This window comes from Lentzea californiensis (genome assembly GCF_024648825.1).
In the GTDB taxonomy this organism is placed as follows: domain Bacteria; phylum Actinomycetota; class Actinomycetes; order Mycobacteriales; family Pseudonocardiaceae; genus Lentzea; species Lentzea californiensis.
Genome location: NZ_JANBBE010000010.1, coordinates 1 through 57,671 on the forward strand (window position 1 = coordinate 1; position 57,671 = coordinate 57,671).

Annotated in this window: 52 protein-coding genes and 2 pseudogenes (1 of these 54 running past the window's edge); 34 read left to right on the top strand and 20 right to left on the bottom strand. The window is 70.1% G+C overall.

Annotated elements, in window-relative coordinates; genetic code table 11:
* From LX88_RS30490 to LX88_RS30500, 3 genes and pseudogenes are all read right to left on the bottom strand, one after another.
* Positions 1–251: pseudogene (locus LX88_RS30490) on the bottom strand (IS982 family transposase); the annotation flags it as partial.
* A gap of 61 nt (positions 252–312) precedes the next feature.
* A complete protein-coding gene (locus LX88_RS30495; protein ID WP_258951224.1) occupies positions 313–738 on the bottom strand; it encodes a peptidase inhibitor family I36 protein in 426 nt (141 codons plus the stop codon).
* A 212-nt stretch (positions 739–950) separates the two neighbouring features.
* On the bottom strand, positions 951–1,280 hold the full coding sequence (locus LX88_RS30500; RefSeq protein WP_258951225.1) for a hypothetical protein: 330 nt from the start codon (positions 1,278–1,280) through the stop codon (positions 951–953).
* Positions 1,281–1,511: 231 nt separating this feature from the next.
* On the opposite strand from LX88_RS30500, the gene LX88_RS30505 reads away from it, so the two are divergent.
* Both LX88_RS30505 and LX88_RS30510 read left to right on the top strand, forming a co-directional pair.
* Positions 1,512–2,246, top strand: a complete 735-nt coding sequence (locus LX88_RS30505) for a ThuA domain-containing protein (protein WP_258951226.1) — start codon at positions 1,512–1,514, stop codon at positions 2,244–2,246.
* On the top strand, positions 2,216–3,322 hold the full coding sequence (locus LX88_RS30510; RefSeq protein ID WP_258951227.1) for a Gfo/Idh/MocA family protein: 1,107 nt from the start codon (positions 2,216–2,218) through the stop codon (positions 3,320–3,322). Before LX88_RS30505 ends, LX88_RS30510 begins: the two co-directional genes overlap by 31 nt.
* Before the next feature lie 18 nt (positions 3,323–3,340).
* Here the strand turns inward: LX88_RS30510 and LX88_RS30515 are convergent, their stop codons facing one another.
* Positions 3,341–3,949: a TetR/AcrR family transcriptional regulator gene (locus LX88_RS30515; RefSeq protein WP_258951228.1), complete on the bottom strand. Its 609-nt coding sequence runs from the start codon at positions 3,947–3,949 to the stop codon at positions 3,341–3,343.
* A 92-nt stretch (positions 3,950–4,041) separates the two neighbouring features.
* Between LX88_RS30515 and LX88_RS30520 the strand changes: the two genes are divergently transcribed.
* Genes LX88_RS30520 through LX88_RS30530 form a run of 3 tightly spaced genes read left to right on the top strand, consistent with a single transcriptional unit; the run spans position 4,042 to position 6,831 of the window.
* A complete protein-coding gene (locus LX88_RS30520; RefSeq protein ID WP_258951229.1) occupies positions 4,042–5,049 on the top strand; it encodes an alcohol dehydrogenase catalytic domain-containing protein in 1,008 nt (335 codons plus the stop codon).
* Between the two features lie 20 nt (positions 5,050–5,069).
* Positions 5,070–5,672 (top strand): NADPH-dependent F420 reductase, encoded by a 603-nt coding sequence (locus LX88_RS30525; RefSeq protein ID WP_258951230.1) that lies wholly within the window; start codon positions 5,070–5,072, stop codon positions 5,670–5,672.
* Between the two features lie 43 nt (positions 5,673–5,715).
* Complete coding sequence (locus LX88_RS30530) at positions 5,716–6,831, top strand: alkene reductase (RefSeq protein ID WP_258951231.1); 1,116 nt, start codon at positions 5,716–5,718, stop codon at positions 6,829–6,831.
* Positions 6,832–6,874: 43 nt separating this feature from the next.
* Here LX88_RS30530 and LX88_RS30535 read toward each other — a convergent pair whose 3' ends face one another.
* Positions 6,875–7,813: a putative sugar O-methyltransferase gene (locus LX88_RS30535; RefSeq protein ID WP_258951232.1), complete on the bottom strand. Its 939-nt coding sequence runs from the start codon at positions 7,811–7,813 to the stop codon at positions 6,875–6,877.
* Positions 7,814–8,112: 299 nt separating this feature from the next.
* Here LX88_RS30535 and LX88_RS30540 point away from each other — a divergent pair, with 299 nt between their 5' ends.
* Positions 8,113–9,030 carry a ParB/RepB/Spo0J family partition protein gene (locus tag LX88_RS30540; protein ID WP_258951233.1) on the top strand — a complete coding sequence of 306 codons (918 nt, stop codon included), beginning with the start codon at positions 8,113–8,115 and terminating at the stop codon, positions 9,028–9,030.
* A gap of 46 nt (positions 9,031–9,076) precedes the next feature.
* Here LX88_RS30540 and LX88_RS30545 read toward each other — a convergent pair whose 3' ends face one another.
* Entirely contained in the window at positions 9,077–10,108 is a 1,032-nt protein-coding gene (locus LX88_RS30545) for a beta-ketoacyl-[acyl-carrier-protein] synthase family protein (RefSeq protein ID WP_258951234.1), read from the bottom strand.
* Positions 10,109–10,243: 135 nt separating this feature from the next.
* On the opposite strand from LX88_RS30545, the gene LX88_RS30550 reads away from it, so the two are divergent.
* From LX88_RS30550 to LX88_RS30675, 26 genes are all read left to right on the top strand, one after another.
* Complete coding sequence (locus LX88_RS30550) at positions 10,244–11,707, top strand: arylsulfotransferase family protein (RefSeq protein ID WP_258951235.1); 1,464 nt, start codon at positions 10,244–10,246, stop codon at positions 11,705–11,707.
* On the top strand, positions 11,704–12,339 hold the full coding sequence (locus LX88_RS30555) for a sulfotransferase family protein (RefSeq protein WP_258951236.1): 636 nt from the start codon (positions 11,704–11,706) through the stop codon (positions 12,337–12,339). The genes LX88_RS30550 and LX88_RS30555 overlap by 4 nt, the downstream gene beginning before the upstream one ends.
* A complete protein-coding gene (locus LX88_RS30560) occupies positions 12,308–13,771 on the top strand; it encodes an ArnT family glycosyltransferase (protein ID WP_258951237.1) in 1,464 nt (487 codons plus the stop codon). Before LX88_RS30555 ends, LX88_RS30560 begins: the two co-directional genes overlap by 32 nt.
* Complete coding sequence (gene cysC / locus LX88_RS30565; protein WP_372511445.1) at positions 13,768–14,307, top strand: adenylyl-sulfate kinase; 540 nt, start codon at positions 13,768–13,770, stop codon at positions 14,305–14,307. Before LX88_RS30560 ends, cysC begins: the two co-directional genes overlap by 4 nt.
* A complete protein-coding gene (locus tag LX88_RS30570; protein WP_258951238.1) occupies positions 14,300–15,253 on the top strand; it encodes an LLM class flavin-dependent oxidoreductase in 954 nt (317 codons plus the stop codon). The genes cysC and LX88_RS30570 overlap by 8 nt, the downstream gene beginning before the upstream one ends.
* Positions 15,243–15,995 carry a 3'(2'),5'-bisphosphate nucleotidase CysQ gene (locus LX88_RS30575; protein ID WP_258951239.1) on the top strand — a complete coding sequence of 251 codons (753 nt, stop codon included), beginning with the start codon at positions 15,243–15,245 and terminating at the stop codon, positions 15,993–15,995. Before LX88_RS30570 ends, LX88_RS30575 begins: the two co-directional genes overlap by 11 nt.
* Before the next feature lie 164 nt (positions 15,996–16,159).
* Positions 16,160–16,759, top strand: a complete 600-nt coding sequence (locus LX88_RS30580; protein WP_258951240.1) for a hypothetical protein — start codon at positions 16,160–16,162, stop codon at positions 16,757–16,759.
* 17 nt (positions 16,760–16,776) lie between these two features.
* Positions 16,777–17,682, top strand: coding sequence for an ABC transporter ATP-binding protein (locus LX88_RS30585; RefSeq protein WP_258951241.1), 906 nt, complete (start codon positions 16,777–16,779; stop codon positions 17,680–17,682).
* Positions 17,672–18,430 (top strand): ABC transporter permease, encoded by a 759-nt coding sequence (locus LX88_RS30590; protein ID WP_258951242.1) that lies wholly within the window; start codon positions 17,672–17,674, stop codon positions 18,428–18,430. Before LX88_RS30585 ends, LX88_RS30590 begins: the two co-directional genes overlap by 11 nt.
* Positions 18,431–18,466: 36 nt before the next feature.
* Positions 18,467–20,092: a KR domain-containing protein gene (locus tag LX88_RS30595; RefSeq protein WP_258951243.1), complete on the top strand. Its 1,626-nt coding sequence runs from the start codon at positions 18,467–18,469 to the stop codon at positions 20,090–20,092.
* A 78-nt stretch (positions 20,093–20,170) separates the two neighbouring features.
* On the top strand, positions 20,171–21,715 hold the full coding sequence (locus tag LX88_RS30600) for a Gfo/Idh/MocA family oxidoreductase (RefSeq protein WP_258951244.1): 1,545 nt from the start codon (positions 20,171–20,173) through the stop codon (positions 21,713–21,715).
* Position 21,716: 1 nt separating this feature from the next.
* Positions 21,717–22,640 carry a phosphotransferase gene (locus LX88_RS30605; RefSeq protein ID WP_258951245.1) on the top strand — a complete coding sequence of 308 codons (924 nt, stop codon included), beginning with the start codon at positions 21,717–21,719 and terminating at the stop codon, positions 22,638–22,640.
* 1 nt (position 22,641) lies between these two features.
* Positions 22,642–23,622, top strand: a complete 981-nt coding sequence (locus LX88_RS30610; protein ID WP_258951246.1) for an Ldh family oxidoreductase — start codon at positions 22,642–22,644, stop codon at positions 23,620–23,622.
* On the top strand, positions 23,619–24,896 hold the full coding sequence (locus LX88_RS30615) for a phosphodiester glycosidase family protein (protein WP_258951247.1): 1,278 nt from the start codon (positions 23,619–23,621) through the stop codon (positions 24,894–24,896). The genes LX88_RS30610 and LX88_RS30615 overlap by 4 nt, the downstream gene beginning before the upstream one ends.
* A complete protein-coding gene (locus LX88_RS30620) occupies positions 24,896–25,702 on the top strand; it encodes a WbqC family protein (protein WP_258951248.1) in 807 nt (268 codons plus the stop codon). The genes LX88_RS30615 and LX88_RS30620 overlap by 1 nt, the downstream gene beginning before the upstream one ends.
* On the top strand, positions 25,695–26,300 hold the full coding sequence (locus LX88_RS30625; protein WP_258951249.1) for a PIG-L deacetylase family protein: 606 nt from the start codon (positions 25,695–25,697) through the stop codon (positions 26,298–26,300). Before LX88_RS30620 ends, LX88_RS30625 begins: the two co-directional genes overlap by 8 nt.
* Entirely contained in the window at positions 26,297–27,439 is a 1,143-nt protein-coding gene (locus LX88_RS30630) for an LLM class flavin-dependent oxidoreductase (protein ID WP_258951250.1), read from the top strand. The genes LX88_RS30625 and LX88_RS30630 overlap by 4 nt, the downstream gene beginning before the upstream one ends.
* A 22-nt stretch (positions 27,440–27,461) precedes the next feature.
* A complete protein-coding gene (locus tag LX88_RS30635) occupies positions 27,462–28,340 on the top strand; it encodes an AraC family transcriptional regulator (protein ID WP_258951251.1) in 879 nt (292 codons plus the stop codon).
* A 144-nt stretch (positions 28,341–28,484) separates the two neighbouring features.
* Entirely contained in the window at positions 28,485–29,117 is a 633-nt protein-coding gene (locus LX88_RS30640; RefSeq protein WP_258951252.1) for an acyl carrier protein, read from the top strand.
* On the top strand, positions 29,117–29,926 hold the full coding sequence (locus tag LX88_RS30645; RefSeq protein WP_258951253.1) for an SDR family NAD(P)-dependent oxidoreductase: 810 nt from the start codon (positions 29,117–29,119) through the stop codon (positions 29,924–29,926). Before LX88_RS30640 ends, LX88_RS30645 begins: the two co-directional genes overlap by 1 nt.
* Positions 29,927–29,929: 3 nt before the next feature.
* Positions 29,930–36,232, top strand: a complete 6,303-nt coding sequence (locus LX88_RS30650; protein WP_258951254.1) for a type I polyketide synthase — start codon at positions 29,930–29,932, stop codon at positions 36,230–36,232.
* Positions 36,229–36,879, top strand: a complete 651-nt coding sequence (locus LX88_RS30655) for a PIG-L deacetylase family protein (RefSeq protein WP_258951255.1) — start codon at positions 36,229–36,231, stop codon at positions 36,877–36,879. Before LX88_RS30650 ends, LX88_RS30655 begins: the two co-directional genes overlap by 4 nt.
* Before the next feature lie 30 nt (positions 36,880–36,909).
* Positions 36,910–37,884, top strand: a complete 975-nt coding sequence (locus LX88_RS30660; RefSeq protein WP_258951256.1) for a glycosyltransferase family 2 protein — start codon at positions 36,910–36,912, stop codon at positions 37,882–37,884.
* Positions 37,884–38,582 (top strand): class I SAM-dependent methyltransferase, encoded by a 699-nt coding sequence (locus tag LX88_RS30665; protein ID WP_258951257.1) that lies wholly within the window; start codon positions 37,884–37,886, stop codon positions 38,580–38,582. Before LX88_RS30660 ends, LX88_RS30665 begins: the two co-directional genes overlap by 1 nt.
* A 6-nt stretch (positions 38,583–38,588) precedes the next feature.
* Positions 38,589–40,112, top strand: coding sequence for an ArnT family glycosyltransferase (locus LX88_RS30670; protein WP_258951258.1), 1,524 nt, complete (start codon positions 38,589–38,591; stop codon positions 40,110–40,112).
* Positions 40,109–42,469: a galactose oxidase family protein gene (locus LX88_RS30675; protein WP_258951259.1), complete on the top strand. Its 2,361-nt coding sequence runs from the start codon at positions 40,109–40,111 to the stop codon at positions 42,467–42,469. Before LX88_RS30670 ends, LX88_RS30675 begins: the two co-directional genes overlap by 4 nt.
* On the opposite strand, the gene LX88_RS30680 is transcribed toward LX88_RS30675, so the two are convergent.
* Entirely contained in the window at positions 42,466–42,891 is a 426-nt protein-coding gene (locus LX88_RS30680; RefSeq protein WP_308203472.1) for a GtrA family protein, read from the bottom strand. The two genes, LX88_RS30675 and LX88_RS30680, sit on opposite strands and share 4 nt — an antisense overlap.
* Positions 42,892–43,092: 201 nt before the next feature.
* Here LX88_RS30680 and LX88_RS30685 point away from each other — a divergent pair, with 201 nt between their 5' ends.
* Together LX88_RS30685 and LX88_RS30690 are read left to right on the top strand one after the other, a co-directional pair.
* Positions 43,093–44,364, top strand: coding sequence for a DUF1963 domain-containing protein (locus tag LX88_RS30685; protein ID WP_258951260.1), 1,272 nt, complete (start codon positions 43,093–43,095; stop codon positions 44,362–44,364).
* A 212-nt stretch (positions 44,365–44,576) separates the two neighbouring features.
* Positions 44,577–44,798, top strand: a pseudogene (locus tag LX88_RS30690) (transposase); the annotation flags it as partial.
* Between the two features lie 34 nt (positions 44,799–44,832).
* Here the strand turns inward: LX88_RS30690 and LX88_RS30695 are convergent.
* The 13 genes from LX88_RS30695 to LX88_RS30755 form a co-directional block, all read right to left on the bottom strand.
* Positions 44,833–45,369: a hypothetical protein gene (locus LX88_RS30695; RefSeq protein WP_258951498.1), complete on the bottom strand. Its 537-nt coding sequence runs from the start codon at positions 45,367–45,369 to the stop codon at positions 44,833–44,835.
* Entirely contained in the window at positions 45,366–46,898 is a 1,533-nt protein-coding gene (locus tag LX88_RS30700; protein ID WP_258951261.1) for an MFS transporter, read from the bottom strand. The genes LX88_RS30695 and LX88_RS30700 overlap by 4 nt, the downstream gene beginning before the upstream one ends.
* 309 nt (positions 46,899–47,207) lie before the next feature.
* Complete coding sequence (locus LX88_RS30705) at positions 47,208–49,421, bottom strand: molybdopterin-dependent oxidoreductase (protein ID WP_258951262.1); 2,214 nt, start codon at positions 49,419–49,421, stop codon at positions 47,208–47,210.
* A gap of 4 nt (positions 49,422–49,425) precedes the next feature.
* The gene (locus tag LX88_RS30710) at positions 49,426–50,133 is read right to left on the bottom strand and encodes an SGNH/GDSL hydrolase family protein (protein ID WP_258951263.1); all 708 of its coding nucleotides are present in this window, start codon (positions 50,131–50,133) and stop codon (positions 49,426–49,428) included.
* A gap of 9 nt (positions 50,134–50,142) precedes the next feature.
* Positions 50,143–51,399, bottom strand: coding sequence for an aspartate aminotransferase family protein (locus LX88_RS30715; RefSeq protein WP_258951264.1), 1,257 nt, complete (start codon positions 51,397–51,399; stop codon positions 50,143–50,145).
* Positions 51,392–52,909 carry a GMC family oxidoreductase gene (locus tag LX88_RS30720; protein ID WP_258951265.1) on the bottom strand — a complete coding sequence of 506 codons (1,518 nt, stop codon included), beginning with the start codon at positions 52,907–52,909 and terminating at the stop codon, positions 51,392–51,394. Before LX88_RS30720 ends, LX88_RS30715 begins: the two co-directional genes overlap by 8 nt.
* The gene (locus tag LX88_RS30725; protein WP_258951266.1) at positions 52,906–53,760 is read right to left on the bottom strand and encodes an aminoacyl--tRNA ligase-related protein; all 855 of its coding nucleotides are present in this window, start codon (positions 53,758–53,760) and stop codon (positions 52,906–52,908) included. Before LX88_RS30725 ends, LX88_RS30720 begins: the two co-directional genes overlap by 4 nt.
* The gene (locus tag LX88_RS30730) at positions 53,757–54,002 is read right to left on the bottom strand and encodes an acyl carrier protein (protein ID WP_258951267.1); all 246 of its coding nucleotides are present in this window, start codon (positions 54,000–54,002) and stop codon (positions 53,757–53,759) included. Before LX88_RS30730 ends, LX88_RS30725 begins: the two co-directional genes overlap by 4 nt.
* Positions 53,999–54,889: a diiron oxygenase gene (locus tag LX88_RS30735; RefSeq protein WP_258951268.1), complete on the bottom strand. Its 891-nt coding sequence runs from the start codon at positions 54,887–54,889 to the stop codon at positions 53,999–54,001. The genes LX88_RS30730 and LX88_RS30735 overlap by 4 nt, the downstream gene beginning before the upstream one ends.
* Positions 54,886–55,947 (bottom strand): transglutaminase-like domain-containing protein, encoded by a 1,062-nt coding sequence (locus LX88_RS30740; RefSeq protein ID WP_258951269.1) that lies wholly within the window; start codon positions 55,945–55,947, stop codon positions 54,886–54,888. The genes LX88_RS30735 and LX88_RS30740 overlap by 4 nt, the downstream gene beginning before the upstream one ends.
* On the bottom strand, positions 55,944–56,195 hold the full coding sequence (locus LX88_RS30745) for a phosphopantetheine-binding protein (RefSeq protein ID WP_258951270.1): 252 nt from the start codon (positions 56,193–56,195) through the stop codon (positions 55,944–55,946). The genes LX88_RS30740 and LX88_RS30745 overlap by 4 nt, the downstream gene beginning before the upstream one ends.
* Positions 56,196–56,212: 17 nt before the next feature.
* A complete protein-coding gene (locus LX88_RS30750) occupies positions 56,213–57,196 on the bottom strand; it encodes a ribonucleotide-diphosphate reductase subunit beta (protein WP_258951271.1) in 984 nt (327 codons plus the stop codon).
* Positions 57,193–57,671 carry the final stretch of an AMP-binding protein gene (locus LX88_RS30755; RefSeq protein WP_258951272.1) on the bottom strand. Its footprint extends 1,261 nt past the window's final position, so the window shows 479 of its 1,740 coding nt (coding positions 1,262–1,740); its start codon lies off the right edge, out of view; the stop codon is at positions 57,193–57,195. Before LX88_RS30755 ends, LX88_RS30750 begins: the two co-directional genes overlap by 4 nt.

The window sequence follows — 57,671 nt, forward strand, 5'->3', positions numbered from 1 at the left end:
TTGTAACCCGACTGCTGAGGCAGGTACCGAAACAGGTGCCCCAGATGAGCGTGGGCGTAGCGCAGCCAGCGGGCTTCGGAGGTGTGGCCCAGCAGTGCCTGCATCACCGCGAGGGTGACCAGTTCGGCATCGGTCAGGCTGGGCACGATGCCGACCTTCGGCCGCCACGGCGCTAATCGAGGTTGCGCCCTGAGCAAGTCGTCGGTTCTGACGTAAAGTGCGGTCGCGAGGGTGTCAATGTCGGTCGTCACAACCCGTACATCGACACCCTCGCTTCGCGTCTCTAGACGCCTACCCCTTGGACTTACTCATCTAGGAGTTCCAGCACTCGTTGTTGGAACTCACCCAGCGGTGTGACCTGACGACGTACTGAGGACCGGGCACGAACTGCTGGCCCTGAGGTACGTAGTACAGCGCGTGGCTGTAGTTCGCGTTGGCGTACAGGCAGACACCGCTGAAGCTGGAGCTGGTGCCCCTGTTGTAGATGGCCTTCACCGTCTGACTGGACGACCAGCTGCACACGACGGGCGTGTTCCACCAGTCGTTGTCCCTGTTCAGCCAACTGCAGCGGTTGCGGCTGCCATCGGTGACGGGCCAGACGCAGAGGTTGCCCGAGGAACAGGTCAGAGCCTGCGGCGTGACACCCGGATCGGGCGTCTGCACCCATCCCGTCGTGGCGGGCCGAGCCGCGGCGGTGTCAGCGGTGTCGGCGGTGGCGGTGCCCACCAGGCTGGCCAAGGCTCCGAGAACAACTAACAGCACACACAATGTCTTTCTCATCTTGCCCCCTGAGAGATTGACGTGCGGGACGCGGAGTATGCCGAGACCGCCGCGCGCGGGGAGGGTCCTTCGAACGTGGTCGAAGCCCTTCCACCCCACAGGGACTTACTGCACCGACAGGGAGACTTCTCGCAACTCGAGGGCGTCATGGTCCTGCGGAACTCACGCACTCAGGCGTCGCGATGCTCCAGGCCGTCCAGGCCGTCCAGGCCGTCCAGGCCGTCCTGCCAACGCTGTCGCCGTTGGCTCGCAGTCTGTTCCCACCACGGGGTGCCGCGCTCGCCGAGGGCGATCTTCGCGAGGTGGACTCGTGCCCGGGCGTCACGCTCCGCCTCGGCGTCTTCGGCGCGGCGGGCGGCGCTGATGTCCCGGCGAGCAGCCATCAACAGGCTGCGCAGCCGTGCCGCCGGCTCGGGCGGGATCTCGGGATCAGTGGCCCGCCACCGCCGTCCGTCGATGATCACGAAGTGCCCGTCTGGCGTGTGCTCCGGCTCGGCCATCACATCAGGATTGCACCGGTTGGGCCGTTGGGCGTGGTCAGAGGAGGCGGGGTTCGTCATGACCCGCGAGCGGCAGACAAGCCGCTAGTACCGCGAGGCGGTCCCTGGAAGCGCTTTCCTGGGACCACCGCTCATGTCAGGGCAGTTCGAGCCCGATCTTGACCAGCGGTGGCGCGCGCGGCAATGTGCAGTACGCAGTGCCGATCGAGCTGTTCCGAGACCGGACGTGCGGTGAGCGGTTCCCAGGGGGTGGGCGTGGCGCAGCCGAAGGCCTTGGTGGTCCGCGGTGGGTGGGAAGGCCACCAGCCGGTGCAGGCCACCGAGTTGTTCATCCCGTTCCTGGAGCAGAGCGGTTACGCCGTGCGGGTCGAGGAGTCGACCGAGGTGTACGCCGACGACGCCGAGATGGCGCGCACCGACCTGGTCGTGCAGTGCGTGTCGATGTCGCAGATCACCACCGGGGAGCTGGCGGGGCTGCGCGCGGCGGTCGAGGCCGGCACCGGTTTCACCGGCTGGCACGGTGGTATCGCGGACTCGTTCCGCGCGTCTTCGGACTACCTGCACCTGGTGGGCGGCCAGTTCGTCACGCATCCCGGCAAGGAGCCGTGCGAGCGCCAGGGCGGGCAGGAGGACAACTACTTGCCGCACACGGTGAACATCACCGCGCTCGGCCGGGAGCATCCGATCACCGCGGGCATCGAGGACTTCGAACTGGTCACCGAGCAGTACTGGGTGCTGCACGACGACCTGGTCGACGTGCTGGCCACCACGACCCACCCGGTCCGGCCGTGGAACCCGTGGCACCGGCCGGTCACCTGCCCGGCGATCTGGACCCGCCGGTGGGGCGCCGGGAGGATCGTGGTGACGACGCCGGGGCACAGCCTGGACGTGCTGGAGCACCCCAGCGTCCGCGCCATCATCACGAGGGGGATGTCTTGGGCGACCCGCACCGCGTCGGCATCGTAGGTCTCGGGTTCATCTCCCGCGCATACCTGGACACGCTCGGCAGCCACCCCGCGGTGCGCGTCACCGCGGTCGCCGACCTCGACCCCGCCCGCTCGGCCGCGGTCGCCGCCGAACTCCCGGGCGCCGAGGCGGTCAGCGTCGAGCGCCTGCTCGGTGGGGTGGACGTCGACACGGTGCTCAACCTGACCGTTCCCGCGGCCCATGCCGAGATCGCGTTCCGCGCGATCGACGCGGGCAAGAACGTCTACGGCGAGAAACCGCTCGCCGTCACGTTCCCGGACGGCCGGGCGATCATCGACCGGGCCGCCGCGGCCGGTGTCCTGGTCGGGTGCGCACCGGACACCGTTCTCGGCACGGGGACGCAGACCGCGCGGGCGGCGGTCGACAGCGGGCTCATCGGACTCCCGCTCTCCGCATCGGCCGTGATGGTCACGCCGGGGCACGAACGCTGGCACCCCAACCCCGACTTCTACTACACCGCGGGCGGCGGCCCACTGCTGGACATGGGGCCGTACTACATCACCGCTCTGATCCACCTGCTCGGCCCGGTGCGCACGGTGCTCGGCGCGGCCAGTCGCCTGCGCGCCGAGCGCGTCATCGGCTCCGGCGCGCGGATGGGCCACCGAATCCCGGTCGAGGTAGACAGCCACGTCTCCGGCGTGTTCGAACACGCCAACGGCGCGCTTTCCACCATCACGACCAGTTTCGACGGGGTGGCCACCACCGCCGCGCCGATCGAGGTGCACGGCGAGCTCGGCACGCTCGCGGTGCCGGACCCGAACCACTTCGACGGCGAGACCCGTCTCTTCCCGCTCGGCGGCACCGGATGGCGAACCCTTCCCCCCAGTGCGGGGTACACGGGCGCAGGGCGGGGAATCGGCCTCATCGACCTTGTCACCGCCGGCGGGCAGCGGGCCCCGCGCGCCGGCGGTGAGCTCGCGCTGCACGTGCTCGAGACGATGACCGCCCTGCTCCGGGCGGCGGACGAGGGGCGGCGGATCGAGCTGACGACCACGGTGGAGCGGCCACTGCCGGTGCCGCTCACAGCCGTGGACGAGTGGTCCCTCAGCCGTTGACGGAGCTGTCACGTCACCTCAGTCGAGGGCGTGGTCGCGGCCGGCTTGCAGGATCTCGTCGGACAGCGATGGCTGGACGTGGCGCACCGCGCGGGCGAGCACCATCGTCCCGACCAGTTCGCCGAGCAGGCGCATGGCCCTGCGGCGCGCATGGTCCGGGTCGGGCGTCTGCCCCTTCGCCTCGGCTTCGCGCAGGAACTCGGCGGTGAAGCCGGCGAGGTAGCCCTCGACGCCCTCGGCGTACGCGCGTTGCACCGCTTCGCTCTGCCGACCGGCATCGGTGACCAAGGCGCTGGAGGGACAGCCGCCGTCCTCGGCATCCCGGTGGGCGGCGGAGAGATAGCGGGCGACGACCCGCTCCAACGGGGAGCCGGTCTCGTTGTGACCGTCTTCGATCGCCCGTGCCAACACCCCGAGTGACGCGGCGAACGACGTACCGCACACCTCCACGGCCAGGTCGTTCTTGGACGCGAAGTGGTTGTAGAAGCCGCCGTGGGTCAGGCCCGCTTCCTTCATGAGCTCCGCGATGCCGACCGCGTCGATGCCCTGGGAGCGGAACATCCGGCCTGCGGCGTCGACGATGTTCTGCCGGTTGCGGACTTTGTCTTCCTTGGTGATCCGCGGCATGGCCGGCTCCCCAGCTCTTGACTATTTCAATGATGGCTCTCATCATAACAGGGGCTTACGATGATGACCGTCATCATTGCTGGGGAGGGCTCATGCGCACCATCACCTACGAACAGCAGGGACACGCCGCACAAGTGCTGCACCTGCAGGAGCGGCCGGCACCGGCGGCACCCGCCGCCGGGCAGGTGCTGGTGCGGGTACTGGCCCGGCCGATCCACCCAGGGGACCTGGCCGGCGTGGAGGGCTTTCCGGGTCTGCCGCAGCAGTGGTTCGCCACGCCTCAGGTACCTGGTCTGGAGGGAACGGGAGTCGTCGAGGCGGTCGGTGAGGACGTGCCCGGACTGGCGTCCGGCCAGCGCGTCGCGTTCTTCCCGGTACCCGGCGCCTGGAGCGAGTTCGTCACGGTGCCCGCCGAACTGGTCGTGCCCGTGCCCGAGGGGCTCAGTGCGGAGACAGCGGCGGTGCTGCTGGTCAACCCGATCACGCTGCTCACCTTGCTGCGGGCGGTCGAGGACGCTCGGAAAGGCCGGCCGGGACCGGTCCTCCAGACGGCCGCCGGTTCGTCGATCGGCAAGCTCGTCGGCGCCGCCGCGCTGCGACACGGCTTCCCGCTGGTCAACCTGGTCCGCAGCGCCGCAGGGGCACGGGAGTTGCGGCAACGCTTCCCCGGACTGCCGGCGATCTCGACCAGCGACGCGGACTGGCGCACCCAGGTGCGGGACGCGGTCGGCGGCAGCGGGGCGCAGGTCGTCCTCGACGCGGTGGGTGGATCACTCACCGGCGAACTGACCGCGCTGCTGGCCGACGGCGGCACGCTGATCTCCTACGGCGCCCTCGGTTCCGGGAGCACCCCGCTGGAGTCGCTGGCGCTGGTCCCGCGAGAACTGACGGTGCGAGGCGTGTCGGTGGGCCGGTGGCTGACCCGCACGCCCGCGGAGCGGGCCGAGGACGTCGCCTTCGCCATCAGCCTGACCGAGACCTCCCCGGAACTGTTCGAGGTCGCCGGCCGCTACGACCTGGCCGACTTCGCCGAGGCCGTCGACCACGTCCGCCGCCCCGGCAAGAGCGGAACCGTCCTGCTGACCAGCCCCGCCTCCTGAACCCGAGGAAGGACATCACCGTGAAGATCGGTTCCATCGGCGCCGGGAAGGTCGCCCAGGCCATCGCCCGGCACGCGGCGGGCCAGGGCCACCAGGTCGTGCTGAGCAACAGCCGCGGCCCCGCCTCGCTGACCGCCCTCGCAGAACGACTCGGGCCGCACGTCACCGCCGGTACACGCGAGGAAGCGGCCTCGGCGGAGCTCGTCGTGCTCGCGGTGGGCTGGCCGCAGGTGCCGGACGCGGTGGCCGGACTGCCGCCGTTCGGCGGACGCGTCGTCATCGACACCACCAACCAGTTCCTCTCCCCGTTCCCACGCGCCGAGATCGCCGACCTCGGCCCGCTGACCGGCAGCGAGCACGTCGCCTCACTGCTGCCGGAAGCCCGCGTGGTGAAGGCGTTCAACAGCCTCTACGGCCAGTACATCGCCGCCGATCCGCGTCATGACGCCGGACGCCAGGTGCTGTTCCTGGCCGGTGACGACGCCGATGCCAAGACCACCGTCATCGAGCTGACCACGAGTTTCGGGTTCGCTCCCGTCGACCTCGGCTCGCTGCGCGAGGGCGGACGCCTCATGCAGCTCGGCGGCCCGCTCTCGGGCCTCCACGTCCTCAAGCAGGACTGAACAGGGCCCACGCCCACCCTCGTTCCCGACAAGGAAGATCCTGATGACCAGCCAGCCGCGCACCTCCACCGCCCAGCCCCTGCTGAGGCCGATCCGCCTCGGCGCGCTCGAACTGCCCAACCGCGTGATCATGGCCCCGATGACCAGGGCCCGCGCCCGCAACGCCGACCTGGCCCCCACCGACCTGCACGCCAACTACTACGCGCAGCGCGCGGGCGCCGGCGTGATCATCACCGAGGGCACCTGGGTCAACGCCGACGCGATCGGCTTCATCGACGTTCCCGGCATCTACACCGAGGAACAGACCGCCGGCTGGAGGAAGGTGACCGACGCCGTTCACCGAGCGGGCGGGCGGATCATCTCCCAGCTCGGCCACCTCGGCGCGATGTCCCATCCCGACCACCTCGGCGGCCGCATGCCCGCGGGCCCGTCCGCGATCAACCCCGGTGAGCAGTCCTTCACCCCGGACGGACCGAAGGACACCGTGACCCCGCGAGCGTTCACCGCCGCCGAGATCGCAGGCACCATCAGCGCCTACCGCCAGGCCGCCGGGAACGCCCGTCGCGCCGGGTTCGACGGCCTGGAGATCCACGCCCAGGGCCAGCACCTCATCCCCCAGTTCCTCAACCCCCGCCTCAACCAGCGCACCGACGCCTACGGCGGCAGCAGCGAGAAGCGAGCGCGGTTCCTGCTGGACGTCCTGGACGCCGTGAGCGACGTGTGGGGCAGCGACCGCGTCGGCGTGAAGCTCTCTCCGCACTGGGCCAGCGGAACCGCGTTCACCGGGGACGAGGACACGCTCGCCGACTACGACCGGCTGCTCACCAGGCTCAACGACAACGACCTCGCCTACCTCCACCTCGTGGGCTCACCCGGCACGACAGAGGAACGCATCAGCCAGTTCGCCCGCTTCCGCACCCACTACCGGGGCAACGTCATCGCCAACCTCGGCTTCACCCAGGCCCTGGCCAACGACGTCCTGGACGAGGGGATCGCCGACGCCGTTTCCTTCGGTGCCCCCTTCATCGCCAACCCCGACCTGGTCGAACGATTCGCCAACGGGCACCCGCTGGCCGAGAGCGACCCCGCCACCTACTACGGCGGTCACGCCGAGGGCTACACGGACTACCCCGCCCTCACTCCCGCCGGCCGCTCCTGAGGCATCGGCGTGACCGTGCGGGCCGGACCGCGAGGTGGCTGCTCTACGCACGCAGCTCGTAGAGCTGGAAGTGGTCGTCCACGCCCAGATCGAGGCGCAGCGGTTCGTCGCGGATGATGATCTCGGACCTGATCCGGTGGTAGCCGTGCTCGGCGAGCAACGGCGTCGCGTCCCGCCAGACGCCGCCGCCCTCCCTGCTGTTGAGCGTGTCCTGGGTGTTGGTGATGAGGAAGAGGTGCCCGACGTCGTGGCGGGACAGCCATCCGAGCCACGCGTCGACGGCTGTGCGCGGCATCTCCGCGAAGCTGTGGATGTTGACGGCGAGGTCGATGCGCGTGTCGTCGAGCTCGTCGAGCCGGTCCAGCGGGATGGTGGGCGCCTTCTTCCCGACGCCGCGGTGCTCAAGGTAGTAGGAGCAGACGAACGTCGAGGTGGGCACCGCGTCGACGCAGTAGTAGCGGTCGAGGTCGTCCACCGCCACGGCCATGCGGTGCGCGAGCCGTCCGTAGCCGGCGCCGACGTCGATCACCGTGCAGCCGGGACGGTCGAAGAGCTGCCATTCGCGGTCGAGGAAGCAGATCTCGTTGACCGAGTCGAGCAGGTCGCGGCTGATCGGTGTGCCGGAGGGGCCCGCGGCCGTCCAGCAGCCGAACCGGCCGTCCTCCGTCAGCCGCTCCATCAGTTTCCGGTGGTCGAATTCCGCCAGATAGCGGGCATAGCGCACCATGCTCGATTCCAGATCGGCGGAATAGTTGGACAGCTGGCGCACGTAGCAGTTGTCGCCGCGGAAGTAACGCAGATCGAGGTCGGAACGGTACACATCAGCCCAGTGCGAGTGCGTGTTGAGCGGTGAGACGACCTCGTCGTACCGGCGAACCAGATCGAGTAGCTTCGGGTTTTCCCAGATCAGCTGTTCTGCGGCGCCTGGGGGCAGTGGAGTGGTCGGGTCGTGTTCACCACGACCGCACGAGTGTTCCAGCACATTCTCCCCTGAATGATCGGCCTCTTCCAGACCATACCGCCGACGATCAGTCCAGGCGGCTGAGAATTCCGCAATGGGCAACCGTTCTCGTTGAACAGGTTGACATATCGGAGGTCAATCGTTCACTGGCGAGAGAGCGGAAATGAGGGCTAGCATCGAGCGAGTGCGTGGTCGGAGTTTGAGGAACTCCAGTCGGGTCGAACGGGCGGTGATCGCCGCGCACTGACGTTCGGGGGAACGGTTTGTCTCAGCCTGGGGGTAGAGCGGAAACCGAGGAAACAGCCGTTGCGGAATCACCTGTGGTGCGAGTGCCGGTGGAGTCGGTCAGCACCGGGGTGTCGCCTCGGCTCGGTGGAGAGGACCTGGAGCACGTGCGGGCGCTGGCGGCCCTCGAGGAGGGGCTGCCGCCGATCACGGTGCTGCGGTCGAGCATGGAGGTGATCGACGGGGCGCACCGGCTGATGGCCGCGCGCTTGAAAGGCGACCGGCACATCGCGGCGCGGTTCTTCGACGGCACGGCGGAGGAAGCTTTCGTGCTGGCGGTGCGGCTGAACATCACGCACGGACTGCCGCTGTCGCAACGGGATCGGCTCATCGCGGCACGGCGCATCGTGGCGTCGCACCCCGGCTGGTCCGACCGGAAGGTGGCCGCGGCGAGCGGGTTGTCGGCGAAGACCGTGGCGTCGCTGCGTGTCAGAGCGGGCAAGGCCGTGGACACGAGGCTCGGGCTGGACGGCCGGGCACGGCCCACGGATCCGGTGCGGCGCAGGGAACGGGCAGCGGAGCTGATCGAGGAACGGCCGGCCGCGTCGTTGCGGCAGATCGCGGCTGAGGCGGGGATAGGGCTCGGCACCGCCAAGGACGTGCGGGATCGGCTGAAGCGCGGGCAGGACGTGGTGCCGCCCAAGCTGCGCGGCGTCCGCGAGGCCACATCGGCCCGGCGTGAGGAGCGGACCGAGGTGGCGGGGCAGGGGTTCCACGAGGTGTTCGAGGTGCTGCGCAAGGATCCGGCACTGCGGTTGAACGAGGTGGGGCGGACGGTGCTGCGCATGCTGGCCGCGCACCGGGTCGAACAGGACCAGCTGGCCAGGCTCGCTGCCGGGATCCCCGTGCACGCCACGGGAAAGCTCGTCCGCGCCGCGCGGTTGTGCGCACAGATGTGGACGAGGCTCGGTGACGAGCTGGAGAACCGCGACAGCCGGGACGAGGCGTCCTGATGGTCAGCGTCCGTTCAACTACTGACGTTCCACAGTTGAACCTGTGTCAACGCCACGTTCCACGCGCACAGGCGACCGCGAATCCCGGGCCGAACGCGACGATCAGGCCTTCCGCCCCCGTGGCCGGCGGCGCCTCGTGGGTGCGGCGGAGCACGTCGAGCACCGCGTTGCCGCCGAGGTTTCCGTTCTCCCGCAACGAGTCGAACGAGTGCCGGGCGTCCTCCTGACGCAGTCCGAGCGCGGCGGCGGCCTGGGCGATGATATGCGGGCCACCGGGGTGGATCACGCCGAACGACGGGCGCCGATCGCCAAGCCACCCCAGCACGCCGGGCAGTGCGTCACCGGCCGCCGCGACGGCCTTCTTGGTGGATTTGAAGTGCAGCCCGGCGGCGTCGAACTCGCCCCAGTAGCGGTCGGACGAGTCCGGCAGCAGGAACTCCAGCGTCTCCTCGATCGTGAACCCGTTCTCCCGCTGCTCACCGGTGACGACGCAGGCGCCCGCCGAGTCGCCGAAGAGAGCCTTGTAGATCATGCTCTCGATCGTGTCCTCATCGCGGTGGTACACAGTCGACAGTGCCTCGGACACGACCACGAGAATCCTGCCGCCGGGCCGGGAGCGCACCAGGTCGGTGGCGCGGACCAGTGCCTGCCCGCCACCCGCGCAGCCGAGCACGGTGATCGGAACGCGCGCGACGTCCGGCCGCAGCCCCAGCTCCTCGACCAGCCGGACGTCGAGGTTCGGGGCGGCGAACGACGTGGTGTGGCTCGTGACCAGGCCGTCGACCTGGTCCGCCCGCAGCCCGGTGGTCTCCAGCGCGCGCCGGGCGGCGTCGACCGCCATCTCGACCGCGTCGGCGAACGCGAACCGGTTGCGCTTCTCGATCCCGGTGGTGCCGACGACGTCGGCGAACGGCCTGCTGAAGTAGCGCTCGGACACCCCGCACCCGGTGATCACGCGCGTGATCGCGTTCAGTCGCGGGTGGTTCGAATGCCTTTCCCGGACATCGGCCAGGATTTCCTCGGTCGTCACTTTGTTAGCGGGCAGCACGACGACGGGTTTGCTGATGTGCGCGGTCAATTTCTTCTCCCCCTGAAGGATTGACGAAGATTTCAGCCTAGCCGTTCGAGATGCGTTCGATAAGCGCTGTTGCGAACGCGAAAGTGTTCCGACAGGCTGCCGGAAGTCATCTCACACGGGGGAGTCGAGTTGATCTTGCGCAGGAGAGTCGTGGCCGCGGTCACGCTGCTGATCGCACTGGCAGGAAGCACATTCGCGCCTGTTGCGGTGGCTCAGAGCGAACCTGATCAGCTGCTGCACTTCGTCACCAGACCGGATCTGAGAACGCCGCGGATAAATGTCCGCACAAGCGCGGACGGTATCGCGCCGGGATATGTTTTCCTGGGTCCGAAGTCGGACACCTTCGTGCTGCCGCCGGCCTCGGTCCTCGGCGGCCCGGAAATCGTCGACAACACCGGTCAGCCGGTGTGGTTCCTGCCTCGCGGTGACGGAAACCTGATTCGCACCGCCGCCTTCGAGGCACAGCGGTACCGAGGCCGGCCCGTGCTGACGTGGTGGGAGGGCCTGCCCGTGCCGATCCACGAGATCGGTGCGCCGGTGTTCGGCAACTGGGTGGTCATGGACGAGTCGTACCGCCTGATCGACAGGATCAAGCCGGGCAACGGCATGGAATTCGCCGACATGCACGACATGCGGATCACGCCGTGGGGAACCGCCCTGGTCCTGGTCTACCGGATGGTGCCGCACAAGGACGGCGACACCATCCGGGTGGTGCACGACAACGTCATCCAGGAAGTGCGCATCGGCACCCGCGAGGTGCTGTTCGAGTGGTCGGCGCTTGACCACATCGGGCTCGACGAGTCCAATCTGCCGAGGCCGGGCAACCCGCTCACGCCCTACGGTGCGGTGCACCTCAACTCGCTCTCGCTCGACACCGACGGCAACATCATCACGAGCGGCAGGCACACGGGCGCGGTCTACAAGATCGACCGGAGCAGCGGCGAGATCATCTGGCGGCTGGGCGGCAAGCGCAGCGACTTCACCTTCGGGCCCGGTGCCGCGTTCGCCTGGCAGCACGACGCGGCACGGGAACGGGACGGCACGCTGTCGGTGTTCGACAACGCCTCCACCGGCAACGGCCCCCAGATCTCCCGCGGGCTCGTGCTGAACCTCGACGAGACGCGCCGGACGGCGACGCTCGCGCGGTCGTACCCGAGCCCGGACGCGCTGATGTCCGGCACCCAGGGCGGCGTGCAGGAGCTCGGCAACGGAAACGTCTTCGTCGGCTGGGGATCACACGGCACCTTCACCGAGTTCTCGCGCGGCGGCGAGGTCGTGTTCAACGCCTCCTTCGCCAAGCCGCACCTGAACTCCTACCGGGCCTTCCGGTTGCCGTGGGTGGGCAGGCCCGCCGATCTCCCGATCGCGGCCGGGCGCGGCGGCACCGCGTACGCGAGCTGGAACGGCGCCACGGAGGTCGCCTCCTGGCGGGTGCTCGCCGGCGGCAGCGAGCAGTCGCTGTCGCCGGTCGCCACGGCGCCGAGACAGGGCTTCGAGACATCGGTCCCGCTGCCGGAGCCCGCGGCCTACGTGGCCGTGCAGGCGTTGGACCGCAACGGTTCGGTGCTGGGCACGTCCCGGCCCGCGAAGGTGGGGTGAGGACAGTGCTGGTCATCGGTGCCGGTTTCGGCAGGACGGGCACGCTGTCGGTCAAGGCCGCGCTGGAACGGCTCGGGTCCGGGCCCTGCTACCACATGCTCACGGCGTTCGAGAAGCCCGAGCACCTGCGCTTCTGGAACGCGGCCCAGCGCGGTGAACCGGTGGAGTGGTCCTCGGTCTTCGACGGCTACCAGTCCACTGTGGACTGGCCTGGCTGCGCGCACTGGCAGGATCTGCTCTCGCGGTACCCGGACGCCAAGGTGGTGCTGACGGTGCGGGACCCGGAGCCCTGGTACGAGAGCTTCCGCGAGACCCTCGCGCCGCTGTGGTCGGCGGACGGTGGTTCCGAGGACCCCGGCTACCGCGCGTACCTGGAGCTCGTGCACCGCATCTCGTCGCACACGTTCGGCGGGCGGCTCGACGACAAGGCCCACGTCATCTCGGTGTTCCAGCGGCACAACGACTCGGTGGCCGCGGCCGTGCCCGCGGACAGGTTGCTGGTCCACGAGGTGAAGCAGGGCTGGGCGCCGTTGTGCGAGTTCCTCGGCGTGCCCGTGCCGGAGGAGGAGTTCCCGCATCTCAACGACAGGGTGAGTTTCCGTGAGATGGTCCGTCGCCGCCTCGCCACCTGAGTCACCGGAGCGCGCGGTCTTCGCACGCCGGCCGGTGCTCGGGCTCGCCGCGGCGTTCGGCCTGCTGCTGCTGGTGACCAGCGGCGGGTACGGGTTCGCCGGTGACGAGCTGTACTTCATCGTCGCCGGTGCCCACCCGGCCTGGGGCTATGCCGATCAGCCGCCGCTGGTGCCGGTGCTCGCGCGGGCGTTGAGCCTCGTGAGCGACTCGCCGGTGGTGCTGCGATTGCCGGTCACGGTGTTGATGCCGGTGGCGCTGGTGGTCACGGGACTGATCGCGTGGGAGCTCGGTGGTGGCCGGCGGGCGCAGTTGCTGGCCGCGTGGACGTTCGTACTGGCGCCGCACGTGCTGGGCGACAGCCACAACCTCACAAAGGCACCGATCGGGCTGGGGTTGTGCACCGTGGTGGTGTGGCTGCTGATCCGGTGGCTGCGGGTGCGGGACGACCGGCACTGGCCGGCCATCGGTGCGGTGACCGCGCTGGCGTTGCAGACCAACCACGTGTTCGCTGTCTTCTGGGTGGTCGCGGGTCTGGTCGCGTTGGGGTCGCGCGGTGCTGCGCTGCTGAGGTCCCGGTGGTTCTGGGCGGGTGCCGCGATTCCGGTCGTGGCCACGATTCCCGGTCTGCTCTGGCAGGCGCGCAACGGCTGGCCCCAGGCGGCGATGGTCGGCGAGATCAGTGCCGCGACCTCCTCGGTCAGCGGCGGTCCGCGGTTCGTGCCGATGGTGCTCCTGACAGCGGGGCTGCTCGGCGGGGCGTTGCTCTGCTCGGGCCTCTGGTGGCTGCTGAGGTTCCCGCAGCACCGGGTTCTCGGCGTGACGTTGCTGGTCGTCGCGGTGCTCGTGTGGGTCGCGGGTGGAAGGCGGGACTACTTCGCCGACGTCGCGTTCCCGTTGTGCTGGGCGGCCGGCGCGGTCGCGGTGGAACAGGGGCTGACCGCCCGGTGGTGGCGCTGGGTGCCGACCTGGCCGGTGATGGCGGTGTCGGCGGTCGTGCTGATGCGCGGTTTCGTGCCGCTGCCTGTCGAGTGGCTGGGTGGCTACGATCGTGCGTTCGTCGTCGTGCACGACGAGGACTGGCGCGGCCTGGCCGAGACGGTTTCCGTGGCACACCAACGGGTACCGCCCGGCACGGTCATCATCGCGGGTGACTACTGGCACGCTGCCGCCCTCGACCGGTACGGGCTGCCGTCGGTGTACGGCGACATGCGCGGCTACTGGTGGTTCGGCACACCACCCGACAGCCGGAACGTGCTGTACGTCGGTGCGCTGCCCCGCGTGCTCGAAGCCCACTGCGGCACGACCGAAGAGCTCGCGTCCCATCTCGACACACCTGTCCACCTGTGTTCGAACCTCGACAAGTCGTTACCCGATCTGTGGCCACAGCTCAAGCACGTGGACCGCAGGCAGGAGTGGAAGGAGCGAGAGTGAGAGGAACGACGGTCTGGATCACCGGGCTTCCCGCGTCCGGGAAGTCCACGGTCGCAGGCGCTCTGGCCGAAGACCTGGCCGCGCACGACCGGCACGCCGTCCTGCTGGACGGGGACGAGCTGCGCCGGGGACTGAACGCCGACCTCGGGTTCGGGAAGGCCGACCGGGCGGAGAACGTGCGCAGGGTCGGTGAGGTCGCGAAGCTCTTCGCTCTGGCCGGAGTGGTCGCGATCGTCGCGGCCATCAGCCCCTACCGCGCCGGACGGGAAGGTGCGCGGTCGGCGCACGCGGCGGCGGGCGCAGGATTCCTGGAGGTCTTCATGGACACGCCCGCCCGGCTCTGCGAGACGCGAGACCCGAAGGGGCTGTACGCACGGGCTCGCGCGGGCGAACTGCCCGGCTTCACCGGCGTCGACGATCCCTATGAACGTCCGGAGAACCCGGATCTCGTGCTGACACCGGCGATGGGCGGCAGCGCGGAGCTGGCGCGCCTGATCTCGGCATTGCTCGACCGCGCGGAGGCGGCCTGTGCCTGACATCGAGGTCGCCGTCAACATCAACCCGCGCTCGATCGACGAGGCGATCCGCTGGGGCCGCCTGTTCGAGGGCCACGGCGTGGCCAGGCTCGGCGTGTGGGACTCGCCGGTCGGGGTGCCCGAGTGCTGGACGACCCTCGGCGCGCTGTCCCAGTGCGTGACCCGCGTGCCGCTCGGGGTGAGCGTCACCAATCCGAGGACCAGGCATCCAGCCGTGACCGCGAGCGCGCTGGCCGGACTGTCCGGGGAGACGGCCGCCGGGGTGTTCCTCGGGATCGGCACCGGCGACAGCGGTGTCTACAACCTCGGCGGGCGAGCCGCGACACTGCGCGACCTGCGTGCGTACGTCCAAGCCGTGCGGGAGTTCCTGGCCCGGCGCGCGACGGCCGCCAAAGTCCTCGTGGCGGCGCACGGGATGCGGTCGCTGGAGGTCGCGGCCGAGATCGGCGACGGCGTGATCGTCGGGCTGGGGCACAGCGAGGAGGTGGTCGCGGCGGTCACCGCGGTGACCGGCCACGACGTCGAGGTGTGGTGGAACACCGGCACGATCACCATCGACCTCGACGGTGACAGGGCCGAGGCGACCGGCGGCTGGGTGCTCGCGTCGCTCGCGCACCACTTCACCCGGTTCGGCCTCGAGTCGAAGCTCGTGCCCGCCGGGCTGCGGTCCGGCGTCGAGCAGCTGGGCGCGCTGTACGACCTGTCCCGGCACGGCGTCCAGACCGAGGAGGACAAGCGGCGTTACGTCGAGGCCGCGAAGATGCTCGGCGTGTGGGACCACCTCGCGGACCGGTTCCTGATCGCGGGCACCGAGAGCGAGGTGGTCAAGCGGCTCGACGAGCTGAGCGCGCGGGGCGTGCGGCGGCTGGAGATGGGCACTGCGAACGGCCAGGACGCGGCAGCGGCGGCGCTGAGCCTGATCTCGAGGAGGGCGCGTGAGCGCTGACGACCACGCCTTCGCGGCCCGGCTCGCCGGGGAGTGCGGCCGGCTGCTCCGAGTTCTGCGCCGGGACACGGGCTTCGCCGATCCCGAGCGGTTGCGGCGGCTCGGTGACCGGCGCTCGCACGAGGCGTTGATGGAAGGGTTCCGCACGCATCGGCCCGAGGATGCCGTGCTCTCGGAGGAAGGTGCCGACGACCCGAAGCGCCTTGTCAGCCAACGGGTCTGGATCGTCGACCCGCTCGACGGCACCCGCGAGTTCGCCGAGGAGGGCCGTACCGACTGGGCCGTCCACGTGGCGTTGTGGGAACGCGGCGAGCTCACCGCGGGCGCGGTGGCCATCCCGGCACGGGACGTCGTGGTCACCACCGCACAGCCGCCGGCGCCTCCCTCGGGTGCGGAACGGCTGCGCATCGCGGTCAGTCGCACGAGACCGCCGGCGCTCGTGCACACGTTGACGCGGCTGCTGGACGCCGAGCTGGTGCCGCTGGGGTCGGCCGGTGTCAAGACGTCAGCCGTGGTGCTGGGCGAGGTCGACGCCTACGTGCACGCGGGCGGCCAGTACGAATGGGACTCCGCGGCGCCGGTGGCGGTCGCGTTGGCGGCAGGGTGCCACGCGTCCAGGCTGGACGGCTCACCGCTGCGCTACAACCGCGAGGATCCGTGGCTCCCAGACCTGGTCGTCTGCGGTGCCCGCCACCGCGACCGGCTGCTGTCCGCGATCAGATCGGTCATCGGCGAGAGCTGAAGGCCGAACGGCGGTTGTTCCTGATTTCCTGGAACCGAGTCGTGGTACGCCGGTTGTCAATGATTCCGGCGCGTGCGGTCAATGACCGGGTGAATCGGGGGTGGCAGACTCAGCGGGAGTTGCACCACTCAGGGGGGAACTTGTCGATGAAGCAGGATACTTGTGTGCTCCTGCCGATGTTCTGCGGCTCTCAGCTGGACGTGGCGCTGGCCGTGGTCGATTTCGTGCACGATTCGGTCAGAAAGACCGTGTGGGACGCCGACAGGATCAGGGAATCATACCTGCGGCGATCGGTCAGCGAGATTCTCGCCGACGGTGACACGATGGTGTTCGGCCCGTGCCCTGACCGGACGTTCGTCGCGTCCTGCCTGCTGGGCACCCACGGCGTCGATCACGTGCTGGTCTACCACGAGCGCAGGGTGCCGGGCTACGGGCCGTCGACCGCGCATCTCGCGCTGGAGATGACTCTGAACGGCACCGGGTTCATGATGGATTTCGGCACCAGGGAATCGCGGTTGATACCTGGTGGATACCACTTCACCGAAGAGCTCGAGGAGACCATCGCGCTCAAGCGAATTCCACTCCGGTCGTTCGACCCGGACGGGGTGGCCCCCTATCAGCTGTTGCAGCACGTGGTGTCCGACAAGATCGATCCGGAGCTCAAACTCGATTGGTACGTGAAACAGTCGCGTAATTTTCGTCCGGACGCACTTCGGGACAGAGTTGCGCTGGATCAGCGCTACAGTGTCTACCACGAGCTATAGCGCGGAGGATACGTGCGGTGACGGTCGCGTACAGAGTCGAGAACCTGGTGAAGCGATATCCGCGACAGGACGTTCTCGCGGTCGACGGAATGAGCTTCGAGATCGCAGAAGGGGAGATATTCGGGCTGCTGGGGGACAACGGCGCGGGAAAGACGACGCTGGTGCGTCAGCTGGTCGGGTTGCTGCGGCCGACTTCGGGCCGCATCGAGCTGTTCGGCAGGGACGTGGTCGAGAACACGAGTTTTGTCTCCACGATGATCGGCTACATGCCGCAGAGCACGTCGGCGCTCAACCGGCTGACCGTCGGCGAGGCCGTGTACTTCTCGGCGCACCTGCGGGGCATGTCCCGCGCGGACGCCCGCCGTGAACGGGACGAGCTGCTCGAACTCTGGCGCATCGCGGAGATCAGGGACAAGGTCTCCACGAACCTGTCCGGCGGCCAGCGCAGGCTGTTGCAGCTGGCGGTGGCGACGGCGGGCAGGGCGCCGGTGCTGATCCTGGACGAGCCGACCAACGACCTCGATCCCATCAACAAGAAGCACGTCTGGGAGGTCCTGCGGGGCTTCAACCAGCGGCGCGGGACGACGATCGTGCTCGTGACGCACGACGCGGTGGAGGCGGAGAAAGCCATCCAGCGAGTGGGCATCGTGCAGCGCGGAAGATTCACCGCGCTCGGCACGCCGGCCCAGCTGAAGGCGGAGATCGCGCAGAAGCTCAAGGTGCGTCTGGTGTTCCCGCCCGACGAGCCACCGGCGCTGCCGTTCGGCGTTGTGCCGCAGGAGGAGTCAGACGGCTCCTGGCTGCTGATGCTCGACGGGGACGAGGCCGCCGAGCTCCTCGGCAAGCTCGACCTGCGCAAGATCACCGACATCCGGATGACGTCGACGACTCTCGAGGACCTGTACCTCCACTATGCCTCCTAGCCTTCAGCGGCCGAGACCGCACATCCAGTTCACCGACCTGTTCCTGATCCAGCTCTCCAACTTCCGCTGGTCGTGGCGCGGCCAGGTGGTGACCGGCATGCTGGCGCCGGTGCTCGCCACCGCAGCGCTGGGCGCGTTCGCCGGCCGGGACCAGCAGAGCCTGACGTACGTGCTGTGCGGCAGCATCGTGCTGTCGCTGATGTTCCAGAACCAGAACAACGTCGCGGCCAACTTCGCCTACATGAAGGCCATGGGAACGCTGGACTTCTTCGCGACGCTGCCCGTGTACAGGTCGCTGGTCATCCTGGCCACGGTGCTTGCGTTCTTCGTGCTCTCGATCCCGTCGCTGGTCGCCACGGCCTTGCTGGGAACCGTGATCCTCGGCGTGCCTCTGAGCATCAGCCCGCTCGTGCTGCTGGTCGTGCCGCTGTGCGTGCTGCCGATGGCCGGGATCGGCGCGTTGATCGGCATCACGGTCCGCTCGCCGGCCGAGGCCGGTTCGATCAGCATGCTGATCACACTGCTGTTGCTGTTCATGGGCCCGGTGGTCCTGCCGCCCGACCGGTTGCCGGACTGGATGATCGGCGTGAGCCACTTCAGCCCGACGAGCTACGCGGCGTCCGCGATCCGGCAGGTCGTGATCGGCCCGGTGACCGGGCAGGTGTGGCTGGACATGGCCGTCCTCGCGCTGGTCAGCGCCGTGACGCTGTGGGGAGTCGGGCACAAGCTGCCGTGGCACCAGAAGTAGGAACGTTGCCGAACCGTCGATTCGGGGGAACGACGCATGATCATCGAAAAGGGGAGCACGCGGACACGCCTGGCTCTGGGGGTGCTGTTCGGGCCTGAACTCGCCGAGAGCGCCGATCCCGCGCTGCTCGAGTGGATCGAGCAGCGGCCGCACCAGTGGCGGCAGGCGGTGCGGGTGCTCTGGCACGCGTCAGGCCGTCCCGGTCCGGAAGCCGGCCTTCCCGCCGCCCCGCCGCATCCGCAACGGCCGCCGGAACGGGAACCGGCGCTGCTCGGCCGGGTCCTCGTCGCGGCGCGACCTCCTGAGACCACTGTGGACTGGCGCGGCCGGACGGTGCTGGTGCTGGGCGACGGAGCCGACCTGGCGGTCGCTGTCGGCAACGCGCTGCGGGCCGCGGGCGCGCGCACGGAATGCGTGACGTTGCGTGAGACCGCGCGGCTGCGCGTGAACGAGCGGGCGGGGCAGGTGATGACCGCGGCTGAGCTCGCCAAGCGTCTGCGCGACGAACCGCAGCCTGACTGGTTGTTCCTGCTCACCAGCCCTGTCACGCCGAGGTCGACGAACATCGGTCCGGTCGATGCCGTCCACGTGCGGGCGGCCATGGGTGCGCTGCGCGACGTCCTCGCCGCCAGGCGGGACGGCCGCACCGCCGCCGTGACCGCGCTGGACGGCAGGTTCGGCGAGACGGGTGCGGTGCCGCTGGACCCCGTCGCCGGCGCGATGACCGGTCTGCTGCGCGGGCACGCGCAGAGCCGGGTGCTCGACGTCGCGCCCTCGGTCGGAGTCGACGAGGTGGCCCGTCAGCTGCTCACGTTCGCCGAAGGGACGCCGGACCACCGTGAACTCGGCTTCGACGGCACGGCCTGGGTGACGCCGGCGTTCACACCCGCCCGGCTCGGCGGGGAGACGGGTCTTCCGCTCGAACCGGGATCGACGGTGATCGCCGCCGGTGGTGCGCGAGGCAGGGCCGCCGAGGTGCTCGTCGCCATGGCGGCAGAGGTGCCGTGCCGGTACGTGCTGCTCGGCCGGACGCCGCTGGTCAACATCTACGCCACGCTCGGCGTCGGCGACCGCGACTACGTGCTGTCGATGGGGGCGCAGGAGTTCGAAGAACATCGCATCCGTCAGCGCGAGTCGCTCAAGGCGCACTCCCCGGACTTCTCGGAGGAGGAGTTCGACGCGTACTGGGCGCGGTTGTCCCGCAGTCTCGACGTGATGCGCACGATCGGCCGGATGCGCGACGCGGGCGCACAGGTCGAGTACTTGCAGCAGGACGTCACCGACTCGCACGCCGTCCGGCGGCTCGGGCAGGAGCTCAGATCGCGCGGACTGCAGATCCACGGGCTGGTGCACGCCGCCGCGCACGGCGACGAGTCGGACGCCGAGGCGTGGGACCGCACGATCGCCACGCGGATCAACGGCTTCTACCACCTGGTCCCGCTGCTGGACGACCAGGTGCGGCTCGTCGCGCTGCTCGGTTCTTCCGGAGGTAGCGCGGAGTCCGCGGGCAGCGGGTTCCTCGTACCGCTGGCGGACCGGCTCGCCGCCGAGTTCCCACAGGCGCGGGTCCGTTCCGTGCACTCCGCCGCGGCGTCCGTGATCTTGGCGGCGCTGCGGTCACCTCAGGCCCCGCGAACGCTGGTGGAGCGGGCAGGCCGTTGAAAGACCGGAGACACGCGGTGCGGCGCGAGGCCGCACCGCGGACCGGCCGTGTCCACATCAGACAGGGGGACAGCTGACATGACTGGGGGGAACGGTCCCGAGTGGCGATCGCCGAACGTCTTGGTGATCGGCGTGGGACCACACGCGAGACGCAACCACCTGCCGGTGCTGCTCGACGAGCAACGCGCGGGGCGGCTCGGCACGATCATCGGTGTCGACCTCGTGGAGACGCAGGAGATCAACGACGAGTACGTGCGATCGACCGGCTCGTCCGCGTTCTCGATGGTGTACCTGAAGAAGTCCGACACCGGCAGGGTGACGCTGCCGCCGCCCACTGAGCGCCTGCTCGACGGGTTCGTCGCGCGACACGGCATCCGTGGCGTGGTCGTCGCGACCGAGCCGAGCTTCCACCTGGCCTACGCGAAGTGGGCGCTGGGTCGCGGGCTGAGCGTCCTGATGGACAAGCCGGTCTCCGCGCGGGTCAACGCGTCGCTGGACGAGGGCCAGGCCGGGCTGCTCCTCGACGACTACGACGAGCTGATGCGGTGCTACGCGGACGCGAAACTCCGCAACCCCGGCGTGGTCGTGAGCATGATGTCGCAGCGCCGGTACCACCCGGCGTTTCGCACGATGCGTTCCCTGGTCAACGAGGTGGCCGAGGCGACCAACTGCCCGATCACGTCCATCCAGTCGTTCCACAGCGACGGGCAGTGGCGGATGCCGGCCGAGCTGGTGGACATCGGGTACCACTCGTACGACCAGGGCTACGGCAAGGCCTCGCACTCCGGCTACCACTTCCTCGACATCGTGCCGTGGCTGCTGGAGGCGGCCGAGGCGCCGGGCAAGGAGCTCGACGAGGTCGAGGTGTTCTCCAACGTCGTACGGCCCAGGGACCTTCTGCGGCAGCTGGACTTCGACGACTACCGCAAGATCTTCGCCGACTTCGACGAACACAACCGCTACAGCGCTTCGGACCTGTGGCGCCGAGTGCGCCACCACGGCGAGGTCGACGTGTTCGTCTCACTCGCCTTCCGCAGCGCGGGGCGCACGATGACGCTGGGCTCGGTCAACCTGGTGCACAACGGGTTCTCGCAGCGCGGCAGCGTGCTGCCCAACCAGCTCGACCTGTACAAGGGCAACGGCCGGGTGCGCCACGAGAGTCACGTCATCGAGCAGGGCCCGTTCCAGGCGATCTACTTCCAGAGCTACCAGGCCCGTGACGGCGCGGCCGGTGCCGACCCGGCGGGCGTGGGCGGGGATCGGCACGTGGACGTGCACGTCTTCCGCAACCGGGCACTGTTCCCGGCGTGGGAGAGCCACCAGCACCTGCGGCTCGACGACATGGACGGCGGACTGTCACCCGCGCGTGGTCACCAGGAGAACGCGCGCAGGCACTCGATGCAGGAGTTCCTTTCGCACCTGCGTGGCGACGGCCTTCCCGTGACGTCCGATCTGGCAGAGCATCGCCGTGGCTGCGTGCTCATGACGGGTGCGTACCTGTCGGCCGCGCGCCGGCGCCGCGGTGCGGATCCGGTGGTGCGCCTGGACTTTCGTCGCGGGAGCGAGATCCGGCTGGTGCGCAACGGCGCGGTCCGCCCCCTGCCAGAACGCGTGGAGGGCTGAGATGACCGGGGTGACGCCCGCGCTGCTCGACCTGTGCGCGCCGCACGTCGGCGGTGTGCGGGACGTCGAGGAGCTGGTGGGCGGCAACGTGAGCCACGTGTACCGGGTGCGGGGACCGCGCGGGGTGGTGATCCTCAAGGTGCGCGGCTCGTGGTTCGCCCGGATCCCGGACGTGCCGACCGATCCCGCACTGATTGGGGTGGAACGCGCCGCGCTGGCCGTGTTCGGTGCGGCCGCGCCGGACGTGTTCCCCGAGGTGCTGGAGTTCGACGAGGAGCTGCACGCGTTGGTGCTGAGCGAGATCTTCCCCGCGGGAGGGTCGTTCGAGGACGCGTTGAGCCTCGGCCCCGCCACGCCGGCGCAGACGCGGCGGCTGGGCGAGGTGCTGGGCGACGTGCACGCGGCCACCAGGTCGATCACGACGCAGATCCGCCCGGACGGCGATCTCGCGTTCCGCGACCACCAACTGCGGTACTGCCTGGAGAGCACCGGTCATCCGGCACTGCTGGAATGCAGCGCGCACCTGAAGTCCCTGCCGGACGACGTCCTGGTGCTCGGCGACGTGGCGCCGAAGAACATGAGCGTCAGTGCGGACCGGGTGGTGATCTGCGACCTGGACACCGTCCACCGCGGCAGCCATTGGTACGACGTCACGTTCGTGCTGGCGCACCTGTTGCTGCACCACCTCATGGCACCGGAGGCGATCCGCCCCCTGTCCGCGGAGTTCCTCGCCGGCTACCGGTCGCGCAACTCGCTGCCAGCACTCGCCCCGTCGATCCAGACCAGGCTGGTCATCGGGTTCTGCCTGTACCGACTGGTGAACGAGCTGGTGCCGTACCGGCTCGAGCTGAGCGCCGCACAACGGGCCGCCTGGTCCAAGCGGTTCCTCGTGGCGTTGGACCGGTCGAACCCGGAGGTGAGCTGAGGTGCACGTCCCGATTGACGAGGTCAGGCAACTTATGACGGCGGTGTGCACCGGCGCCGGACTGTCCGAAGTGGAATCAAGCCGGGTGGTGGACCACTTCCTGGACGGCGAGCTGCGGGGCAAGACCTCCCACGGCGTGGCCAAGTTCTGCTTCGAGAGCCAGTTCTTCGCGACGAGGGCCGGCGAGCCGTTCGTGGCGGAGGACTTCGGCGCGGTCGCGGTGGTCGACGGCAACCGCGAGGTGGGGCCGTTGAGCGTCGGGTTCGCGGTCGACGTCGTGATCGAGAAGGCGCGGCGGTACGGGATCGGCCTGGTGGGGATGAACAACACCCAGCGCCACGGGGCGTTGGGGTACTGGACGCGCCGCATCGCAGAGCAGGGACAGCTGGGCGTCGTGATGAACACCTCGACCGCGGACAGCACGGTCGTCGGCGCGACGCGGTCGTTCCTCGGGGTCAACCCGCTGAGTTTCGCGTTCCCCGCCGAGGGCGGCACCATCGTCGCGGACCTGTCGACCACGGTGGCGCCGATGGGGCGGCTGTGGGAGGCCAGGCGCGGCAACGGCGGACTGGAGGACGGGCAGTTCGTCGACGCGAGCGGCAGCTTCACCACGGACCCGGACGAGGCCGCCGCCGCGGTGATTTTCGGCGGGCACAAGGGGTTCGCACTGTCGTTGCTGGTCCAGCTGCTGACCGGGTCGGTGTTCGGGTTCCCGATGGGCGAGCGTATCGAGTCCCTGCTCGACACCGGGTACGCGTTCATCGCGGTGGACCCGTCGTTCGGTGGTGAGCGGAAGACGTTCGCCGACGAGAACTCCGCGCTCGTGCGGGCGCTGGCCTCCGTGCCGATGCGGGATGGAGGCACCCTGCGGTTGTTCGGCAGGGAGAGCGACGCGGTGAAGGCCGCGGCGCTCGCGGAGGGCCGGGTCTGCCTGGGGACCGGCGTCTTCGAACGGTTGCGCTCCTGTGCGGGCCGGTCATGAGGCGAGCCGACGGGGTGGGCGACGCGACGGCGCGGAAGATCCTGATGCGCCACGGCTTCGCCGTGCCGGACGTCCAGGAGCTGGCGGTGGACCAGAGTCCGTTCGCACGCCGGATTCCCGCTCGGCGCGCGGCGTTGCGCCGGGGCGTGACCCTGGAAGCCCGCACGATCGAGCTGGGTGGCGGGCACTTCACCAACTCGTACACCCTGCGCGCGGAGCAGGACGCCGGGTACGTCCTGGACGCCGTGAGCGACAGCGGGGGTTTCCACCTGCGCGACGCCCTGGTGGATCCAGCGGTCGTGGGGGCGGTCAACGGCTCGTTCACCTTCATCTCGGACGACCCCGACTACCAGCCCGCTGAGCCGCACTTCGACCTGTGCGTGCGTCACGGTGTGGTCGCCGGGCTGCCTTCGGCGACGAAACCGGCGTTGCTGGTCCGCGGCTCCTCGTCGGTCGCGCGGACGGTCAGGGCCGAGGGCGTGATCCGGGTGGGTTCCGGCGTGCTGCCGTGGGCGGGCGCGAAGGAGCCGGGCGGGCGGGTGCTCGTGTTCAACGCCGCGAACTGCCGGGTCAAGTACCTGGATTCCGACGTCACCGCGTTCCAGCGGATCGTCGAGCCCGCCACGAACACGACGCCGGGTGCCGCATCCGCGGTGGACGCGGTGGTGGAGGTGCGGCCGGACGGTCGCGCGGTGGTCATCGCGCTGGTGCCGGGCGGAGGCGCTGACCTGTTCACCGGCGGCTACGTCCTCCGGGCGCACGAGCAGGACGCGCGGGACTGGCGGGTCGGCGACCGTGTCGTGCCGCTGACCGTCGACGGCACGGATCTCCGTGCGCTCACCTCGGCGACCTCGCTCGGGCCGTCCGTCGCGGACGCCGTCGTGCCGCAGCGAATCGCGAACGCCTACGACGACTCGCTCGGCGTGTCGCCGTTCCGCGGCGTCCGGTACCCGAGGTCGCTCGTCTACGGCACCGGCGACGGTGCGGTGCACCTCCGGATCTTCGACGGCGCACCGCTGACGTCGCACTTCCAGGGCCTGACACCTGGTGAGGTCGTCGACGTGCTCGCGGAGGAGGGCCACGACCTGCGCTGGGCGTTCCACCTCGACGGCGGGCAGTCCTCGAAGCTCGCGTACCGGCACGACGGCAGGGCCGAGGTGGCGGGGAGCCTGCACTACCTGGTGTGGCCGCAGAAGGACGAGACGCGATTCCGGTGGAACGGGCTCGACGGCCGGGTACTGGCGTCCTGCCTGGTGCTGAGGGAGGCGGGCTGATGCTCGAAGAGGCGAAGGCGGTGGTGGACCGGCTGCGGGGCGAACCCGTCCGGGTGGCTGTCCACCAGCCCGCGTACCACCCGAACATCTACTACTTCCGCAAGATGCTCGCGAGCGACGTGTTCGTGTCGCTCGACACCGTGCAGTTCGCGGACCGCGACTGGCAACACCGCCAGGAGTTCTTCTACGAGGGGCGGCGCCGGTGGCTGACCGTGCCGGTCAACAACGGCAGGGAGCCCATCAACCGCAAGCGGATCGTGGATCCCGGCCGGTTGGAGGCGCATTGGCGGGTGATCGCGCAGGCGTACGCGAATGCGCCGTACTTCGAGGTGTACCGCGAGGAGCTGGCCCGCGTGTACCGGCAGCCGTGGACGTCGTTGCGGGATCTGTGTGAGGAGATCGTGGCGTTCGCGCGGCGGGCATTGGGGGTGGAGACGCCGGTCGTGCGGGCGAGCGACTGCTTCGACGGCTCGGCGAGCAAGGGAGAGCTGCTGGCCGAGCTCGTGTCGGCGGTGGCCGGGCTCGGTGAGCCGTCGCGGGCCGTCTACCTGGTCTGTGCGCACCCGATCCGGCCGGACCACTACATCAACCAGCGGCACCGCGGGAACGCGTTGTCGGAGCGGGAGAAGCTGGAGGCGCGTGGTGTCGAGGTCGGTGCCTTCCACTACCGGCATCCGGTTTATCCGCAGGCGACCCCGCCCGCGGAGGCGGGGTTCCAGCGCGAGCTGTCGATCGTCGACCTGATCTTCAACGTCGGTCCGGAGGCGCGGGCCGTGCTGGACCGGTCTGGGATGCACGATGACTGACCTGACGGTGCTCGCCGTCGCGGCACGGGCCGGTGACGCCGAGCTGGGCATGGGCATGCGGCTGCGGTGGTACGCCGACCGGGGCGCCGCAGTGCACGTGCATTGCCTGGCCGGTGAGCCGGACGCCGACTGGCGGGCCGCGATCGTCCACCTCGGGCTGGAGGACTACACGTTCTCCGGAGTCACGCGGGGATTCGCCGGGCACCGAGGCCTGATCAACGCGGAGTTGTTCCGGGTGGTTCCGCAGTTGCGGCCCGACGTGGTGTACGGCGTGTTCCCCGGAGACCACGACCCGGACCGCCGGATCGCGGGCGACGAGACGGAAGTGGTGGCGTTGCGGGAGGCCAGGGACATCAGGTCCTTTCGCTGCGGGCCTTCGGACGGATTCCGGCCCACCCTGTTCTTCCTCGGTGACGACGAGCTGATGGAGGCGAGGCGGACCGCGCTCACCGCGTTGGGGCGCGGTGCCGACGAGGAGCTGGCCCGGCTCGCGTACCGCGAGCACGTCCACCACCGGGTGATCGAACGCATGGCCGCGCAGAACGCTTTCGCCGAGATGTTCACGGTCTCGCGCGCAATCGAGGGGAGAAGACGATGACGCTCAGGTTCCACTGGTTCCTGCCGACCGCCAGTGACGGGAGGTCTCTGCTCTCCGGCACGCACCGGACGCACGGGCGGGACGCCGACAGCATGGACGTGGCCGGCGCGGACCGCTACCGCGAACCGGACATCGAGTACCTCGCGCAGATCGCACGGTCCGCCGAGCAGATGGGGTTCGAGGCGATCCTCACGCCCACCGGGACGTGGTGCGAGGACGCGTGGCTGGTCACCGCCGCGCTCACCAGGGAGACCGAGCGCCTCAAGTTCCTGGTGGCGTTCCGGCCCGGGTTCGTCTCGCCGACGCTCGCGGCCCAGATGGCGGCCACCTACCAGCGCCTGTCCCGTGGCCGGCTGGTGCTCAACGTGGTGACCGGCGGCGAGTCCGACGAGCAGGCCAGGTTCGGCGACCACCTGTCGAAGGACGAGCGCTACGCGAGGGCGGGGGAGTTCCTGGCGATCATGCGCGGTGCTTGGACAGGCGAGCCGTTCGACTACACGGGCAGCTATTACGACGTGCGGGGGGCTACGGTGTCGCGGCCGCCGTCTCCGGTGCCGGAGCTGTACTTCGGCGGGTCGTCCAGCGCGGCGGGCGTGGTGGCGGCCGAGCACGTGGACACCTACCTCACCTGGGGAGAGCCGCCCGGCCAGGTGGCGGCGAAGCTCGATTGGATCCGTGAGCTCGCCGAGGAGCGCGGCCGCAAACTGCGGTTCGGGATCCGGTTCCACGTCGTCACGCGCGACACGTCCGAGGCGGCCTGGGCCGAGGCGGAACGGCTGATCGCGGGGCTCGAGACGGAGAAGGTCGCGAGCGTGCAGCAGATCCTCATGGCCAGCGAGTCGACCGGCCAGGCACGGATGCGGTCGCTGCACGAAGGGTTCCGCGGCAGCGGCGACCAGCGCGACCTGGAGATCTATCCGAACGTGTGGGCCGGAGTGGGGCTGTTGCGCGGGGGAGCGGGCACGGCGCTGGTCGGTAGTCACCGCGAGGTGGCCGACCGGATCGCCGAGTACGCGGAGCTGGGCATCGACGAGTTCATCCTGTCCGGCTTCCCGCACCTGGAGGAGACGTACTGGGTCGGCGAGGGCGTGCTGCCGGAGCTGCGCCGGCGCGGTCTGGCCGCCGAGGTGGGCCACTGACTGAGGGTTCTACGGGGGAGAGATGTCTGCAACAAGTTGGGGGACTTGTGTTCCACTGGCACGGGCCGGTCGTGGCGAACCACTCGCCCGCACGACCGAGCTGGGCAGCATCACCGTGCACCAGGTGGTGTTCGCGTCCCAGCCGCACGTGGTGTCCGCACGACCTGGGCATCACGCGTTGGTGCTGAGCGCTTCCGGCGTCGTCGTCGTGGAACGCGGGGGTCACGAGATCCTGGTGAGCGACGAGGGGCTCGCGCTGTCCGACGTGCGGCGCTCGTTGACCATCCGCCCGTGCACGCCCGGAGCCGAGACGTTGGTGATGGTGTTCCCGAACTCGGCCGCGCCGCTGCTGCCGCCACCTGCTCCTGTCGCGCGGCACGAGATCTGTGATCTGACCGGTCCGGGAGCGTTGCTGTGCGACCTGCTGGCGGGGGCGACGGTCGCGGCCTCGGAGCTGCACGCGTCGGAGGCCGCGCGGATCGGGGATGCCGCGCTGCACCTCGCGACCGGTGTGCTGGAGCGGCACTTCTCCGGACCCGGAGACGGTGTCGTCACGCACCAGCACGAACTGCTGACGCGGATCCGCGGCTACGTCGACCGGCATCTCGGCGACCACACGCTGACACCGAGCAGAGTGGCTGCCGCACATCACATCTCCGTGCGGTATCTGCAGCGGCTGTTCAAAATCGACGGTTGCACGCCGTCGGGGTGGATCCGTGCGCGTCGGCTGGAGATCTGCCGGCGAGAGCTGTCCGACCAGGCTTTGCGAGGTCTGTCGATCCGGGAAATCGGGCTGCGCAACGGTTTCCCGCAGGCATCGGACTTCAGCAGGGCGTTCCGCGCCGAGTACGGCAGGCCGCCCGGCCAGTTCCGCGACGAGCTGCTCTCGACCGGGACGTGAGTCGGCAACCAAGCGGTCGCCTCAGGCCAATGACAGTGCCTGGTGCCTTGGGAAGAATCGTCTGAGTCGGTCAGTTCCCCCGGCCCGCGGGAGTCATCACTCCACTGTGGACTCGCCGGGCCGGGACGAGGGGGAGGAAGGTCAATGCCGGAAAGCACTTCAACGCTCGATCCCGCGAGCGAGTTGGCGGCGCGGATTCTGTTCGGTGACGAGCTCCTGGCCGCGCTCGGGCCGGGTTTCGTGCGTTCGTTGACGGAGCAGCCCGCAGCCTGGGCCTCGGCGCTGACGTCGATCTGGACGATTTCGCGGGGTGCCGGGCATGACGGGAACGGTGCGGCGCCCGCGCCGGCACCTGTCGCGGTGGCACCTGTCGCTGCCGCGCCGGCCCCACCTCCCGCGATCGCCACCGCACCACGGCTCGCTGATCCTCCTGCCGAGCTCGACTTCTTCGACCCGTCGGCCGGCGGCGAAGCCGAACCCGCTGTCGAGAAACGCAGCACGCCGTGGGAGTACGAGGAGGTTCGTGCCGAGTTCGTGAAGTTGCTGGAGGAGGCCACCGGGTACCCGGCGGAGGTCCTCGACGACGACGCCGACCTCGAGGCCGACCTCGCGATCGACTCGGTCAAGCAGGTCGAGGCGCTGGGCAAGCTGCGTGAGCACTACCAGCTCCTCTTCGAGGAGGACTTCTCGATCGTCGACCACCGCACGATCCGCAGTCTCGCCGGCCACCTTACCGATCGCCTGAACCGCGAACGGCTCGCCGCGGTGTCCGCGTGATGAGCCGGTTCGCGGGAAAGGTCGCGCTCGTCACCGGCAGCAGCCGCGGGTACGGGCGCCAGGTGGCGGTGGGGCTGGCCGGTGGTGGCGCGAAGGTGGTGCTGAACTCGCGCGGCAGCGCGGCCGACGGCCGGATCCTCGCCAGAGACATCGCGGCAGCCGGTGGCGAGGCCATCTACGTCGAGGCCGACATCGGCGACGAGTCCAAGGTCCGCGACCTGGCGGCCGTCGTGGCACGCAAGTACGGCGCGATCGACATCATCGTGCACAACGCCGCACGCGGCTACGAGCGTTCGGTCGACGAGACGACGTGGTCGCAGTTCGAGGAAGCGCTGCGGGTCAACACGTACGCGATCATCTCGCTGGCGAGGCACTTCCGGCCGTTGTTCCGTCCTGGGGGGAAGTTCCTCTACGTGTCGAGCATCGGCGCGGAGCGCGGCATGCCCGGCTACAGCGCCATCGGGGCGAGCAAGGCCGCCGGTGAGGCTCTGATCAGGTCGATCGCGCTGGAGTGGGCGCCGGACGTGCGGGCGAACACCGTCCGTCCCAACGTGATCCCGACGTTCTCGTTGCGGTCGTTCACGTGGGCCGACGACCTGTGGAAGGTCTTCGAGGACGAGGCACCGCTGGGCGTGACCAGCGTGGAAGAGCTCGCGCGGACCGCGTTGTGGTTGTGCAGCAGCGAGTCCGACTACATCAACGGTCAGGTGATCAGCGTGGACGGCGGGTTCACCACGTCGATGCGCCGGCCGGGCCTCACGATGCAGCGTCGCAACGGAAGTGTCGCCAAGAAGTCCGAGGGGGTGTGAGCCGTGGCGCGGTTGTTCGAGCCGGTCGCGATCGTCGCGAGCGAATGCCTGCTGCCCGGTGCGGTGGACCGGCCCGCGTTCTGGCGCGCGCTGGACGAGGGCCGGACGGCGATCGCGCCGGCGCCCAAGACGTGGCTGGACCGGTCGATCTACCACTCGGCCGATCCCCGCGCGGTCAACCGCGGCCGCAGCGACACCGTGGCGTTGCTGCCGGAGTGGAAGTTCTCCAAGCCGCCGAAGCTGCCGCCCAAGCAACTGTCCGGAATGGACCCGACGCACCGGCTGGCGCTGGAGCTCGGCCACCGCGTCGTGGGCCCGCTCGACGAGGCCGGCCGGCTGCCGAAGGACAGCACGGGCGTGTGGGTCGCCAACGTCGGCGGCACCCTGGGAACCCAGCTCAGCATGGTCGCCTATCACGCCAGTGAGGAATGGTCGCGCAAGGCGAGTGAGCTGCGGCCGGACCTGGCGGATGAGGTCGGCTTCTTCCACCGCGGCTTTCAGGAACGGTTCCCGCACCTGCGCGAGGACGCGGCGGTCAACGGCAACATCCTGGCCGGGCGCATCGCGAACTACTTCGACCTGCGCGGACCGCAGATGGCCGTCGACGCCAACTGCGCGAGTTCACTGGCCGCGCTGCGCGCCGCGTGCCTCTCCCTGCGCGACGGCACCTGTGACCTGGCGCTGGTGGCGGCGATCGGCGTGCAGGCGGCCGAGATGACCGTCGTGTCGTCCAAGGCGCAGGCCTCGGCGCCAGGCCCCTCGTTCCCGTTCGACGCCGGCGCCTGCGGGTACGTGCCCGGCGAGGGCGCGGTGATGGTCGCGCTCGTGCGTGCGGAGGACGCGGTGGCACAGGGCATGCCGGTGCTCGGTGTGATCCGTTCGATCGGCCGCAGCTCCAACGGTCGAGGCACCGCGCCATGGTCGCCCTCACAACGCGCCGAGGAACTGGCCATCACCCGTGCCTGGGAGGAAGGCGAGTTCACGCCGGGGGAGCAGATCGACTACATCGAGGCCCACGGCACAGCCACGCAGGTCGGTGACCGCACCGAACACGCGGCGATGCTCGCGACCTACGGCACCGCCGGCTATCGCGACGCGATCCCGTTCGGCTCGGCCAAGTCCATGGTGGGACACACCATCGAGGTGGCGGGCATGGTGGGTCTGTTGCGGGCTCTCTACGTCTTCGACCGCGGCCGCATCCCACCGTCCGTCGGGGTCGGAACTCCGGCGGCGTTCGTCACCGAACACGCGGACAAGCTGCGACTGGCTCAGCAGACGGAGGAGCTGGCGCCGGGCCCGCGTCGTGTCGCGGTGAGCAGCTTCGGCGTCGGCGGCGTGAACTACCACATGATCGTCGAGTCCGCGGTCAGTTCGCGGCCCGTCTCCGCCGCGCCGCGCCGCGAGCCCATCGCGATCACCGGCATGGCCGCGATCATGCCGGACGCGAACGACGTCTCCGGCGTGTGGGAACACCTCAGCCAGGCCACGGCGGTGCGAAAGCAGCTGGCCGGGTACGTCCGCGAGTTCGAGGAGTTCCACTCCGGCGACAGCTCGCACCGCGACCGCACGATCTGCCCGGTCTCGTCGATCGTGGACAAGCCCGTGCTGGCGGAACCCGCGCGCTGGCGAATCCTGCCGAAGGTCGCGGGCGAGATGTTCGACGACCACCTGCTTCTGCTGAACGCGGTGTCGCAGTTGGCCGCGCAGAACGTGCTGCCGGAGGATCCCGCCGTTCGCGCCCGTTCGGGCGTGTTCGTCACCGACATCCTCGACAGCGACGGCCGCAACAGCCTCATCCGCAACCTGATGTTCCAGCGCTGGCAGGAGGAACTGACCAGGCACGTCCAGGATCCGTCGCTCGCGGCGGAGGTCTTCGCCGACCAGGAGCTGGGTCTGGGCGCGGTGACGGAGAACGCCTCGGTCGCCGGCCAGGGTGTGCTCGGCGCCAGCAGGGTCGCGGGCGGTCTCGACCTGCTCGGCGCGGCGGTGTCGGTGAACTCGGCCTGCGCGTCGGGCCTGGCCGCGTTGTCCGTGGCGATCCAGGAACTGCGTGCGGGTGGGTTGGACTTCGCGGTCGTGGGTGGTGCGAGCATCGGCGTCGACGTGACGAACCAGGTGGCGCTCTCGGCCATCGGCTCGCTGTCCGCGACCGGAGAAGGACGCCCCTACGACCGCACCGCCGACGGCTTCGTCATCGGCTCGGGCGCCGCTGTGTTCACGTTGAAGCGGCTGTCCGACGCCGAACGCGACGGCGACGAGGTCCTCGCGGTGATCCGCGAATGCGTCGGCAACAGCGACGGCAAAGGCCGCAGCATGCTGGCTCCGCAGGTGCGGGGCCGTCGCGAGGTCGTGCGCCGTGCCTACGCCCTGGCGGGCATCGATCCGTCCACCGCCCAGTACGTCGAGGGTCACGGCGCCGGCAACGTGCTCGGCGACTCGTCCGAGCTGCAGGTGATCGCCGAGGAGATGGCGACCGAGGGTCGCGAGGTCGCACTGGGCAGCGTGAAGGGCAACTACGGCCACCTGAAGTCCGTGGCGGGCTTCGCCGGTCTGCTGAAGGTCGTGCTGTGCCTGCGCAACCGCACCATGGTCGCGACGCCGGGGTTCAGGTCGCCCGGTGACCTGGCGGCGAGCCTCGCAGGCAAGGTCCGGATCGTGGACCGGGCGGCGGAGTGGCCTGAGAACGGTGACCAGCCGCGCCGTGCCGGACTGAACTCGTTCGGCCTGGGCGGGACGAACTTCCACGCGATCGTCGACGAGTACGTTCCGACGACGTCCGCGCGCACGGATGAGCAGGCTGCCGGCTCTCCCAGGTTCGCCGCCGAAAGCGCCGTGGACCTGGCCGACCGCCTTGACTCCGGCACGACCGGCAGCACGGGCCAGTGGCGCGCGTCGGTCTTCGCCCCCACGTCGAAGGCCGCTCGAGCGCAACGCGCCGTTCTCGCTTCCCGGTTGCGCGCGGCCGGTTCCCGCGTCGCCGAGGTGACGGAGTCCGCGGTCTGGGCGGGCCCGGCGGTGCGCTCCGGACCTGCCGTGGCGTTGTTTCCCGGTCAGGCGGGCACGAAGGACTTCACCGCGGTGTCCTGGCTCGCGCGCAACGGCGGCGCGGACGCGGTGGCCGCACTGCCCGAGGTGCTCGGCGAGCCTGGACGGATCATCGCCGGGGCGCTGGAGTCCGGAGACATCACCGATCTCGGCGACCTGGCCGCGCGGTCCGGTACCTCCCAGGTGCTCGGTCTGCTGTCCGCCCACCTGGTGTGGCGGTGGTTCCGGCAGGAAGACGCCGTGCTGCTCGGCCACAGCGCCGGGGAGTTCGGCGCGCTGGTGGCGGCCGGCGTGCTGCGGTTCCACGACGCCCTGCGGGCGTGCTGGGCGCGCGGTGAGTTCGCGGAGGAAGTCGTCGACGGCCGCGCGGGCCTGATGGCCGCGGTCTTCGCTTCGCCGGACACCGTTGCCCGGCTGGTGGACGCGGTGCCGGGTGCCTATCTCGGCACGGTCAACGGACCGGCGTTCTGCGTGATCTCCGGCTGGGCGGAGGCGATCGAGCAGGTGATCACCACGGCGGCTGCCGAGCAGATCAGTTGCACCAGGCTGGACGTGCACCTGCCGTTCCACACGCCGCTGCTCGCCGGCGCGGTGTCCCGGCTGCGTGCCGTGCTCGACGAGATCGAGGTGTCCCCGCCCGTCATCCCCGTCTACTCGGCCGCGCTGAACGGGCTCTACCCCGCCGATCCCGAGGCGATCAGGACCTCGCTGGCCGCGCTCTACACCGAGCCGGTCCGACTCGACCTGCTCATCCGCCAGGCCGCTGGAGGTTCGCGAAGGTTCGTCGAGTGCGGCGCCGGCCGCTCGTTGAGCCGTTCGGTCGACGCCGTGCTCGGTGACGAGCCGCATTTCGCGCTGCCAGGGGTCACCTCGGCGCACAGCGGCCTGCGCCGGCTGGCTGAAGGCCTGTGGGTGGCCGGACTGGAGCCGGTGCAAGCCGAACCTGCGGAATTCGCCTTGTTCACACCGGTTCCGGTGGCCGCGAAGCCCTACACCGGCACGTCCTGGCGTGGCGTCTCCGTGCGACTGGCCGGGCCGGATCGTGCGTTGGCCGCGGAAGTCGCGGACGCTCTCACGGCTGCGGGCGCCGAGGTGTGCTCCGAGGCGGACTGGCTCGTCTGGGTCGCCGCCGAGCAGGCAGGGGAAGGCGTGCCCGGTGCCGAGGCCACGATGGCAGAGCTCGCCGAGCTGAGAGCGGTCACCGCGGAACTGGCGACCGGCTGGGAGCTGCGCTCACCTGGCGGCCTGCTCGTCGTGACCACCGTGGACGGACGGCTGGGTTCCTCGCGGTCGCTGCTCAACCCGGCGGGCGGCGCGCTCACCGGCTTCACCCGTGCGCTGGGCCAGGAGTACCCGGAGGCCGCCACCGCCGTCCTCGACGTAGGTCCGGACGCCCGCTCCTCCGCGGCACGACGGATCGCGGGACTGGGCCGCCCACCTGCCGGCTACCACGAGTTCGGCATGGACGCCCGCGACTGGTGGCGCACCGAGCTCGCGCCGGTGCCGCCGAACCAGGCGCCTGGACCGGGACTGCTCGACGCGCTGCACGACCCGGAAGCCGTGGTGGTGGTTTCCGGTGGTACCACGGGAATCGTCGCCGAGATGGTCTGTGCCGCCGCGCGGCGGTTGAACGACCCGAGAGGTTTGCTGGTCCTGCTGAGTCGCACGCCGGCGGCCGAGCGCACGGAAGAGGAGTGCCTGCGCGAGCTCGCTGACGACCGCAAGACCGATCAGCTCCTCGAGTGGCGCCGGAGCAACCCGCAACGGTCGCTGCACGAGTTCGAACGCGAGTGGCGGCGGCACCGGCGGGCGGTGGAGGCCAGGGTGACGCTGGCCAGGCTCGCCAGGGCGGGTGTGCGCGTGGCGCACGAGCTGGTCGACGTCTGCGACGTGGCCGGCATGCGGGCGTTGCGGGGGCGGTTGCGCGGCAGGGTGGTTCGCACTGTCGTCCACGGTGCCGGCGTCGAGCGGTCCAGCCGCATCACCGCCAAGCCCGCACGCGAATGGGAAGACACGGTCGCGGTGAAGGTCCTGGGTTGCCACACGCTGATCGACCTCGCCGGAGAAGGACTGCGGCTGTTCGTCGCGCACGGGTCGGTGTCCGGCGCGGTCGGGCTGCCCGGCCAGACGGACTACTCCTGTGCCAACGAGTACCTGGCGAAGGCGACCGCGAGGCTGCGGGCGCAACGGCCGGAGGTCGTGGCGCAGTACGTCGGCTGGCCCGCGTGGAACCAGGTCGGGATGGCGGCGGACCCGGAGACCAAACGTCGTCTGGAGGGCAGGGGTTTCCGCTACCTCGACCCGGACGCCGGTGTCCGCTGGTCCGAGGACGTCGTGGCAGCAGCGCCGACATTGGCATCGCACGTCGTGCTGCTGCCGGTGCCGTTGCCCGCGCTCGCCCGGCGGTGGACGAGCACGCCCACTCCGCCGGGCGAGCGGTGGTGGCTGGTCGACGCGACGACCGGTTCCGGCGCCACCACGACGGTTCACCGGCTGTACGACGCGACTGACCCCCGTGATGCCGACCTGGCGGGCCACCAGGTCCGCGGTGGAGTGCGGATCGCGGCGGTGCAGCTGGTGGAACAGCTGGCCGAGGCGGTCCTGGCAGGGACCGCCACGGTTCCGGAACGCCTGGAGCTGCGCGATGTGGTGTTCCACCAGGGCTTGGTGCTCGGTCGCTCCGGCCGTCGGCCTACGCGGGTGGTCGTCACCGGTGACCAGCTCCGCCTGGAGACGTCCCCGGTGCTGCGCGGAGATCTGCCGGGGCCGGGGTCGGTGCTGGTGGCGACGGCTTCCTGGAAGGCCACCACGGGGCGGGACGAGGTGGATCTCGCGAAGGTTCAGCGCGTCGGCGACGGCCCGGACGTGGTGCGGGAGGCGGCCCGGTTCGGCATCGACTACACCGGCCGGTTCGCCACCCGGCTGCACGCGGAGGCGCACCCGGACTTCGCGGCCGCAGGGCGGTTCACCTGCGAGGAGCCGGCGTATCGAGCCGGCGGACGCGTCGTCGACCCGCCGGAGCTCGACACGGCTCTGCGGGCGGTGTTCGCGGTGCAGTCGGCGAACACGGATCAGGGCCTGCCCGCGGCGTTCGGCAAGGTCGTGCTCTACCCGTGTCGAACTCCCGGCGAGAAGCACGTGTTCGTCTCGGTGGCGCACACCGGCGGCTACGACCTGAAGATGACCGATGCTCACGGACGGGTCCTGGTGTCCGTCGAGGGCCTGCGGCTGAAGGTGCCGGCCGAGTGGGGTCCGCGATGACCGCTGTGCTCGTGGTCGCCGCGCACCCTGATGACGCCGAGCTCGCGATGGCCATGCGGATCCACGCTCACGTGCGGTCCGGCGACGCCGTGCGGGTGCACTGCCTGACGATCGGAACGCCGGATCCGGGCGGTTCCGAGCCGAGGCGGGAGGAAGCGCTGCGGGCAGGCGCCGTGCTGGGTGTCGGCGAGTACACCTTCTCGCCGGCACCCGACACCAGGTTCGTCGAGCACCGGGCGCTGATCCGCGACGAGGTCACCGCCGTGATCGAGGACGCGCGGCCTGACCTGGTGTACACCCACTTCCCGCACGACCAGCACCTGGACCACCGCGTCGCGGGGGAGGAGACGACGGCGGTCGCGCTCGGTCACGTCCGTGCGCTGGCCCACTTCCGATCGCCGTACAGCACGGGCTTCGACCCGACGTCGTTCTTCCTGGCCACCAAGGAGCTCATGGCGGTCAAGGTCGAGGCGCTGGCGTGCTTCGGTTCGCAGGCGCAGCTCGACATGCGGCTCTTCCACGACCTGGCCGCGGTGTCGCACCACCAGCACGTGCACCGCCGTGTGCTCGACGCGGTGGACCCGAAGCTGAGGTACGCGGAGTCGTTCCGGATCGTGCGGGAGCTGAATCTGTCCGAAGTGGACTGACAACGGTGGAAGCCGCTGAACGGGGGAGAAGTGGCTGCGATCGAGTACCTGGCGGAAGCCGAGCTGTCGGTGGTCGTCCCGATGTACGACGAGGAAGAGGTGCTGCCGAGCTTCCTCGGCAGACTGCGCCCGGTGCTCGACGGGCTGCGCGTGCGGTACGAGGTGATCGCGGTCGACGACGCGTCGGCAGACCAGACACCTGTGCTGCTGCAACGGGTCCTGCGGACGTGGCCGCAGCTGCGAGTGGTGCGGTTGCGGGCGAACGCGGGGCACCAGGCCGCGTTGTCGGCCGGTCTGTCGCGGGCTCGCGGACGGTGGGTGGTCACGATCGACGCGGACCTCCAGGACCCACCAGAGCTGATCGCGGACCTGCTCGCCGAGGCTCGGGCGGGCGAGGTCGACGTGGTCTACGGAGTGCGGGCGAACAGGTCGAGCGACACCGCGTTCAAACGACGCACCGCGAGCCTGTACTACCGGCTGCTGCGCCGGCTGTCCGGAGTGGACGCGCCACGCGACGCCGGCGACTTCCGGTTGATGTCGCGCGCCACCGTCGACGCCGTGCTCGCGGTGGCCGAACGCGGGCGCGTGCTGCGGGTCGTGGTGCCCGCCCTCGGCTTCCCGTCCGCGATCGTGCGCTACCGCAGGGAACGACGTGCGGCGGGACGGTCGAAGTACCCGCTGGCGAAGATGGTCGGGCTGGCGATGGAGTCGGTGATCAACTGGTCGCTCGCCCCGTTGCGGCTCGCGACCTGGTTCGGGTTGCTGGGGTTCCTCGCGGCGCTGCTGTCGACCGGTTACGGCGTGGTGGGCGGTCTGCTCGGGCACGCGGTGCCGGGCTGGACGTCCACGGTCACGATCGTGTCGGCGTTCGCCGCGATCGAGCTGTTGTGCATCGGGGTGCTGGGCGAGTACGTCGGCCGGATCCTCAAGGCGCAGAGGGAACTTCCCGTGTTCTTCGTCGCGTACGACTCCGCCGAGACGGCGTCCGCGCGGAAGGTGTCCTGATGCACCACGAGGAGATCCGCAAGCTGGCGCGCCTCGAGGACTCGCACTGGTGGTACCGGGAGCGGCGGCACCTGCTCGCCCGGATGATCAGACGGCTGACACCGGGCATCGCACTCGACGTCGGTGCCGCCGGTGGTGGCAACACCCGTGTGCTGGTCGCTCACGGCTGGCGCTCGACGGCGGTGGAGCACGGCGAGGAAGGCGCGGCGATCGCGGCCGCGCGCGGACTGCCCGTCGTGCGGGCCGACGCGTGCCATCTTCCTTTCGCGGACCGGACCGCCGACCTCGTCATCGCGTTCGACGTGCTGGAACACATCTCCCGTGACGACGCCGCGGCAGCCGAGATCCACCGCGTACTCAAACCTGGAGGCACGTTCCTCGCGACGGTTCCCGCCGATCCCCGGCTGTGGTCGGCGCACGACGTCGCCGTCGGGCACGTGCGCCGCTACACCCGTTCGTCACTGCAGGCTCTCCTGTGGCGCAACGGGTTCGAGATTCGATCCTGCCGCTCCTGGAACGTGTTGCTGCGGCCCGTCGCGGCGTGGCGGCGCAAACGGGTGTCAGGCAGCGATCTGCAGGAGCCGCATCCGCTGGTGAACCGCACGCTCGCCGCCGTGGTCGGCGCCGAGCGGTACCTCAGCGTCGGCAGGTGGCCAGGGGTCAGCCTGCTCGTCCATGCCCGCCGTCCACAGACATGAGGTGACATGTCGACCACGGTCGAGATCACGGAAGAACGACATTCGATGCTGCCACCGCTGTCCCGTGCGGTGCCGGCGCTCGTCGTCGCGTTCGGCGTGCTCGTCTGCGTGACGCAGAACGGGTACGAACTCGCCGGCGACGAGTACTTCTTCCTCGTGGCGGGAGATCATCTCGCCTGGGGGTACGCCGACCAGCCTCCGCTGGTGGCCGCGTTGGCCCGGCTCTCCGACACGCTCATGCCCGGCTCGCGGATGCTTCTGCGGTTGCCGATGGTGCTCGCGGTGTGTGCGGGAATCCTCGTGACCGCGCTGATCGCGCGCGAGTTCGGAGGACGGCGCAAAGTCCAGTTGCTGGCCGCCGCGGCGTTCATGCTCAGCACCTACACGCTGGTGCACACCCGCGCCGTGACGACGGACGCGATCGACATGGCCTGCTGGGCGACGGTGACCTGGCTGCTCGTGCGGTGGACGCGCACCCGGCGGGACGGACTGTGGTGGGGGATCGGGCTGGCCACCGCGTTCGCGTTGCAGGGCAAGTACATCATCGGGGTGTTCTGGATCGTCGTGGCCCTGGCCCTCGGGCTGGCAGGCCCGCGTGACGTCTTCCGCAAACCGGTCGTGTGGCTGGCCGGGCTGCTCGCGGCGCTGTCGACGATCCCGAGTTTGGCCTGGCAGGCGCGCAACGGCTGGCCGCAGGCGGACGAGGGGCCCGCCATCTGGGCGGACGCCGAGGCGCTCGGCGGGCATCTGGTGTTCTTCCCGTCGTTGTTCTCGTGGCTGGGGATCGCCGGCGCGGCGCTGTTCTGCTGGGGCACGTGGTGGCTGCTCAGACATGGTCGTGACAACCGGTTCCTGGGTGTCGTGCTCCTTGTCGTCGTCGCGCTGGTGTGGCTGGTCGAGCTGCGCCGCAACTACCTCGGTGGGCTCTTCCCGCTCGGCATCGCGGTCGGTGCGGTCCAGTTCGGACAGCTGGCCGAGCGCAAGCGGTGGCTCTGGAACGGAACCGCCCTGCCGGCCCTGGGGCTCACCGTCGCGGTGCTGCTGCCCGCGCTGATCCCGGTCGGACCCGGCTGGCTGAGCGGTGTGAACCGGTACCTGCTGCCAGATCACCGGTTCGACTGGGACGGGCTGGCCGTCGCCGTGTCGGAGGTCGTGCGGCAGGTTCCCGAATCGGAACGCGACACCACCGTGGTGATCGCGGGCGACTACTGGCGTTCCAGCGTGCTGGAACGGTTGCGGGACGAGCACTCGTTGCCGTTGGTGTACGGCGACATGCAGGGCTCGTACTTCTTCGGCCCGCCGCCGCCGGACACCAGGACCGTGATCTACGTCGACGAGCTGCCGGAGCCGTTGAAGCGCAGCTGCGGCAGCCACGAGCTCAGCCGGACGTTCATCGACCCGCACACCTCGCCGGTGCACCAGGAGCAGACGCACACGCCCATCCACCTCTGCCGGGACCTGCGCGTGCCGATCGACCGCCTCTGGCCGGAGCTGCGGCACACCACACTGCCTTGGGACGGTCGCGAATGAGACGCGGGTGGACGTTCGTGCTCGCGGTGGTGAGTGCGGTGGTGCTGGCCGTCGCCGTGCTCACCACCGGTGGTCCGGGCGCAGGCCACCACGTGTTGCCCGCCGCGGCGATGACGCCGAACGCGCCGACGTTACCTCGCACCGGCTGGACCGCGTCCGCCAGCGATGAGGAGGTCATCGCCGGCCAGTTCTGGGCGGCCAAGGTGCTGGACGGCGACAACAGCACGTTCTGGCACAGCAGGTACCGCGTCGCGCCCGCTGGGTTGCCGCACTCGATCACCATCGACATGCACCGGATCCAGGTGGTGTCCGCACTGGTCTACCTGCCGCGGCCGGGCGGGGGCGAGGGCACGATCGGCGGCTACGAGATCAGGCTCAGCCACAACGGCGAGACGTGGAGCACCCCGGTCGCGATCGGCACGCTCGCGGACACCGCGTCGGTGAAGACGTTGAGCTTCCCCGCGCGGGCCACGAGGTTCGTGCGGCTCGTCGCGACCTCCGAGGCGGGTGACCGCGGCCCGTGGTCCTCCGCTGCCGAGCTGAACCTGCTCGGCGACCCCGGATCCCTGCCGGGCCTGGTCGAGCTGCCTCGCGCGGGTTGGACCGTCGCGGGCACGGACAGCGGTGACGGGCGCGGCGTTCTGGACGGCGACCCCGCCACGTTCTGGCAGGGAGGTCACTGGATCACCCTCGACATGGGTGCACAGGTCACCGTCTCGGCACTGCGTTACCAGCCACGCCGGGACGGCCTCGGCCGCATCGGGTCGTACGCGGTGCACGTGAGCGCCGACGGGGTGGCGTTCAGCCCCGTCGCCACCGGCCGGTGGCCTGAGGACGAACTGCAGAAGAGCACGACGTTCCCACCGGTCACCGCGCGGTACGTCCGGCTGAGCGCGTCGAGTGACGCCGGTGCGTCCGAGATCGCCCTGAGCGCGCCCGCGAATCCGGCCGTCTCGGGCTCGTGGGGCGAGATGATCGGCTTCCCGATCGTGCCCGTGGCGACGGCCACCCTGCCCGGCAACAAGGTGCTGGTCTGGTCCTCCGTCCTCGCCGACGACCACGGTGGTTCGTGGGGCTCGACCGAGACCGCGCTTCTCGACCTGGGGACCGGCGCGGTGAGCAGGCGTCGGGTGTTTACCACCGGTCATGACATGTTCTGTCCCGGCACCGCCCAACTGGCAGACGGCCGCCTCATGGTCACGGGCGGCAGCAACAGCGACAAGACCAGCATCTACACCCCGGCGACCGACAGCTGGCAGGCCGGTCCGCGCCTGCGCATCCCCCGCGGTTACCAAGGCATGACCGCGCTACCGGATGGCGGCGCGTTCGTGTTCGGCGGCTCGTGGAGCGGCGGCAACGGCGGCAAGCACGGTGAGGTCTGGTCGTCGTCCGGCTGGCGTAAGCTCCCCGGTGTGCGGGTGGACCGGACGTTGACCGACGATCCACAGGGCGTCTACCGCTCCGACAACCACGGCTGGTACCTCGCGGCCTCCGGCGGCCGGATCTTCCACGCGGGCCCGTCGCGCTCCATGCACTGGATCAGCACCGCGGGCGACGGCTCGTTGACGGACGCGGGCCCACGCGGTGACGCCCAGGACGCCATGAACGGCAATGCGGTCCTCTACGACGTGGGCAAGATCCTGACCGTGGGCGGTGCGACCGCCTACCAGGACGCTCCCGCCACGCGCCGCGCGTACACAGTGGACATCAACGGCGCACAGCCAGTGGTCCAGCGCGTCGCCGATCTCGGACACGCCAGAACCTTCGCCAACAGCGCCGTCCTGCCTGACGGCAAGGTCTTCGTGGTCGGCGGCCAGGCCCACGCGGCGCCGTTCAGCGACGAGGCCTCGGCCATGACCTCGGAACTGTGGGATCCGGCGACCGGCGAGTTCACTCCGATGGCGACCATGGCCGTGCCGCGCAACTACCACAGCGTGGCCAACCTCCTGCCGGACGGCCGAATCTTCTCCGGAGGCGGCGGCCTGTGCGGCAAGTGCGCCACGAACCACTTCGACGGGCAGATCTTCACCCCGCCGTACCTGCTCAACGCGGACGGCACCCCACGCGACCGCCCGATCCTCGTCACGGTGCCGCGATTCGCCGCTCCGGGAGCTGTTGTGCCCGTGCGGACCGACCGTGCGGTGCAGTCGTTCTCGCTGGTCCGAATGGGAGCTGCCACCCACTCCGTCAACAACGACCAGCGCCGCGTCCCGCTGCCGGTGGTCTCGTCCGCTGGCACGAACTACTCGCTTTCCGTACCCGCTGATCGGGGCGTCGCCCTGCCGGGTGAGTACATGCTCTTCGCCCTGGACGCGGCCGGAACGCCGAGCGTGGCGACGACCATCCACATCGGCTAGTCCCGGCGCGGGTGGAACACCCAGAACCGCATGACCGCGAACCTCGCCAGCGTCGTCGTGACGCTGGCGACCAGCAGCACCACCAGCTCCACCACTCGCGGCGCGCCGGCACCCAGCAGTGCCAGCGCGCCGTTGGTGAGCGCGAAACCGAGCCCGAACACCACCAGTCCCTCGAAGTGTTGCCGAGCAAGCTTCTCCCTGCCCTGCTTGCCGAACGTCAGCCTGCGATTCGCCGCCGTGTTGGCGACGGCGGTCACCAGCAACGCCACGCTGTTCGCCGCGAACGGGCCTATCGCGCCGCGCAATCCGCTGTACAGCACCAGGTACGCGAGTGTGCTCGCGACGCCGACTGCCGCGAAGCGCAGCAGCTGTCCCCCAAGAGCCGCGATGACGCCCTCCGCACCGGTGACGGTCGACGGGATTTCCCTTTGCTGTCAATGAAATACGCCTGAGCGGGGTTAGTCAACCCGGAACGGGTCCGGCAGGGGCGTTCCACGACCGTCAGCGCCGGCAAGGCCGCCAAGCTGTGGCGGCAGGAGGTCAACGGCGGCGCAACCTGGCCATACCTCCACAACGGCACCACGACGACGTTCGAGCTGCGCGGCGGCCCGAACTTCGGCACCGTGCTGGGCACCACGAGCAGCACGGGACGAGCGCCCGGCCTGCTGAGCGCAGACCGCACGCACCTCGCGCTCGCGACCGGCACGATCGACCTGTCGTGGGCCACGGCGCTGAGCGAGGACCAGGTGTGGGTGTCGCACAACGGAAGCCCGCAGAAGCTGTACGCGAAGGGCCCGTCCGGGACGGACCGGATCACCTGGATCGGCCGTCGCACCACCGTCAACGACGACGGCACGGAGACGGTGCTCAGCGGCGGATCGGCCGCGATCAGCACTCGCGGCGCGGACCACCCGTACATGGTCAAGGGATCGATCTGGCCGAGCAAGCCCGGCCTGCCGCCGGCGGAGCTGGCGCCAGCACTGTGGATGGTGAGGGGGAGCGCTTCCACCGATCTGCGATCATGCTGCGCCATGGATCGTCATGAGCAGTTCCGCAGCGCCGCAATCGATCGAGGTATCCCGCAGGACGAGACCGACAAGTTCGCCGACCAGCTCCGGTTCGCGATCTGGGCGGGTCCAAGCGGTGCCGGGGACGAGGTCGTCGGGCAGTTCGGTGGGCTTCCTGAGTTACCGGCGGGCATGGAGTGGCCGGGCGACGAGTACCCGTTGCCGTTCATCGGCTCCGTCGACTGCGCGGCCCTCCCTCGAACCGAAGGGCTTGACCTGCCGGCGGACGGTGCGCTGCTGTTCTTCCTGCACCACGAGGAAGACATCGAAGAACATCCCACCACCGAGTTCTCGCAAGTCCTCCACGTCCCAGCCGGCACGGAAACGGAGGTGGCATCACCGCCGCCCGGCCACGACACCAGGACGTTCTTCATGGAGCCCATCCCGTTCCTCATTCCCGAGTGCAGGCTCACCGCATGGGTGCAACCGGTGCTGCCCGACTGGATCGAACGGCGCGATGTCACGTCCGAAACGGACGCCGTGAAGCAGCTGTGCGAGCTCGTCGACGATCTCTGGCCGGATCAGGACCGCTTCTGCACGCTTCGCATCGGCGGGTACTGCCGGGAGATCGGCGGCCAGGACAACCCGTACGCGCAGATGGCGTTCGACAGCGTCACGAGCCTGCGGGCAGCTGATGCCGACATGCCGATGGAGGAGCGGTTCCGCCTGCAGGGCGAAGAGGAGCGCCGGTTGATCCAGGAATGGGTGCCGCTCGCCCAGTTCCCCACGAACGGCGAGTTCTACTACGGATGCTTCCTGATCAGGTTCGATGATCTCGCCGCGAAGCGCTTCGACCAGATGCGTTCGTTCACCATGTTCACCGAATAGGGGTCGTCACTCGGTCGCCGCGCATCGCACGCCTCACTGCCGCCTCGCTGTCGAACTCACGCGTTGTTGCCGTGACCTCGCCACGCGGATCTGCGACAAGCGATCAGGAACTTGCGGCAGGCGGCGCGACCTTCTCCCTTAGTGATCAGTTCAGAATGAGCTGGCGTGTCGGCTTTGCCTGCGGGACAGGGCGTTCCAAGATCGCGGTGTCCCCGAGCCGTTTCCGCTATCCGGGTCGCAGGCGTGCCGACGACCGCGCCGAGTTGGAGGGCATCCTCTACGCGATGCGCACCGGCGTCGGCTGGAACCGGCTACCCACCGCCTTGTCCGGTGCTTCGGGCTCGACCTGTTGGCGGCGGTTGACTGAGTGGCATGAAGCCGGTGTCTGGCAACAGCTGCACGAGCGGTTGCTCGCCGAACTGCGCGCCGACGGCTGCTGGACCTGTCGGAGCCGATGTTCGAGCGGTATCAGCCCTGCAGGCCGCCAGGCTGGAACGCGGCGTGTGAGTCGACGTTGAGCGTGTGCATGGCACGGGGCCACGTGGTGTTCGACGGTGCGAGGGGACAGGACAACTCGTCGGCGATCTGGCGGTTGGTGCGTCCGCGTGGGCGGGCCGGGCGGAAGCGGCGTGACGCCCGGCGGCACCGGTTGGCGTCGCGGGTGCAGTCCAGATCGGTGTAGCGGCTGCGGCGTTCAGCCGTCGAGCGCTTCGGTGGAATCCTTTGCCCAATGCTTTGACGAGTGTCACGGCTGCTGCGCCCCGCGCGTGGGAACGCGCGCACGGCGTGTGGCACGAGGTCGGCTGCCCACACCCAGTTCTCCTTGGCGCGCACGCGGTTCAGGGTGCGGTCGGTCCCGACCGCGGCGACGGCGTCGTCGCGCACTACGACCGGCTCGGCGCCACCCGCGATGCCAACCGCGCCGCACCGTGGAGCACCGCGGGCCGCCGCGCTTGCGGCGGCCCGCGGTGCGGCATCCGGGTCAACGCCGTGAACCCGGGTCACCCGGCGTGCGAGACGCCCTCCGCCGCGGAGCGGCTGCTGCCCGGACCGTCCTCTGCCTGCCGCGCCGGCCCTGTGCGTTCCCCGGTGGGACGCAGGGCGAACACCAGCACGGCTGTCGCGACGAGGGCGATGACCATGATCCAGACCGCGCCGACGTGCAGGGCGTGGATGAACGCGCGGTCTGCCGCCTCCGCGAGACCGGGCCGGTCGAGAGTGCCGGCCACGTGCCTGGCCTGCTCCGCGGACACGCGGACGCTGTCCTGCAGTGCGGGCGGGACGTCGCTGAGGGAGGGTTCGATCGCGTTCCGGTAGGCGATCGACATGATCGTGCCGCCCACCGCGATCCCCATCACGCTGCCGACCTGGCGCGCCGTGTTGGTCACGGCCGAACCTGCGCCGGAGCGTTCCAGCGGCAGGCTGCTGATCAGCGCTCCGGTCACCGGCGCCAGCACCATGCCGACGGCGAGGCCCTGGGTCAGCAGCACGACCGAGATCCAGGTGAGCGAGGTGTCCAGGTCGAAGAAGCCGACCGCGCCCAAGGTGAACGCCGCCACCGCGAGCGACGGTATGGCGACCGCACGCAGGGACCACAGGCGGACCATGCGTGCGCCCAGCGGTGCACCCACGACGGCGCCGATCGCGGCCGGCACGTTGGCCAGGCCTGCCTTCAGCGGCGAGAAGCCGAGTGCGCCCTGCATGTAGAACGCGTTGTAGAAGGTGACGGCAGCCACCGAGAAGAGCAGCAACGACATGGACAGGTTGCCGCCGCCGAACATCCGCTGCGCCAGCAGCCGGGGGTCGAAACTCGGTTCCCTGGTCCGCAGTTCGACGAGCACGAAGACGGCGAGCAGGGCGAGCCCGGCCGCGATCGGTGCCCAGACGTCCCACCGGCTCCAGGTGTCCACCTGTCCCGCGCGGATCAGGCCGTAGGTCAGCGTCGAGAGCCCGCTGATCGACAGCAGAATTCCCGCCGGGTCCAGCGGTCGCACGGTGGGGCTGCGGAAATTGGGTACCAGCAGGATGATTCCGGCCAGCGCCACCACGACAACGGGAACGTTGATCAGGAAGACCGAACCCCACCAGAAATGGCTGAGCAGGACCCCTGCGAGGACTGGGCCCGCGGCCATTCCGACGCCGGTCGCCGTCGAGGAAATGGCGATCGCCGTCGCTCTCCCCGGACCGGTGAAAGTCCACAGGAGGATGGCGAAGTTGGCGGGCATGATGAAAGCGGCGCCGATGCCCATCGCGGCGCGTGCCGCGATCAGCTGTCCCGCGTCGCCGGCGTACGCCGCCCAGATCGAGGTCGCGGCGAAGATCACCAGTCCGGCCGCGAGCACGTTGCGGTGGCCGAAACTGTCGCCGAGCGCACCGGCGGTGAACATCAAGGTCGCGAAGACCAGCGTGTACGCGCCGGTGGCCCATTGCAGCTCCGCCGGGCTGGCGCCCAGCCCGCGGACGGGGTCGGCGAGGGTCTCCAGGGTGATGCTGAGGACGGTGTTGTCCAGCCAAATCAGCAGTGAACACACCATGAGAACGGCAAGAATCAACTGCTGTCGCGATTTCGGCAGCGTTGTAGGCGCGGTCATGCACACCTTCGAATGTCGATTGACGGAAACCTGACCGACCATAAGCAAGCGCGCTGGACATTGTCAAGCTCAGGAATTGTTGCCGACGCTGTTGCGGTGGAACTGGTGATATGCCCGGGGATTTATTTGCGGTCGGAGCAATTGTGTGCCTAGTGGAATGGTTTGCTTTCAGGGTTGTTTTGTGGCCCCGGCGGGATTGTGCCCAGGGGGTCCCGTGCGCCGGGGGACCGGACCGCACCGCGTCCCGGCGACCTACGTCGCGGTGATCGGCCGCAGTTCGACCGGCACCCCGTTGAACACCGCGGTGCCGGAGAGCGGATCCACCTCCTGTTCGTCGGTGAGCGCGTTGATGCTGACGCCCGGCTCCTCTGCGGCCGTGCGCAGGCGGGTGCCCGGCCGGTCGTGGCCCCAGCCGTAGGGCAGGCTCACCACGCCGGGCGCGATGGCGTCGGTGAGCTCCGCGACCGCGACCACCTCCCGGTGCCGGCCGCGCACGGCTATCGGCTGCCCGTCGGACACGCCCAGCGTGGCGGCGTCCGCGGGATGGAGGCGCAATCGGCACACCGTCGATCCGCCGGCCAGCGACCCGACGTTGTGCGACCAGCTGTTGAGCGAGCGCAGCTGCCGTCGCGAGATCAGCTGGAAACCCGGTCGGGGAGCGTCCAGGTGCCGCTCCAGCCGGTCGACGTCGGCCACGAGCTCCTCGGGAGCGAGCCGGACCTTCCGGTTCGGCGTCAGCAACACCCCGGGAAGCGCCGGTTCCAGCGGACCGAGGTCGATGCCGTGCGGGTTCTCCTTCAGCAGGGCCAGGTTCAGCCCCGGCCGCAGACCGAGCAGATCACCCGCCGGGCCCAGTCTCAGCATCAGGTCGATCCGGCGCTCGACCGAGTCGGCTCCCGTCAGCCGCGCCGCCAGCTCACCGGTCTCCCGCCCGGCCAGTGGCGAACCCGGCACGGCGGCAGCGGCCCGCAGCGCCCGATCGATGACCGCCTCGTCCACCGCCTCCGGGGGCGGCGTCGACCCCCGTCCGGCCGCGATGTGCACCAGCCGGGCCATCATCGCGGCTTCGCCCGGCCGGCCGGGTTCGAGCGGCCACGCCGGCGGCGAGTACCGGGCGACCTGCCGGACCGCCCGCCGGGCCAGCACCACCTCGTACTGCGGTGACTGCAGCGGTCGCGGGGGCGGCAGGACGACGTCCGCGTGCCGCGTCGTCTCGTTGAGGTAGGGGTCCACGCTGACCATGAAGTCCAGGTCGTCGAGGACGCCGTCCAGGCGTTCGCCGTTCGGGGCCGCGAGCACCAGGTTGCCGGCCACGCCGATCAGCGCGCGGACCTGCCCGGGACCCGGTGTCGCGATCTCGTCGACCAGGGTCGCGGTGGGCAGTTCCCCCGACACTTCCGCGAGGCCGCGGACCCGGCTGCGCCATCGGCCGGTGGTGAACGGTGCGTCCGGCCGGGGGACCGAGTGCGGGGCCCGGCCGAACATGGTGCCGCCCGGCCGGTCGAGGTTGCCGGTCAGGACGTTCAGGACCTCGATCAGCCAGCTCGTCACCGTGCCGAACCGGGTCGTGCTGGTGCCCAGCCGCCCGTAGACCGCCGCCGTCCTGGCCGCGCCCAGCTCGCGCGCGAGCTCCCAGATGCCGTCCGGGTCCACACCGCACACCGGCGCCACCCGTTCGGGCGGGAAACGGGCGGCCATCGCCCTCACCACGTCCGATCCGTCGAACCGGTCCGGACTCGGCGGTGTGACCAGGTCCTCGGCGAACAGCACGTGGATGATCGCGGCCAGCAGGTACGGATCACCGCCGGGGGTGATCTGGACGTGCCGATCGGCGGCCGCGGCGGTGCGCGTGCGGGCCGGGTCGACCACCACCAGCCGTCCGCCCCGCTCGCGCAGCTTCCGGATCCGGCCGGGAAGGTCCGGAGCGGTCCAGAGACTGCCGTTGGACTCGAGCGGATTCGCGCCCAGGACCAGCAGGTGATCGGTGCGGTCGACGTCGGGCACCGGAATGGCCATCGGGTCCCCGTACATCAGCCCGCACGCGACGCTCTTGGGCATGGTGTCCAAGGTCGCCGAGGTGTAGACGTTCCGGGTCCCCAGCGCCTCGCGCAGCGGGGCGAAGTACAGCGAGATGCCGAGCGTGTGCACCATCGGGTTGCCCACGTACAGGGCGACCGCGTCGCGGCCGTGGGCAGCCTGGACCATCCCCAGCCCGCGAGCGACCTCGGCGAACGCCTCGTCCCACCCGACCTCGGTGAACTCGCCGTCCCGGCGGACCAGCGGCGCGTCGAGGCGGTCGGGATCGTCGTTGAACCCGCCCAGCGACGCCCCCTTGGGGCACAGGTAGCCGTGGCTGAACACGTCCGCCTCGTCACCCCGGACGGCGATGACCCGCCCTGCCTCGTGGCGGATGGTGAGCCCGCAGGCCGCCTCGCACAGCGGGCAGATGCGCAGCGAGTCCGTCACGTCCTCACCGCGCAGCGGTCTCGAGGTGGCTCGCCAGCTCCCGGATCGCCACCGCGGCGGCGATGGCGTTGCCGCGGCCGTTGACGTGGAGACGGTCCTCGCTCCAGATGGACGGGTCCTCGGCGGCGTCCAGCCAGGTCAGGGACACGTGCACGGCACCGAGTTCGGCTGCGACCCCGGCGGTGCGCTCGCTGAAGGTCCGCACCTTCCGGCCCAGCAACGCCGACAGCCGGGCCGGCAGAAATCCGGCACGGGAGATGTCGAACACCCCGACGGTGATCACCGTGACGCCGCGCCGGGTGAACTCGGACACCAGATCGGTGAACGCACGCGTGAACTCGTCGGGGTCGAAGTCCCTGCGCAGCACGTCGTTGCCGCCGCAGGCGACCGCGGCCAGGTCGGGCTCGAACGCCAGCGCACGCGCGAGCTGCTGCTCACGCACTTCGGCGAGACGCAGGCCTCGCCTGCCCAGGTTCAGGTAGCCGAGAGTGCCGTTCGCCGACTCCAGGGCTCCGGCGATGCGGTCGGCCCAGCCCCCGCTGCCGTAACCGTCGACGTCCTCGCCCACGCCCGCGGCGACGCTGTCGCCGATCACGGCGAACCGGCGCCACGGCGCGCCTGCCAGCAGTCGGTCCGACGCACCGGGGTCCAGGGTGCGCGGATCTTCCTTCTCGTTGCGGTAGAGCGGTGGTGCCGAGAGCGTCCCGGTCATGGGCATCTCCTAGTTCTCCGAAGGCGGGCCGGATCGGGCGAGCCCCCGCACCGCGCTGCGGAACCCCTCGCACAGGAACTCGAACTCGGAGCCGGACAGGATCGCGGGCGGGGAGATCCGGACCACGACGTCGCTGCCGAGCGTCGCGGTGGCGATCACGCCGGCGTCCAGCAGTCCACCGAGCACCGCGCTCGCGGTGCCGACCCGGACGCAGTCGATGCCGAGCAGCAGCCCGCGGCCCCGCACCTCCCGGATCGAGTGCGGTGCGGTGGCGGCGATCTTCGTGAACTCCGCCAGCAGCCGGGCGCCGAGCAGTTCGGATCGCGTCACCAGGCCGTCCCGTTCGATGACGTCGAGGGTCGTGGTGACGGCGACCGCGGCCAGGGGCGAGCCCCCGAACGTGGACGAGTGGATCCGCGCGTTCCGGTTGAGCGGGGCGAACGCGCGTTCGTTCGCCACGACCGCGCTGACCGGCATGCAGCCGCCGCCGAGGCTCTTGCCCGCCAGCAGGACGTCCGGCACGACGTCCTCGATCGAGCAACCCCACCAGGCGCCGAGCCGGCCGATGCCGGTTTGCACCTCGTCGAGCACCAGCAGGGCGTCATGGCGATCGCAGGCGTCCCGGACGGCGCGCAGGTACCCCGGCGGCGGAATGCGCACGCCCCCTTCGCCCTGCACCGGTTCCAGCACGACGCAGGCTCGCCGGGGATCGGCGGCCAGGTCGGCTGCCAGGGCGTCGGCGTCGCCGAACGGCACGGTCGACACGTCGGGCAGCAACGGCTGGAACGGCCGCTGGTAGATCAGCCGGTCGGTGATGCTCAACGCTCCCAGCGTCTTGCCGTGGAACCCGCCCCTGGCTGAGACCACCCGCCGGTGACCGGTGGCCCGGCCGAGCTTGAGCGCTGTCTCGACCGCCTCGGCGCCGGTGCTGCCGAAGTAGACGTGGTCCAGGCCGGGAGGCGCGACGCTCGCCAGCCGTTCGGCGGCCAGCGCCAGCTCCGCGCTGAGCATGCTGCGCGTCGCCAGCGCCCGCGTCGCCAGTTGCCGCTGCAACGCGCCGACGACATCGGGATGGCTGTGTCCCAGCAGGAACACGCCGTATCCGCCGCAATCGAGGTAACGCCTGCCGGCGGAGTCGGTGACCCAGGCACCGAGGGCGCTGGACTCGACGGGCTGGCGGGTCTTCTCCGCGATGTCCGCGGCAGCCTGCCCGACGTGCCGCCGGTACCGGGCGACGACTTCGGCAACGGTGTTCGGATCAGGCATCCGGTGCCTCCTCCAAGATCAGCCGCGCCGCGTTCTCGGCGATCGCGACCGTCGCGGCGTTGGGATGCGCGGCGGGCAGAACCGGCATGACCGATGCGTCGGCCACCCTCAGGCCACTGACGCCGCGGACCCTCAGCCGGTGATCGACCACGGAGGCCGGGTCCTGGCCCAGCCGGCACGTTCCCGCCGGGTGGTACAGGGTTTCGGCGTGCTGGGCGAGGTGGTCGCGGATCTCGCCGGTGCTCGCGTCCGCGGCGAGCGAAAAGGTCTCCGCGCCGGACGGAACTCCGGACAGCACGCGCAGGGCGAACCGGATTCCGGAGACCAGGGTCTTCACGTCCGCCGGATCCTCCAGGTACCGGGGATCGATGACCGGCGCGGTGGTGACGTCGGCCGCCGCAAGACCGAGTCGCCCCCGGCTCCTCGGGCGCAGCAGCACCACGCACACGGTGCTGCCGGTACCGGTACCGGACCGACCGTGGTCGCGGAACTGCACGGGCATCCAGAGCAGCTCGACGTCCGGACCGGGAGCGGCGGGATCGAGGCGGACGAACGCGGCGGCCTCCGCCAGGTTCGAGCTCAACGGCCCCCGGCGGGACCGGACGTAGCGGCGCGGGTCCCAGTCCGGCTCGCCCGCTCCAGGTGGCACACCGATGACGGGCACCTGCAGGTGGTCGGCCAGGTGCGCACCGACCTCGGGCGCCGCGGCCAGCACCGGGACACCGAATCGCGCCAGCTCGTCGGAGGGCCCGATCCCCGAGGCCATCAGCAGGTGCGGGCTGCCGATCGCCCCGGCCGACAGGACCACCTCCCGCCGGCAGCGCTCCTCACGCCCGTCCTCGTACTCGATCCCGGCCGCACGAGTCCCGTCGAAGAGAACGCGTCGCACGCGGGTGCCGGTCCGGACGGTCAGGTTGTCGCGATCGAGTGCCGGACGCAGGTACCCGTCCGCGACGCTGAACCGCTGCCCCTCGCGCTGGCTCACCGCGGTGAGACCACCGCCCTCGGCCTCGGACAACCCGATTCCGTCCAGTGTGGACAGACCGGCTTCGTCGCAGGCGCGCAGGAATTGAAGGGCTCGTGGGTCCGGGTCGCGCAACGGGCCCACCCACAGCGGACCGGATCCGTCACCCGCGCGTTCGGCGCGGACTAGCTGCCCGCGAACCAGTTCCCGGCTCCACTCCGGACCGCCGGCCCGCTCCCACTCGGCGAAGTCCGCCGGGTGCCCGCGGGTCCAGACCTGGGCGTTGATCGCCGCGCTGCCCCCGAGCGTCCGGCCTCTCGGCCAGCGCAGCTCGCGCCCGTTCAGCCGGGGCTGCGGCACCGTCCGGAAGTCCCAGTCGTACTCGGTGCCGAACAGCCGGGGGAACGCCGCGGGAATGCGGATCTCGGGCTTGACGTCCGGCGGACCCGCTTCGACCAGCAGCACCGAGCGGTCACCTCGCTCGGTCAGCCGGTTCGCGAGGACACACCCTGCCGAGCCGGCACCGACGACGATGTAGTCGATCACCGGCTCGCGGCCTGGATCCGGGCCACCAGTTGGGCGGGCGTCTCGCCGAAGTGGGTCGTCAGCGCGCTGATCCAGCGCTCGACGCCGAAGGCGAGGCACCCGGTGAAGGCGTGGTCGCCGCCGGCTTGGCGGATGTCGAGCCGTTCGCCGAAGAAGTTGCGGTGGAAGTTGATCGAGCCGATGGCGAGGTCGTCGCCGAAGACGAACTCCTCCTTCACCGGGAACAGCCGCTGCATCACGCTCCGCGCGCCGTCGCGGTCGAAGAACGGGTCCGTCGCCGGTCGCACCTCGATCGGGAGGCCGAGCTCGGAGAGGAAGCCGGTCACGGCCTGCCTGCTCCGCGCCAGGTGGTCCAGCACATCCGCCTGCGCACCGACGCAGACGATCTCGCGCATCGTGAAGCCGAGCAGCCGGCGCAGTCCGTCGTAGTGGGTCTCGTGCCGGAAACACGTGGCGACCGTGGTGACGCGACGGGACTCGGCGAGCCGGGTGCCGCGCAAGTCCAGGTAGACGCTGTAACAGGCGGCGGAAGGCAGGGCGAAGCCGGCGGGTTCCAGATCCGCCGCGTCCACCTCCGGGCCGGGAAGCCCCGCTCGGGCGTACTTCGCCGCGGCGTCGCCGCGGATCCGGCTCCCCAGCACGGCCAGCTGCGGGAAGTTCTCGAAGTAGTCGAGGGAGTCGAGGTCCGCTGTGCTCAGCAACGGTGGGTACCGCACCGGCATCGCGTCGAACTCCGCCGCCCAGCGGAGGAACCGGGCTTCCAGTTCGGTCCACAGCCGCAGGGTCTCGGGACCGATGGTGGGCAGCCCGGACCGCGCGCTGAAGTCGGCCGGCGAGGTCGACCGGGTCATCGGAGAAACCTCGCTTCGATGGCGTCGATGGTCCGGAAGTCCTCGGGCGCCACGTCCACCATCGGGATCTCCCGTCCGGTCAACTCCTCCAGGAGGTACAGGAAGTTGACGAACCCGAGCGAGTCCAGAACCCGGTTCTCGATCAGGTCCAGATCACGGGGGATCTCCTCGAAGTCCGGCCTCTTCGCCAGCAGGAAGTCGATGACGACCGTGACGGGATCCTTGACGTCACCGCCGCTCATGCCGGTCCCGGCAGGACGTCGTCGGTCAGGATTCCCTCGTTGAGCAGGAACCTCATCGACCGCTTGAGAATCTTGGCCTGGTACTCCCCGTGCGCGGGGTCGGCCAGGATCCGCCGCCTGAGCGCGTAAGGATCGGGAATCCCGGCGTCCCTGAAGACGGCCGGGCTGACCAGGCTCTCGACGGACCGCCTGAGGTAGCGCTTGAGGTAGGTCTCCAGGTCGGCGAGCTCCGCCACGGACAACCGCGCGCGCAGGTCCGCGTGCAGGACCGAGACGATCTGGCGGCCGAACGCCACGTGCCGCGACTCGTCCTGGTGGTGGATGTGGTTGACCTGCTTGATCGTCTCGTGCAAGCGGTCGTCGGTACCCATGCGGCTGTTGAAGTGGTCGACGATCTCCTCGAACAGCAGCAGCCGGGCGAACACCAGGAAGTGCGCCGCCGGCCCCGCCGACTCGATGTCGAGCTGGAACGCGGTGTTCGGGTAGATCTTGTCGCCGTACTTCAGGCAGAAGGTGGCGAAGAACCACATGTGCTCGTTCTCTTCGCCGATCATGTGGTGGAAGTACTCGGAGGAAGCCCGGAACTCGTCGGTGTGGATCCGCTGGATGATCTCGACGATCAGTTCCCTGATGCCGTGCACGTTCAGGCTGTAGAAGTTGATGCTCTCCCACTTGCTGATCGCCCAGAGCTGTGCCTCCGACAGCTCGCCGGCAGCCTCGGTCCCGTACGTGGACATCAGCTCCGGAGACATCCAGTACTGGTGCTCCGGCAGCGACTCCGGCCAGTCGAACACCTCGTACGGGTTGTAGTAGTCGGACTTCGACATGCCGACCAGCCGGTCGAGGATCGTCACCAGCCGGTCGGACGAAGACAGCAGGTCTGTCACGGAGAGTCCTTCGTCATCTCGTTGAGCTCCTTGGCGGCACGGATGGTCAGCGTGGTCTTGGGCACCGTCGTCACGCCGCCGCGACGGTGTTCGTAAAGCCCTTCATCGGCTTCGTGCGCGGTCGGGAGCAGGCGGTTGAGCGCCGACCCGAAACACGCCGTGCGGAAGTCCGGATGCGCTCCTCCGGCGTGGTCGGCGAGGCCGGCGAAGATCGGGTCGACGACTTTGACCTGCCCGTCGTCGTCGGTGACCTCCAGCCAGGAGTGCGCCAGGTCGAGGACGCCGAGGATCCAGCCTCGCCGGGTGCGCGCGGGGTAGCCCGCCGCCCGCGCCTTCGCGGCCAGGTCCAGGCTGACCGAGATGCACGGCGCCACTCCGTGGGGCAGCACCAGTTCCGGGTGCCGCTGCAGTTCCTCGGGCATCCGCGCCCACCGGTGGTCCCCGTGCGAGTACTCGCTGACGATCTCGCGCAGCCGGCGCGATCGCAGCGTTCGCGGCTCCCCGGCGGTCCGCAGCACCGCGTCCACCTGAGCGGTGCCGCCCTCCGTCACCACGACGACGTCGGGGCCGGTCGGAGGAGGCGTTTCCGCGACCTGGCCCGCCGCCCTCGCACCGATCCGCTCGACGCGTCCGCCGAACAGCTCCGGCATCGGCCTGGCCACCGCGAAGGCGGCCGGTCCGCTGCCGTCCGGAGGCGCTGTCATCGTCAGCGAATAGGTCCATCGCATGGGCTGGAACCAGGTGCGCGGATCGTGCGTCATCCAGCGCAGCGCGAACCGGATCCCCAGCTCCGCGGCCGACGTCCCGGACTTCGAGTACAGCGCGAGGTTGAACAGGTCGTGCCGGTCGAACAGCTCGCCCTCGCCGGCGTGCGGCAGGCCCGCGTTCACCAGCTCGGTGAGCACTTCGTCCGAGCAGCGCAGGACGTCGAGCGCCCCGGTGCGGTCGACGTCCTCCTGCCGGTAGCCCGCCGGAATCGTGAACAGCCCGTCCAGCGCCGCGAGCCAGCCGTCCACCGGGAGAGTCGACCGCGCCCGCAGGGCACCACCCGTCCTCATCGGCTCCGGTCCGAGACGGCTCGGCCGATCAGCTCCTCGACGTCGCCGACGGTGACCAGCGCGGGCGCGCTGTCGTCGATCTGACCCAGCTCGAACTCCGACTCGAGCACCAGCGACAGCTCGACCAGCGTCATCGAGTCGAGACCGAGGTCCTCCATCAGGCGATCGGCGCTGGTGACGGTGTGACCGTCGAGCGGCGACATCTCACTGACGATCTTCCGCACCTGAGCGGAAACGTTGCTGTCCACCAGAAGTTCTCCTTGTTTCACGTCAGCTGCTGCACGGACCGAACCGGATGCGGCCGGCCCCACCGGCCGGCGTACTCGTCGAGCGCCCGGCCGACGGCCCGGTCGAACGCGTTCGTGGTGGCCGGCGCGGCATCGGGCAGCCCGACGCTGCGCAGCTGCCGCTCCACCCGGTCACGGGCGACCGCCCACATCGCCCGCAGGAGGGCCGCGCGCTGCTCCAACCCGGCGCGGATGACCGGTGCCGGCTGCTCGGTCTGCGGTCCGACCAGCACCGTCGCGGCGAGTTCGACCGCCTCGGTGTAGGTCGCCGCCAGCGCGTCGCCACGTCCCTCGGACACCGCCCTGCGCGCGGCCAGGAATCCGAACGAGATGTGCCTGGACTCGTCGCGGGTCACGTTGGTCAGCCCGATGTCGAGCACCGGCAGGCCGAGCGAGCGAGCCAGCTGCCGGGTGGTGCGCAGTGCGGTCGCGGCCAGAACGCCCTCGGTGACCAGGTGGTAGTAGGTGGAGGCCGCCTGCCACGCGACCGGGTTGCCGGACTCCGCGTGGACGCGCCTGGTCACGCGCCGCAGTTCCGGGTCGAAGTAGTGCGCGTAGTCGGTCCTGGCCCGCAGCTCCGGGGTTTCGGCGGCCACGTCCATCCCGATGACCCGCTCGAGGTACGTCTGGAAGAACTTGACGTGCCGCGCCTCGTCGGCGATCTGGGTCGCGAGGTACAGCTGATCGCTTTCGAACCGCGCGTGCTCGATCAACGAGCTGAGCGTCGCGGTGACCGACGCCTCGCCGACTTCGAGCTCGGCGAGTGAGTGCATCAGCTCCCGGCGGCGGAACGGCCGCAGCCCGGCCCACACCGCGCGGTCCTGTTCGTAGTCGAGCTCGCCGACCGCCCAGTGCTGGTTCTCCCAACGCTGGTACAACGCGTGGGCGTCGACTCCGCGGTCCGTCCCGTTCGCGGGCTGGTCGGCCAGCAGGGACTCCAGCTCGTCGTGCGTGGTGGTCATCGCGCCCCTCCGTGCTCGGATCGCGCTTCCGGAGCCCAGGGGGCCGGCCTGGTGGACACGTCGTCCCAGGTGCTGTGGACCACTTCGCCGGGCAGTTCGCCTTCGAGCATCGAACGCCACAGCACCCGCCGGCGTGGTTTGCCGCTCGACGTCCGCTCGATCGCGTTCGGCCCGCCTCGCACGATCGCGTGCGCGACCGACTCGGACGTCCGTGCCCGCAACAGCGTGACGATCGGGCGCGGGTCGGCGTCCCGGTCGCCGCCGGCGAGGATCACCACGGCCAGGTCCACGAGGTCGGCGGTGCCGAGCAGGACCACGACCCGGTTCGGGGAGACCCCGAGCTCGGCGGCGATCTCCAGCTCCAGGTCCTCGGCGTGCACCGCCGTACCCCGGACCTTCAGGCTGTCGCCGATCCGGCCGACGACGAAGAGGTCGCCACCGAGGAGGACACCGGCGTCGCCGGTCTCGAACCCGT

What these genes read in the sequence shown, in the direction of transcription:
- LX88_RS30710 (WP_258951263.1), bottom strand. Translation starts at nt 50,133, where the DNA reads ATGACCGGGACGCTCTCGGCACCACCGCTCTACCGCAACGAGAAGGAA.
- LX88_RS30605 (WP_258951245.1), top strand. Translation starts at nt 21,717, where the DNA reads ATGACCGGGGTGACGCCCGCGCTGCTCGACCTGTGCGCGCCGCACGTC.
- LX88_RS30620 (WP_258951248.1), top strand. Translation starts at nt 24,896, where the DNA reads ATGCTCGAAGAGGCGAAGGCGGTGGTGGACCGGCTGCGGGGCGAACCC.
- LX88_RS30675 (WP_258951259.1), top strand. Translation starts at nt 40,109, where the DNA reads ATGAGACGCGGGTGGACGTTCGTGCTCGCGGTGGTGAGTGCGGTGGTG.
- LX88_RS30655 (WP_258951255.1), top strand. Translation starts at nt 36,229, where the DNA reads ATGACCGCTGTGCTCGTGGTCGCCGCGCACCCTGATGACGCCGAGCTC.
- LX88_RS30665 (WP_258951257.1), top strand. Translation starts at nt 37,884, where the DNA reads ATGCACCACGAGGAGATCCGCAAGCTGGCGCGCCTCGAGGACTCGCAC.
- LX88_RS30590 (WP_258951242.1), top strand. Translation starts at nt 17,672, where the DNA reads ATGCCTCCTAGCCTTCAGCGGCCGAGACCGCACATCCAGTTCACCGAC.
- LX88_RS30640 (WP_258951252.1), top strand. Translation starts at nt 28,485, where the DNA reads ATGCCGGAAAGCACTTCAACGCTCGATCCCGCGAGCGAGTTGGCGGCG.
- LX88_RS30625 (WP_258951249.1), top strand. Translation starts at nt 25,695, where the DNA reads ATGACTGACCTGACGGTGCTCGCCGTCGCGGCACGGGCCGGTGACGCC.
- LX88_RS30520 (WP_258951229.1), top strand. Translation starts at nt 4,042, where the DNA reads ATGCGCACCATCACCTACGAACAGCAGGGACACGCCGCACAAGTGCTG.
- LX88_RS30630 (WP_258951250.1), top strand. Translation starts at nt 26,297, where the DNA reads ATGACGCTCAGGTTCCACTGGTTCCTGCCGACCGCCAGTGACGGGAGG.
- LX88_RS30715 (WP_258951264.1), bottom strand. Translation starts at nt 51,399, where the DNA reads ATGCCTGATCCGAACACCGTTGCCGAAGTCGTCGCCCGGTACCGGCGG.
- LX88_RS30750 (WP_258951271.1), bottom strand. Translation starts at nt 57,196, where the DNA reads ATGACCACCACGCACGACGAGCTGGAGTCCCTGCTGGCCGACCAGCCC.
- LX88_RS30670 (WP_258951258.1), top strand. Translation starts at nt 38,589, where the DNA reads ATGTCGACCACGGTCGAGATCACGGAAGAACGACATTCGATGCTGCCA.
- LX88_RS30615 (WP_258951247.1), top strand. Translation starts at nt 23,619, where the DNA reads ATGAGGCGAGCCGACGGGGTGGGCGACGCGACGGCGCGGAAGATCCTG.
- LX88_RS30600 (WP_258951244.1), top strand. Translation starts at nt 20,171, where the DNA reads ATGACTGGGGGGAACGGTCCCGAGTGGCGATCGCCGAACGTCTTGGTG.
- LX88_RS30725 (WP_258951266.1), bottom strand. Translation starts at nt 53,760, where the DNA reads ATGACCCGGTCGACCTCGCCGGCCGACTTCAGCGCGCGGTCCGGGCTG.
- LX88_RS30740 (WP_258951269.1), bottom strand. Translation starts at nt 55,947, where the DNA reads ATGAGGACGGGTGGTGCCCTGCGGGCGCGGTCGACTCTCCCGGTGGAC.
- LX88_RS30515 (WP_258951228.1), bottom strand. Translation starts at nt 3,949, where the DNA reads ATGCCGCGGATCACCAAGGAAGACAAAGTCCGCAACCGGCAGAACATC.
- LX88_RS30730 (WP_258951267.1), bottom strand. Translation starts at nt 54,002, where the DNA reads ATGAGCGGCGGTGACGTCAAGGATCCCGTCACGGTCGTCATCGACTTC.
- LX88_RS30700 (WP_258951261.1), bottom strand. Translation starts at nt 46,898, where the DNA reads ATGGTGTGTTCACTGCTGATTTGGCTGGACAACACCGTCCTCAGCATC.
- LX88_RS30645 (WP_258951253.1), top strand. Translation starts at nt 29,117, where the DNA reads ATGAGCCGGTTCGCGGGAAAGGTCGCGCTCGTCACCGGCAGCAGCCGC.
- LX88_RS30635 (WP_258951251.1), top strand. Translation starts at nt 27,462, where the DNA reads ATGTCTGCAACAAGTTGGGGGACTTGTGTTCCACTGGCACGGGCCGGT.
- LX88_RS30530 (WP_258951231.1), top strand. Translation starts at nt 5,716, where the DNA reads ATGACCAGCCAGCCGCGCACCTCCACCGCCCAGCCCCTGCTGAGGCCG.
- LX88_RS30595 (WP_258951243.1), top strand. Translation starts at nt 18,467, where the DNA reads ATGATCATCGAAAAGGGGAGCACGCGGACACGCCTGGCTCTGGGGGTG.
- LX88_RS30500 (WP_258951225.1), bottom strand. Translation starts at nt 1,280, where the DNA reads ATGGCCGAGCCGGAGCACACGCCAGACGGGCACTTCGTGATCATCGAC.